The sequence below is a fragment of the Peribacillus sp. NPDC097895 genome (assembly GCF_050277555.1).
Lineage (GTDB): Bacteria > Bacillota > Bacilli > Bacillales > DSM-1321 > Peribacillus.
Genome location: NZ_JBNNSH010000005.1, coordinates 115,343 through 173,013 on the forward strand (window position 1 = coordinate 115,343; position 57,671 = coordinate 173,013).

Sequence of the window (57,671 nt, forward strand, 5' to 3'; positions counted from 1 at the left end):
CGTTCATTTAAACTTTGGGTTGCCGTCGTTAATTGATTGCTGCCTATAACAGCCTCATTCAACCCGGTATTCAATTGGGTTGCACCCGGAATCAATTGATCCTCCAGTGCGCTTCTTATTGCTGTATATCCATTTAATGCTGAAACAGCGTTAGGATTCACTTTATTCACAGCATTATTTAAGTTGGTCACCTGTTCAGGAAGCTGACCTAAACCATTCAATACTGGCATTACTTTATCCGTCAATTGTGTTGATAAGTCGGATATATTGGCTGCAAGAGACGATGCAATTTGCTTTTGGGCTCCTGCTTGGATTTGAAGCTCGTTTTGAATGGCCCCGATTAATTCTGTTTGTTGTTCACTGGTCATACTTTTATATGCTTCAGTGTTTTGAACGGAATGGATCGTGCTTTGTCCATTGTTCTCAATCGTTGATTGAAGTTCCGTCAAAGCTCTTTGGCTATTCTCGAGATCTTTAGTAATGCTGGATACGGTACCGGACGTGCTGCTTCCTGCAGGAACCGCTTTTTGCAATTGATTTACACCGCTTTGAATACTTGTAAGTCCTTGTGTAAGCTGACTCAGCTGTTCGTCTGTAGGCAATTGACCATCCATCTTTTTCAGGCCGTCATTTAATGCCTGGCTTCCTTCTGACAGTTTCGTGATTCCCTCATTTAAACTCCGCTGACCCGCTGCCAGCTTCGGGATTCCTGTAGATTGGTCCGTTAATTGATTGGCACTTTCTGATAATGTATTCAAGCCATCATTTAAATTCGCACTGCCCGTTTGAGCTTCCGTCAATCCAGTATTTAAATTTTGGGCTCCTGGAACGACTTTGGCCAGCCCAGTGGAAAGTTGGGAAGAACCTTGTACAAGTGCTTCACTATTATTCGTTAATTCCCCTGTGCCTGATGCGAGTTCGTTCGCACCAGTTTGCAACTGTCCGACACCGGAAGTATATTGTGAAATCCCCTTGTTCAATTCCGTCGCACCATGTTCAAGTTTATTGACTCCATCCAAAAACTTGCCAACGCCAATTTGAAGTTTATTCGCTCCGTCTTTAAAAGTTAATGTACTAGAAGCTAATTTATTCAGATTGTCTGTCACTTCTTTGTTTCCATCTTGCAATTTTTCAGTGCCATCATCAAGCTTCGATGCTCCATCCGCTGCGTCACTAAATCCATCTCCGATCTCGTCCAGTTGCGAGAAGATCGCTTCCGCATATTCCTTTGTTACACTTTCAGCAATTTCAGTTTTCAAATTATTCGTTGCCTGTTTTCCGACCGTTTCTGAAACGAAACTGCGTCCAGGATTCACATCATACGTTAAATTCATTTTCCTAGGCTTATTATCCATGACGGTCGAAGCATTTTTAGAAAAGTCTTCTGGAATGGTAACGACCATATAATATGTACCATCATCGAATCCTCTTTTCGCTTCTTTTTCCGTTACGAAATGCCATTCTAAATCATCATTGTCCTTTAATTGTTCAACAAGCTCATTACCGATTGTTAAGGTCTTACCCTCATACTCTGCCTTCACATCATTATTCACGACGGCAACAGGCAATTTACCTGTATTGCCGTATGGGTTCCAAGCAGAACTAAGGAATAACCCCCCATAAATAATCGGTACAAACAGCAAAACAATAGCGACACCAAGCAGTTTTCGATTTGTTAGGAAAAGCTTCCATTCTTGTTTAAGCATGTTCACTCTTTTTCACCTTTCTTTTCACGCAATAATTCACTCAATGACGACGAATTCCAATTAAGAGTTGGAATATCCGTGGTGCCAAAGCTTTCTTTAAGTAAATCTGCTACTGTTCGGCTGGAAAAGAACTCCATTAATAGTTCATCCGCCTGAGAAAACATCCGACGCAGAACGTCCATACCCTTTTCTGCATACTCTCCATCTTTAAACGCTTTTTCTATAAGTCCTGTATCTGGAAATATCGAAATCGGTCCTTCCATCGCTTCAATAATTTCAAGGTTTTTAATCTCATCTACACTTTTGGCAAGAGAAAGGCCGCCATTATTACCTGGAACGGAAGTGATTATTTGCTTCACGACCAATTTCCTTATGATTTTTTTCAAATAAGAAGGAGACACCTCTAACCGCCTGCTGATCTCATTAGACGCCAGAGGCACATTTTTATCCTGGGTAGAGAGTATAACAATGATGCAAATGGCCTGCTCGACCCCTTTTGTTAATTGCAAATCCTTTCACCTCTTCAAGTTCTTATATGGATGTTTGATATCCATAATGGATATTTTGTATCTATAATTAAAACCCGTTTCAGCTTAAAAATCAAGTTATTTTTAGAAAAAATTACTAAAAGGGCATTAATGACCTTAAAATAAGATGAACCCCGCATGATGTCATCATGCGGGGTTCACCTTTGTCATTTTACAGGTCATTTAAAAACTCATTGACTGCCTCTGGAGTTTTTGCATTTGCACTGTGCAGATGTGCAATCTTTTCTCCATTTTTGAAAACTAATAAAGATGGAATCCCCATTACGGTTTGCTCTTCAGAAATCTCAGGGAATTCGTCACGATCGATCGTAAACCACCGTTTGTCTTGATGTTCTTGAGTGATCTCATCGATGAACATGTCTAAACGTTTGCAGTCTGGGCACCACGTGGTTGTAAAAATCCCGACTGTCAGTCCCTCTTGTTTGATTTGTTCACGGTATTCTTGTTCCGTATTAATATTTTTCATGATTGTCTCCTCCGAGCTTTCTTATCATCATCATACTTTAATCCATGAATTAATGTACTCAAGGATTAATATATAATTAATTCCTTCACAGTACAAACGGTTTCTCCTGGATTTACCTTACTCTTGTCCGGTTTATGTGTTGATTGTTTAAAGGTTGCTTATAAAACTTTACCTCAGTGTCGCTATGAACATGAAAAAAGCCACTGATCCTGTGGCGTTTTCCATATCATTCATTTTGGGAGAATAAGCTGCGAGTGACCTTGATTATTCTTCATTATCTTGGATAGTCATGTATTGGAATATGGTGCCCACCAATTGCCTGAAACCACAATCAATGTCTGTAATTTAATCGTATTGGCAAAATAGTCATCATCGCCTTGTTCCTGCATCGTCCTATTCCATAATCGGTTAATCCATTGCTGATTGGACGGATCAACCATGGCACTCACCATGAACGGAGCAACAAAGCTTGTACTATTTCCTTCTTCTACGGTTTTTCCGTTTAGTGTATAGCCGGATTGGATATTTTCAGGGCTTCCACCCGTTTCCCCTTTAATCCAATCATTCATCTTCTTTAGTTGCGGCAGCGCTCTGTCGTCACCAGTCAGTAAGTAATCAATCGTATAGCGCCAAGGGGCCCTACTGCTGTTCCAGCTATAATTGCCGTCATTCTCCCCTTCCAAAAAGTCAGCTTGTGCCGGCTGGTATCCTCCCTTTGATTGCACAATGAAGTCTGGCATCAGTCCGGTATTACCGCTTTTTCGCTCATAAATGGAATGAATGATATGATAAGCCTTATCCGTTACATCTTCCCATTCATGATTCCCTGTTGCCGCCTCAAATGACTTCATATGATTGAGAATAAGGTCCGATGCACGAGTTGATTGCCCGTATACATCATCATTATCTTCCGCCCAGTCCCCTAGTTTAATCAGCGATTGCGATTGATTTATTTCATTCGACATGATCGCCTCCAAGATGTCTTTTGCTCTGGCAAGATAGTCGATTTCCCCTTCACTTCCCCATTGGCGATCAGCCAATAATAACGAATAAGCGATATCCATATCACCATCAGTTGCTGAATCAGAATCATCTGGCGTATTTATGATCTTACCCGATTTATCCTTTACTTGCTGCCAAGCCATTAAAGAAGGATCATTGATACTTCCATGCGCTTTATAAAACCGATAGAGACCGTCGAAATACTGTTTGTCCTTACTGCCTGCCATGATTGCCGTTATCATCATCCCATAACCATGCGCTTCAGAAACGGTCACTGCGTTTTTGGGTTCTGCATATCCTTTATCATTATAAAAAATATAATATTCATCTTTTTTATCGGCAGGCTGCTTAAGGTATTCATTTTTCCAAGTTTCATAAAATTCCGCTACGGCCTCATCCATCTCCTCTTGTGACACATTGTTTGGTTTTATCGTTCCTGATTGATAGACTGTATGCTGTGGAAACGGCCTTTTACTGCCCTTCTCTTTCTTTGTGGATTGAGACACTCCTGCAATCGTGGCAATGATTCCGAAAACGATCACGCCCATGATTATGATTAAACTAACTCTTTTTTTCATGACTGCTCCTTGGATTATGGTGTTTTATTCACTGTATTGAGCGAACCATAAACATTTGTATGTAAACGACGATTTTTCTTTTCATGCTCCGTGAACGATTCAAGGCCGACGGTCCCAGGCCGCGAAAGTTCCAACGCCCATCAGCATCAATAAAAATAAGATCGAAACCGGACAATCCTTTTCTTTATTATGAGTTTGCAAGGTTTTGAGCGCCTCCCCCACAATGATATCGATTTTATTGGCCATTCCCGCATTCTTTATAGTCGCCTCAGCCAAATTAGCATGCTTAGCCTCATATTCAAACGTTATCAACCTGCCATCATCCGGCAACGCGCGCGAACCAAACACTGCTATAGCCGCCAAGAGTCCCAATTCCCACTATTCTTTTCGCTCCACTGTTTTTTGCGAGTAAATGAAGGAATTTTCCTTGGCCTGGGGATACATCAATGGCAGGCAGCCCTGCTTCTGCATTTGGTTTCAATATCGAATTCAAAATGTGATCAGACGTTTGAAGCTTTTTACCCAAAATATAAATCTACCTCATTCTAAATTTCTGATAGATCAATCATCCTTCTTTTTCAATTTCATATATCCTTCCCCATCCACTGAAATTGTTATTTGCTCATCAATGACTATCGAAAGCGGAAAAATTTCCGATTCTCTTTTCGAAAAGATCCAACGCCTTTTCCTAGGGCCTAAAAGTAAAAACGAACCTGCTTCATGTTCCCCGATAAAATTTAATCCATCTTCTCTTATCGGTTCATCTTTCCTCGCGGGAATACCCAAATCCATCAACTGATTTCCTAGTACTCTAACTTCATCAGTCGTAACGTTTATTTCGCTAATGCACAGAACGTTTTGAGCAGAAAAAGACACTGCCTCAGATTTCGGTGAAACGGCATATCTCGATATGAACTCGACAATGTTGCCTGAAGGGTCCAAAAAATAAAAGGCATGTGCATCCGAAAAGCTAAAATAAACTTCGTCCTCATCATCTTCCCTAGTTAATTCTACTTTTGATTTTGCCCATTCTTTTGCAGCAAGAAATAAATTGGTCGGTATGTTCATCGCAAAATGATAATAAGGCTTTTCTTCGTGTAGATATTTTTTAATTTCAAGTACACTGTCCCCAACTTTAATTTCAAAGCCATCTTGAGTATCCGCGAGCAACTCAAATCCTAGCTCATTAACATAGAAAGTTCGCATATCATTCAAAGCATGACTATACAGAGTGACCTTATTGATAATCAACACTTATCCCCCCAACCCATCTAACAAATATTGTAAAGCAATGCTACATTTGTGCAAACATTCTGTACTCTTCATTCACATAAAAATATATGTATTTCAAATGGATGGAATGCACCATGTTTTCATGGATTCGCCGTATCGAACAGCCAACTAAAAAGAGGCCACCAAATTGGGGCCCCAAAAGTCATCGCAAGCTCTCAGTTTACAATTTTATTTACCACAAGTTCATGCTTTAATTTTCAGTCCAAGCATCGCTGCAAAGCCTATCGCTTGGTCAGGGGAAACTTCGCAACCATTTAAATCTTCCAGGGATACAGTTAGCCTTTGAAATTGAGAACTGCTAAGATCAATTCCTTTAAGCGGTGTCCTGGAAAAATTCACTTCGTTTAATTGACATGTATCGAACATCACTTTCTTGAAATTACACTCATAATAATCCGCACTTTCCAATGAGCAATGTTCGAACTTCACTTGCTTTAAAGAAGCATAACCAAAAGCACTTAAATTTAAGTTACAATTCTCAAATAGGACATTTCCTAAACTGGCATCGGAAAGATTAATTCCTAGTAATTTGGACTCTCTGAATTCAACCCGATGAATCGAGCCACCCATGAAATCGGCATTCGTCAAATCACAATGGTCAAAAATCACATCCGTCAGCTCAATATTCCTGAATGATACATCACTGAATGTCACATGTTTAAAGACAACCTGTGATAAAACAATTTGGTCCATCTTTTCTCTATCAATCGTGCAATTAGTTATGATACAAGAATCAAGATAAGGCTCATCTTTATAATAAATTTCCTGAAAATTTGCTTGAGTTACATCCTTGGGAATCTTTGGCTGTTCAATTTTGATTTTGACTGACATATTATCACCATTTCACTTTATTCTTAAAAAAAATTGAAGGCATTAGGTCCATAACTGAATATAGCAATTGGTCTACTAATTTCGACTTAACTATAAACCATATTTCAGGTAAGTTCAATTCTTTAGAATATCGCTGAAATGACTATTAATTTTGTTCATTTTGTGTCACCTATTTGCTAAAAAATGCCTCGTATGTATCGCAGCTTTTCTGTTTCATATGCATGAAGTGATATCATATTTCGGTCTTGAATCCTTTTGACGTCCAAAAATAATATAGAGCTGCACCCATTATGGATATCATCCCGCTTATGAGAAAGAAAACTTGAAAGATAGTTCCTCCTATAGTCGGGGTATTGGATACAAAAACGCTTGAAAGCAGAAAAAGGACTCCCAATCCAGACAAAAATAGCGCCGTACATTTAATACTTCCTTTGAAAAGGATATAACCCGTAAGTATGATTAAGTACAAAGCTGTAAGGATCATAAATACTGGAAATACCGGCTTAAATTTCGCGGCATACACAAAATAGTCCAAATCCGAAATATCTTGGGCATCCATCACTTGATCATCCGATGCTTTAGAAAAATATGTTGAATACTTCCATTCCCACGGATTATCAAGAATTTCGCTGCCTTCATACCAGGTACAAACTGAAAAAAGCAAAAAGAAAATTACAGCGATTACCATTTGAAAAATATATTTAAAAGTCACGCCATCACCTCCAACCGTGATTATACCAATAAATGGTTAAAAATTATATCATTCCTCCACTAGTGCTGCCTTTCCTGAAATTAAGCAACATGAAACAAACAATGGTTTTTGAATAATATACTGTAACCACTTTTAAGGAGCGTTTGAGATATGACCACTCATGGAGATGACCTCCTTATTTCAGGAGCATGGTTATTAGGTATTGGCACACTCGCTGGAGCAATCGGTCAAACCCGGCAAACTTTAACGGGTACTAACCTCGGAAAAGATCTGCTCCTAAAAGGGAATGTCATTGAAGCCGTTGGAAATTCGCTACAAGCAATCGGTCGAACAAAAATGATAAATCCGGAAAATGAACTTTCGGAATCCTATTTCATTTTCGGTGCTTGGCTTGAGGCTGCAGGTAATACTGCAAATGCTGTTGGAATAGATATGCAGCTGAACGGCTCAGAAGATGAGGGCACCAGAACGGATGCGCTCGGCAGCGGAATCCAAGGCCTTGGTGCCGCTTTTGAAGCATTCGGGGCATCTCTGACGGAGGAGTCCTTTACACGATCTCTTGAAATTAAAGGAAATGCCCTCATTGCGGCGGGCTCTTTTTTTGAATCGATCGGGAATATTTTCATTTTAAATGAAAAAAAGCGAATGGGAGAGCACATCCTTTTGCTTGGCAGCTGGGCCCAGGTTTTCGGTGCATTTATATTAATCGAGGCATTTTCCCTTGGCCCAGAACCTGAACAGCCCGAGAAAGGTAAAGAAGAACGTTCCAGCCACTTTAGTTATGCCAATTATCATATATGAAATTTGACTTAAGGGGCCACTAGTTCGACTTTCATCCTATCCTTGTTTTCAACTTGATGCCGGGAAGTGACGTGAAAAGCTAGATGGTTAAGACCCACTCGCCCCCTTATAATAGGGAATGTCAAGAAACCCTGTTCCCGCTTGTACAAAAACGATGTACATCCCGCCTAATCTCCAACTCACCCGCTTTCTCACTCCTGAAATGGCTCATAGCCCATCTCGTCCAAAAACCAGCCCCACATATCAATGGTCCTCTTTAAACATGAAGAATCCAGCTCAATATGATGAATGAAACCCTTTGATCACTGTCATCCTCCCCTTATAATCATTCTCTTTATTTACATACTAACAAAACGTACATCTAATTTAATGATTTCACAAAACAAAAAGGGCTGTTACATTACAGCCCTTTATCAAACCAAAAAAAGTCTCTATACAACACTTATGCAGGTCCACTTATTTTAAGATTTCGTCATAAACCACCCCGCCGCCATTTATTTTGATAATTTTCAGGCGATTGGTATTTTTGACGAAAACGGTTTTATATTGTTTTTCACCGTTCAGTTCAATAAGGAATACTCGTTTATCATCGTTATCCGTTTCCTTATTGAAAGTATAGTCTTCGTTGCCGATTTGCTCGATGATTTTGTCATATTCGGGCAATGAAGACCACTTCTCATGTTTAGGACTTGTTTGAGTTTCATCTGTTGTTTGCACAGATTCCCCCCCGTTTTCATCGGCTTTATCATTATTGCAAGCAGTTAGCATTGTTGCTGCGGCAATCAACGCGATCATAGATTTATACATGCTTCACATCATCTCCTATTCCTATATTCCCCCTCATTTTAACTAAAAACTAATTTAACTAAACAATTCAAATCCGAGTGGACATAAAGGATTAATTTTGATATTATAGTTACCAAGGATAACAATTACTCTCAGTAACTATATATTATAAGGAGTGTTTCTAATAAAGACTTTCCAGAAATTCTTTCAGGAACTATTGCTGCTGTACCGGCCTTTTGAAAATAATTTAAATATACAGCTGAACCAGCATGATTTACACCGAGCGCAATGGTCCATATTGCATTACTTATCCAATTATGGTTCTGCAACGCTAGTAGAACTGGCCAATTACCAAAATGTTGAAAAACCTACGATTACGAGGACCATCACCCGTTTAGAAGAGCTTGGGTATGTCGAGCATGTCCCAAGCAAGGATAGACGCGAAAAAAGAATGCGGCTTACGGAGCTTGGATCAAAGATATACAGTGAAGTCCGCGTGACAATCGATCGATACGAACAGGACATCCTAAAAGGGATCACTGAAGAGGAACAACTCGCAGCCATTCGCATCATGGGCGAAATAAGAAATAACATCACAAAGTAAGGAGATAATAAAATGGAACAATCCAGACCTAAACTATGGACGAAGGACTTTATCATCGTTTCTTCCATTAATTTTTTCATAACTTTAATCTTTTATTTATTGATGGTGACACTTGCCATCTATGCTGTAAATGAATTGCATGCATCAACAAGTCAAGCAGGACTCATATCGGGTATATTCATAATCGGAACATTGATCGGACGTCTATTCATCGGCCGTTTCATTGATTCAATCGGCCGTAAGAAAACATTATTCATCGGTTTGATCTTTTTCACTTTGACAACCATTCTATATTTTGTGGATCTAGGAATAGGCTTCCTGCTCGTTAACCGGCTGATTCATGGTATGGCGATGGGGATGGCGAGTACTGCGACAGGAACGATCGTCGCCCAGATCATTCCGACTACACGAAAAGGTGAGGGCATCGGCTATTACAGCATGAGCGCTACACTTGCGACAGCAATCGGACCTTTCATCGGTCTTTATATGGCTCAGCATACAAGCTTCCAAGTCATTTTCAGTTTCTGTCTGGCATTAGGGATTATCAGCCTGATTACAGCATTCTTCCTGTATGTACCGGCATTGAAAGTAACGGCAAAAGTATCTGAAAGTAAAGGATTCAAGCTTTCCAACTTTATTGAACCGAAGGCACTGCCCATCTCATTCATTACACTGTTATTGGCATTCTGTTATTCCAGCGTCCTTTCTTTCATCAGCTTCTATGCCATAGAAATCGACCTAGTCAATACTGCAAGCTTCTTTTTTGTCGTTTACGCAGTAGCCGTATTATTATCACGCCCTTTCTCGGGACCGCTAATGGACCGGAAAGGAGCGAACTTCATAATGTATCCAGCTTTCATGATTTTCGGAGTCGGGTTGCTCCTACTAAGTATATCAACCAATAGCTTCACTTTATTGGCAGCTGGTTTTCTCATCGGCCTTGGATTCGGTAACATGCAATCAAGCTCACAGGCAATTGCCGTGAAACTGACACCTCCTCACCGTATGGGAATGGCAACATCCACCTTCTTTATCATGCTTGATGCAGGACTTGGGTTTGGCCCTTATATTCTGGGATTCATCATTCCAGTAACAGGCTACAGCACACTTTATGTCATCCTTGGCGTTGTGGTCATCGCAACTTCCGTTCTTTACTACTTCTTGCACGGCAGGAAAGAACGGACTGCACGAGCAAAAATCGTTTCCATTTAACCGATGATGGAAAAAGGGATATCCTATTGAAGGATATCCCTTTTTTTCATGGCCATTGTTCCACGAATCCGATTCTTGGAACCTGTCCGAGATAAGCAGTCAGTGAAACTGCACATGGGATTTCGTCCGTTGTTGGTGATATTTCGACCGTCAGTGAGATATTTCAACCTTTTTGATCGATAATTCGACCTTCAGAGAGATATTTCGACCATCACTAAAAAAGAAGCCGCTCAAAAGGTTATTCTTTTGAGACAACTTCTAGTGATAGTGGTCCTTATTTGACTTCTATATTATCTACATAAAAACCAAGATTTTTGGTCTTCTTTTGTTCCGCTGATTGGATGACTGTTTCCCCTTTATATAAAGTCTTTCCGGTCTTTAAATCGGCAATCAGCAATCGAGGCGGTTTAGTTTTATAATCCATTTCTTCTGGATATCTGTCATTACCTGAAAGGAAATACACCCTTCCATTCTTAACGGTGGCGAAGTATTCTTCATTCTTATGAACAGCTAGATCTAGCTCTAGATTCTTCGTTACCTTTTGACTGCTTAGATCAATCGTCTTAATGTGATAATTGTTGGATTGATTATCAACTACGTATAGACTTTTCCCATCCACAAATCCTTTTCTTATCTTGTCTAGGCTAAGCGATTCATTTTTTGGCCATTTAACATGTTCCATTTTTTCCGTTTCATAATTATAAGATAGCAGTTTGCTTTCATTTGGCCTTTCCTCATACGAACCATCCTCATGATTTACCCCTTTGATTACAAAAAATAAAATCATGTTGTTTGACTGCGTGGGAGCAACATCAACTGGCATCCCAACTTCGACTTGGTCATTGCCATTATAAGTTTCGGATAAAAGAGTTTTATCGCTTATTACTTTCTTACTAGCTAAATCGATCGTATACAGATGAACCTCTTTCGTTTGCTTGTCATCGTTGGAATTCACATCATTAGTCGTTAATACCTGTAGTTTTGAATGGACCAATTGCACATCCACGACATTCGTATTCATGTTTCTCACTTGATCGGGAAGTTCCAAACTGAAAGAAGTTTCATCGTTGCCTTTCTTCTCCAATAAAGCGATATCAAACTCCGCTTCCATGTTTCCGCTATTTGTGAAATCTTCATTCACTGAGGCGTAAGCCAGGAAATCATTGTCTTCATAAAAAGAATCGATGTAATCCTTCCCACGCATAAATGAACGATGTTCTTTCATTAATCTTCCCATTTGAGCATCTTGTCTTCCCGTTAAGCTTTCAAAGTAAGACTTTTCGCTGTCATATGTTGTTTGATTGGATTCAATCGTTAATGATTCAAAATAGGGATTGGATTCATGTGAACCATTTATGATTACCGGATCAAGCTCTTTGCTACTACCTTCTAGCTTCTTGAACGTATACATTGGAAGGCCTGAAGCAGAGGAAGCTACTTTGGCATAATAGGTCCCGATGCTTAAAATGACTACCAATCCAATTATGATGCTGCATATATAACGTTTCACCTTGTTCACTCTCCTTTAAAAGTTGTTGTTATACGGTAACGCGGTTTTTTAATAACCAAGAACCAAGCCAAATCGATATTCCTGTCACAATGATTCCTAAAGCGATCAGTGTACCAACGAGTTCACCAGGATAAAAATAGAAAACATCACTTGCCATTACGAAAACAGGAGTTAGAAACAACGCTGCAGCTATTCCGCAATACACCAAGCCCAAAATGATACCTTTTAAACGGAAACTTCTTTCAAACATGATCGCTGTGAATAATATAGACAAGACCATTAGACCGATCCCATAGGAAAGCAAGAATTGTGTGAATGTGGTTGGAATAACCAAATTCAATACACCATTGAATTTCATGATGGCAGTAGAAGACATTTCCATGCTCAAATGCGATTCAGATACGTATGAATTAAATAGCGCATTTTCCATTGGTAAAATGATAATCTGCCAAGCAATCAATCCTAATACCATCAAAAAGATGGCCGTGGCTTTGGAAAGGTAGATAGACAGTCTGGATGCCGGTAACATCAATAGGCGATAAATGAACGTATTTTTTCCAAACCAATCACGATACCATATAAGGAAAATGTAAAAAATAAGAGCAACGGCACTGAGCGCGATCGGTCCTTGAAACCAGAGAGTATTGGCGATATGGGTAAAATCAATGCCTCCATAATTGGTAATATAAGCGGCATCCGATAGCTTTTCTTCCAACATGATCTTCCTGGCATCATTAAGTAGGCTCTTCGTTACGATGAACACTCCCGCAAATTGTGAAACCAAGGTGATCAACAATAAGCTAAGATAGATTTTACTGAAACGGTTGATTTCAAAGTTCACTAGTTTTAAATAACGCATCATGATTGATACACCTCTCTCATTACATCAACTACCGATTTCCCTTCCTCTTCACGCATTTCTTCTGTATTGAACTCTTTCAGCACTGTACCATTATCCAATAAAATGACCTTATCGATTAAATGTTCAATATCACCAATTTCATGGGTCGTGATGATGACGCCCCTGTCTTCAATAAGGTGACTTGCAAAGACATCGGCGATTTGCTCACGGCTAAACATATCGATGCCCGAAAACGGTTCGTCCATCAGTACATAATCCACGTCAAGGGACAGACCCAGCATTAAGTTAAGCTTAGCTGTATTCCCTTTTGACAATTCAGAAATGGGGGTCTCCTCTTTCAGCTTAAAGAATCCCATTAATTGATTGGCTCTTTCCGTGTTCCATGACGTATAGAAATCCTCCATGAACACCATGGCCTGTTTAATCGTCATTTGCGGAAGCATCGTTGGTGCGTCTGGAATGAAGGTGATTTTTTCATAGCTGTTCTTTGTCATTTTTTGATCATCAATCAGGATTTCGCCTTTATATGGCGTCAAGCCCATAATGGCTTTGAGTGTAGTCGTTTTACCGACACCATTTATCCCGATCAGACAAGTGACTTCCCCTTTATTGGCGGTAAAAGAAACACCATCCAAGATTTTCTTTCTGCCGTAATTCTTAGAGATCTTTTTTACTTCGATCATTCTTCTTCCCCCTCCCTGATTTCTTCCGAATATTTTTCTTTAACCACACGAAGCAGTTCATCAACTGGCACATTAATGGGACGAATCGCATCAACAAACGAATCAACGGCAGCCAGAATAAGTTCCTGCCTCACAGCCTGTAAAACCGTTTCATTCGTCGTAATTTGACTGGGAAAATTTCGTTCAGTATGAATCAAGCCCTGTTCCTCCATTTCTTTATACGCTTTTTGAGCGGTATTAGGATTTATGTTCAGTGAAGCGGCCAGTTCTCTTCGAGAGGGAATTTCCTGTCCAGCCACGAATTTGCCAATGGCTATTTGTTCTTTAAAATGCCTAACGACTTGCAGATATACCGGTTCCCGGGTATTTACGTTCATAAAAAACCACCCCCTATTATTTAAAAAAGTCTGATTGTCTTGCGTGTATGTACTAAGTGGTTCATACACCTCATGGATGTACTATACCCGTAATACACCTAAGCTGTCAATATTGAATTTCATCAAAGTGAAAAAACCGAATGCGCTGTGCAGTCGGGATTTTCATTATGCTTTAATGGAGATGCTAAAATCTCATTCGAATAGATGATGAAGTAGCCGATCTTTATCTTCAAAAAACTGTTTCATTAACAAATAGTGATTGGACTCCTCCAAAGTCACCTCACTCATTCCCTCATCTGAAATTTGGAGGATTTTAGCATCCGGGTAGGCCATGATGATCGGAGAATGGGTGGAAATGATGAATTGGGAACCTTGTTGAACAAGCTCATTTATTCTGGCCAGCATCGACATTTGTCTCAATGGCGACAAAGCAGCTTCTGGCTCATCGAGGATATACAATCCATCGCCTTGAAATCGTTCTACAAAGGCTGAAAAAAACGATTCCCCATGAGATTGCTGGTGAAGTGACTTTCCACCGAAGGAATCGATGATTTTCGACCCAAACGATGCCTCCCTGTCCAATTCCTCTATATTCGTAGCTAAATTATAAAAGGTTTCCGCCCTAAAGAAAAAATTATCCTTCGGTTTGTACACGCCTTTTTTCAAACGGAGGTATTCGTCCAAATTGGAATGTGAATCATAATTGGAAAAATTGAAATTCAACGTTCCGCCTTCTGGATTGAAGCCATACGCAATCGCAATACCTTCAAGCAAGGTGGACTTTCCCATTCCATTTTCCCCGATAACATAGGTAACACTGGGATGAAAGGCCACCTCTTGAAGATGCTTGATCACCGGCAGATCAAGAGGGAACTGGGCATACGAAGATATTCGATCTCTATTCAGGTAGATACCCCTGATGTACTGTGTATCATAATCCAGTTTCATTTATTATCACCTTCTGTAGAATATATTTTGAGCGCTGATATGTCCTTCTTACATTCCATTAAGACTGCAACCCTAGACGCCCTGATAATGTTTGATTCTAAATGATCACCCACCTTGGATGCAATTCAATTAAACTTCCCCCTTAATACACCTAAGCTGTCAATATTGAATTTCATCAAAGTGAAAACCCCGAATGCACTGTGCTAGTAGTTTACAAAACCGTTGGTCATGTAGTGATTAGCATAAACTCGGCGAATATGTAGGAGGATTCAATGGGTCAGTATTATTATCACCCCTTAATGGTTCCAGATTTTTCCGTTAAGTCCCTTATAGAGTAAAATCTGTAAATTAATCAAATAATAATGGAGAATTTAAGTTTATATAAAGGAGATGATTTTTATCAAAAACCGGTTTTTAACATTAATGATCTTGTTTATGTCTTTTGCTTTGATCTTTTCTCCTCTAACTACTGAGGCAAAAGGAAAAGGGACTCAACAAAGACAATGTATTAGTAAGTCATCGGAACAGCTAAAACATACTTTACAAAAACTTTGGATTGACCATACCATATGGACAAGAAGCTATATGGTCAGTGCCTTATCAGATTTGGATGACAAAGAAAAGGTACTGAATAGGTTATTAAAAAATCAGGATGATATTGGAAATGCAATCAAACCTTATTATGGTGAAGCAGCTGGCAACAAACTAGCTGAACTGTTAAGGGAGCACATTGTTCTTGCAGGAAAAGTGGTGGATGCAGCAAAAAGCGGAAACCAGGAAAATCTGAAAAAATTTAATGCTGAATGGTATAGAAACGCTGATGATATTGCTATATTCCTTAGTAAAGCCAATCCAAATTGGAAAAATGATGAATTAAAAGAATTGTTGTATACGCATTTACAATTACTCACAGATCAAGTTGTCTCAAGAATAAAAAAGGATACAGATGCGGAAATTTCTGCTTTTGATAAAGGTGAAGATCATATTATTAAATTGGCTGACACCCTAACAGAAGGGATTATCAAACAATTCCCAAATAAATTTTAAAACTTTTAATAAAAAACAAATCCCGAATCTAACTCTTTCCTTCAAAGATAAAGTCGGGATTTAATTTGATGGGGTACTTTTAACGGGGTAGATCCATACTTGAGCTAACCCCGTTTATCTGTTTCATCTCCTAAACTTCGTAAAGCTTGTTTAATAATAGCCACTGTTTATGGGCGACTAAGATTCAATCTGAACCCAAAACTTTGGATTTCCTCACTCACTTGGCATCTTATCCTCTTTATCAACATCATGATCACCTTGCTTATTGATCGATTTCAGCCAGTGTTTTGCTCGTTCATCCATCTCTCTTATAAAATCATTTTTCCCGTTTACATATCCATTGATATCATTCGGGAATTGTGCAGTCAAGCGCTGTTTCAGCTGACTATATCTTTGTGCTTCATAGGAATGGGCCAACATATAGTCCCGAAATGCGAGGTGTCTGGTTATTTCTTCATGTCCTTGTTGAAACATGTGAATATGGTGCGTCCTCTCATCCCCGCCTTTACGAAAAAAACGTCGTCCAGCAATTCCATTCTCCCCCCTGGCATCATACCCTATCTCTTCCATCTCTTTATTAAAATAAGCGACACATTCCACATCGTTTACCACTGCCAAAATATCTATTACTGGCTTGGCTTGGATGGCCGGTATGGCCGTACTGCCAATATGGTATAACTTTATCATTTCAGGCCCGAAAATCTCCTGTAATTTTTGGCATTCATCATGAAATAGCTTGGACCATTCTTTCTTATGTGGTACAACCTCGACCTTTCTCATGAAGGCCTCCTTTGATAGGAATTGGCATTTACATTCCTCTTTTTATTTTTCCTTATTTTAACACCAAAAGTGCATGTATCACAAAAAAAGCAGCTGGGACAATAACCCCAGTTGCTTTTTTGGATAACGCTTACATTTCACTTGTTTTACTTCGCTTTTTGTATGGGAGTCACATTTGAATCTTTCAATATAGTTGGTTTCATGCCTCTTCGCTGCGGGATGCCTCTTTCTTCTTGTTTCTTTGCAACCCACATCGTCAGCATGGGTGTTAGAATCGCCGTCACCAATACACTTGTCGCGATGATCGCTGTTGCCGATTCTGCTACAGGAGCAAATTGCGGGTTTAACTCGGCAATAATGAAGGGTACAGCAACTGCGGCACCCGCTGTTGAAGAAGCGGCGACCCCAGCAACACCATCGGAGCCTGTAACGTAGCGGTCCAGTAGATATAAGACACCTCCGGAAAGGAATACGACAGCAACACCCATTAAAATACCCATGAATCCGGATTTTAAGATCATGCCAAAATCCAAGCCGAATCCTAGAGCTAATGCGAAGAACGGGATAAGGACCGGTACGGCCTGTCCAAAGAACGCTCGGCATTCTTTATCAATGTTCCCTACAAGCATACCGGCTGCAAATGGAATCAAAGTGGAGACAATTGTTTGCCATGGAAAAGTAGCAAGGCCTCCTACACCCAGGATGATCATCGTGAAGAACGGTCCGCTTTCAATACTGATGAACGGGAATGCCGCAGCATCTTCCGTTCTGCCCAATTTTGTCATGAGTGCAGTATAAAGACCGCCATTCGTTTCATTAAAAGCTGCTATAAGCACTAAAACCGAAAGACCGGAAAAGAGACCAGTTTGAATCCCGTTTTCTGGAAGTATTAAAGCTGCCCCATATCCTAATAATGCCGCGAATACGACTTTACCGATAAGCAATGTAAATCCTTTTCTTGCAATATACCCTGATTGCTTAACATCTATCGTAGCTCCGACACAAAAGAAAAAGACGGCTAATATCGATGCGGTACCTGTTAGCATGGCACCTGTAAATCCGCCAAAGAAGGTTGCTGTGTCAGGAAAAATAGTATGTAATAAAGCACCAATGAACAAAGGGACTACCATCATGCCACCTGGGATTTTTTCTATTCCGGCTTTTATTCTCATCACAATCTCTCCACTTCATTATCAAATTTATGATTATTTGTAATTGGAAGTCTAGTTGTGGAGTTAACTGGTTGCTGTTATCGATCATTCAACATTTAAAAGTTTGTTCTGACTTTCAATAAAGTCCTGTAATTTTTTCCGGCTAGGCATACCATCCATATCACCAGGTGACATGACTTGAAGAGCGCCAATCGCATTACCCCGAGTAACGGTTTCCCTCGTGGATTTACCTTCCAGCAAGCCACTGATCACCCCGACGGCAAAACCATCGCCGGCACCTACTGTATCAACGACTTTTTCTGGTACAAATCCTTTCATATACCCTTCTTCATTCGCATTTTTATAATAAGCTCCCTCTGCTCCAAGCTTGATGACGATCATTTTAACTCCTTTGTCCAAATAAAATCCGGCTACTTCCTCAGGTGTTTTAAGTCCTGTTAAAACTTCCGCTTCAGACATGCCTGGAAGAAATAAATCACAAATGTAAGCAAGCTGATTAATGCAATCCACCATTTTCTGTTTATCCGGCCATAGATTAGGCCGTAAATTCGGGTCAAATGAAACCGTCTTTCCTTGGTTCTTCATAAATTTCATGGCAGCAACTGTAAATTCGTGGCAGCTTTCAGATAATGCGGATGGGATACCCGTTGCATGCAGATGTTTGGCCTGCTGAAAATACTCTTCTGAAAGATCCCCAATATTCAGAGTGGAAGCAGCTGAATTTTTTCTGAAATATTCCACTTCCGGATCTCCGTCAAGCACTTTAGACTTAACTAGCATTCCTGTCGGGTGATCACTTGTAAATCGGATTCCTGTCGTGTCTACTCTTTCTTTATTCAATTCTTTGATGATGAACTTACCAAAACTGTCGTTTCCAAGTTTCGTCATATAAGCAACATCTAAATCAAGACGTGCCAACCCGCAAGCTACGTTTGATTCTGCTCCCGCAAGTGCTCGGGAAAAGGATTTAACTTCATGTAAAGGGTCTACTTCATTTGCATAGAACATGGTCATCGGTTCTCCAAAGGTGATCACATCTAAATCTTTCATTCCTCATTCCTCCTGAAAAAGGGTACAGTGTGGTTTAGTAAACCAAAGTTACGAGAAAGCGCTTTCTTTTAATTGAAATCAGATTATCACATAAACCAGTTTTTAACAATACTAATCTTTTATTTTTATTTTTCATAAAAACATGGTATTTTTCATATTCACCCTCTTTAATTCTGATTTACCTACTAAATTTTTCTATTATCATTGACTATTTGGAAAATATTATATATATTTTTACTATTGATAGCGCTAACATTTTAAAAAATTCGATAAACCGTTTTACTAAACTAGGAGGTTATTAATATGCATATGGAAAAACGTTATTCCATTCATCCGTCACAAGCCAAACATTTTGATACAAGTGAAATCCGCAAAAATTTTTTAGTGGAACATTTATTTCTCGATGATGACGTTTCTTTATGCTATTCCCTTGATGACAGGGTTATCATAGGGGGAATCAAACCTGTTTCTAAAGGGGTTAAGCTTGAGGGCCATGATTTCATAAAAGCTGATTATTTTCTTCAACGGAGAGAATTAGGGGTATTTAATATAGGGGGATCAGGGACGATCTCAGTTGATGGGGAAGTATATACCCTTCAAAATCGCGATTGTCTGTATATAGGATTAGGCTGTAAAGAGCTGATTTTCACTAGTGATCTAGAATCCAAGCCCGCTAAGTTTTATTTAGCTTCTGCTCCAGCACATAAAAGTTATCCGATTCAACACGTAGCATTCAAGGAAGTGCCAGGTGATGAAATGGGGTCACAGGAAACGGCAAATAAGCGGACGATCCGCAGAATGATTCATGAAAAAGGAATCCAAAGCTGCCAACTGTGTATGGGAATGACGGAGTTGGCTTCAGGAAATGTCTGGAACTCCATGCCTCCTCACGTTCATGACCGCAGAGTCGAAGTTTATATGTATTTTGACTTAGCTGAAGATGCTATTTTGTTCCATATGATGGGTGAACCCGATGAAACAAGGCATATTGTGATGAAAAATGAACAAGCTGTCATTTCACCTCCGTGGTCCATACATAGCGGTTCCGCTACAAGCAACTACACATTTATTTGGGCAATGGCTGGAGAGAATTATACATATGAGGATATGGATACCTTTCCTATTTCAGAAATGAAGTAACACAAATAAATCGATACAAAGAGTGATTACTGAATATGGGGATGGAGGAAACAAGATGAGTTTACTGGATTTTTCAATGGAATTTTTCAGTTTAAAAGGTAAAGTTGCCATCGTAACAGGAGGAAATACTGGATTAGGACAAGGATATGCGGTTGCATTAGCAAAAGCAGGTGCAGACGTTTTTATCGTTGCCCATGGTGATAATTGGCAAGAAACAAAGGATTTAATCGAAACGACCGGCCAAAAAGCAGTCTTTTATCAAGCAGAACTTACGAATAAAGAAAGTCTTAAAGGTGTTGTAAAAGGCTGTCTTGATGCATACGGAAAAATCGATATCCTTGTTAATAATGCAGGAACGATCCGCCGAGCTCCTTTATTGGAATATAAAGACGAGGATTGGAATGCAGTAATGGACATTAACCTTAATTCCCTGTATTTTCTTAGTCAGCTCGTGGCCAAAGAAATGGTTGAACAAGGCAGCGGAAAAATCATAAATATCGCATCGATGCTCACATTCCAAGGAGGCAAGTTCGTTCCGGCATATACAGCGAGTAAACATGGCGTTGCCGGGCTGACTAAAGCATTTGCTAATGAATTAGCGTCTAAAAACATTCAAATAAACGCGATTGCCCCAGGATATATAGAAACGGCCAACACTGCCGCGCTTCGTGCAGATGAGTCGAGAAACAAAGACATTCTCTCAAGGATTCCAGCCGAAAAATGGGGAACACCCTTTGATGTCATGGGAACCGTCGTTTTTCTTGCAAGCAAGGCCTCTGACTATATGAATGGCCATATCCTCGCTGTTGATGGAGGCTGGCTCGTTCGTTAATCCGTTGATTAATATTTGCAAATGAATATTTTTAAGGTTAACACCCTTAGCCAAAGTGCTTAGGGTGTTTCTTACATCCAATGTTTAACAAAATCTGCTAACTGGCGTTGGAATCGCAATGCTCCTTTGTTATGATGAAGATATCTCGTTCTATTTCAAGAAATAATATCCTTTAGGAGTACATCATGAAAAAAAAGAAAATTACCATATCAGATGTTGCTGAGAAGGCCGGTGTATCCAAAAGTACGGTTTCTCAATATATTAACCAACGTTTTCGTTATATGAGTGCTGAAACAAAGGACAGAATCGAACAAGTAATCCAAGAACTTGATTTTCGTCCCAATGATAATGCCAGGAATTTAAAAGTGAAAAAAACAAAAGTCATAGGCATACTCGTAGCTAATATTTTACATACTTTATCCACCGAAATTATTCGTACCGTAGAAGAACAGATTCGGCAGCATGGCATGAAAGTATTCATATGTGACTCTGCCGATGATCCGGAGAAAGAAAAAGAATACCTTGATTTGCTGGTTTCTACGCAAGTAGATGGAATCATCATCTTTCCGGTAGGAAATGATTTTAAAGTCTATAATTACTTGATCGATCATTCAATTCCAATGGTATTCGTTGATCGATTAGTTGATGGAGTTACATCTGATTCCGTCCTTTTAGACAATCATGCTGCAATCTTTTTAGCTGTTTCCATGCTGGCTGAAAAAGGACACGAAAATATTGCGTTTTTAACCTTGCCGATTGATATCCCGATCACACCGAGGTTGGAGAGAATCGAAGGATTCAAGAAAGCGATGGCATCTCATAAATTGGAAGTCAGGGAGGATGATATTCATTCTTTACCAAGAAACCAGATTCAAGGAAAGTTGACCCAGATATTCGATGCAGAAAAGCCTCCAACAGCCATAGTGGCAGGAAATGACTTAGTGTTACGTGAAATCCTTAGCTATTTGAAAAAGAAAAAAATCTCGATTCCTGAGGAAGTGGCCATTGTCAGTATTGATGATGTCGCTTATACGGAGTTTTATGAACCATCCATCACAACAATAGGACAACCCATACAACAAATGGGAATTAAAACAGCAGAGTTATTATTGAACCGGATAACCAATTCAGACCAGACCCCATACATTACTTATCGGTTTGCCCCCGAACTAATTGTACGAAGATCATGCTAAAGGGATATACCATTAACAAAAACGGCAGTTTATATCACTGCCGTTACCCTTGACCTTGGCAATCACCTACCATTCACCTTTTTCTTTGCTGATTCTATGACATTTTGGATAAATGGTGCTTTTGCTTTGGTGTACCCCACTATATCTGCAGGGTGCTTTTGAGCTAAGAATAATTTTAATTGCTGATATTGGTCCCGTACGTTAGGATGAGTTCTTAGATAATCCCTAAATGAAAGTTGATTTTTCCACTGTTCACTTCCGTATTTATAGAAATGCAAATGGTGTGTCCCCGCTCTCCATTGACCTTTTCTAAAAAAACGCCTATCGGGAAATTCCTTATGTGCGACAAATACATACCCAATCGATTGCAAGGGTTCAATGAACATATCCACCTCATCTAAATGATGAACGCCAGTCATGATGTCCAAAATGGGTTTTGCCCCCAATCCTTTGACAGATGTACTTCCAATACGCTAAACAAAAAGGGGATAATTTTTTAATGCTTCCTTTATCCTCGCTTTTTCCTGTTCGAACTCACTTACCCACTCGGTCTTGTAATATTCGATTTTGATTGGTTTTTCCATTTAATCACCCACTTCCATGAAGTTTCGGCAAACATTCTTTTTTCTTTCGGATGACGATTTATCTTTTAATGCGTAAGGGACATATAGTGGGGTCATTTCGGATTTCCTTCACTCCATATTTTCACTTTCTCAATTATGTATGCGTGGCTCATGTTTTGTAATTGGTTTCTTTCATTTCTTTTGGAATAATCCCAAATTTAGCGATTAAAAGAATCGCAAGAAACCCAAAACAACTAAAACTCGTATTATCACTTGTGAGAAATACATCTGGTATAACCTTTAATACTAGTAATAGATTCAAAATATAGGAAAAAAGAAAGCCCACATAGGATAGGCAAGATAGATAGTTCCCAATCAGTCTCCTCTTGTAATGAATAACATCAGATTTATTTCCTTTTCTGATGCTAACGCATTGCCTAATTTCTCTAATAAGGCCGTATGTGAAACCAATAATCAATAGAGCCACAATGAGATAATCAACCATTGCCTTCTCCACATCATTATCCTCCTTGGTAATAGGTATTTACTCACATTATATACGTCTAACACATACCAAAGTTTCAAAATAAAGGGAATAAATCCGAAGATTCACATCTCTTCGCCAAAAAAAAGACCACCTAATCGGTGGTCCCTTCATTATTTATAATCATAAAAAGCCTTTGCTTTTCTTTTTTTTCATGAAGCCGCGAATGATCATTCCGGCAATAATGAGGATCGCCACGAATGCGATTGGCTGGATATAGGGCTTGGCCATCTCGTTAATCTGGTCCCAATTGCTTCCTAACTTCATCCCGAGGAATACAAAAAGCACAGACCACGGAAGTACAGCTAGCAGCGTATAATTCGTGAACTTCATTAATGGCATTTTGGAAATCCCTGCTGGAATGGAAATAGCATGTCTGACAACCGGAATGAACCTTGCCGTAAAAATGACGCTTGGTCCATATTTAGTAAACCAAGTTTCCGATAGTTCAATATGTTTTTTGTGAATGAATATATACTTTCCATATCGTTCTAAAAATGGTCTTCCACCATAATATCCGATTAAATAAACAAATATCTGAGCGATGGTTCCGCCAATCGTTCCAGCAATAACCGCGCCAACAAAACTAATATTTCCTTGGGAAACTAAAAAGCCCCCATAGGATAATACAATCTCACTTGGAATAATTTCAATCATAAGTCCAAGTGTAATTCCTAAGTACCCATAATCCATGAGTGTAAGTAAAATAGATTGGATAATGTCGTTCATCATTCAACTTCTCTCTTTCGTTTTCTTTCTTATGAATCTCGAATGTTATTATTAAAAATGGGGCCGCTTGACGGCAGGAATCATAGAATGTCCCCTAGCTATAAATAACTTTTGACTGATTTGTGAAATATGATGGCTTATCGGCTTGTTTCAGATTAAGAATCATTTTCATAATTTCAACCATTTCCTCAGGGTTTTCCAATTCCAGTTCCTTTTGATAAGTTTCGATCGATTTATCCCACTGATCCATTTTTTCATGGTCCTTTAAAATAGTAAGCATTTGTTTTTCAAATGAAGATCTAGGATTGATTTCATATACAAGTTTATAGTCTTTTAAATACTGTAGATTAATTTCCTCCTGTCCTGGCAGCATCGAATGGACGAAAATCGGAAGCCTTTTTCGAAGTGCTTCACTAATGGTGACACCACCTGGTTTCGTGACGATTACGTCCACTTCATCATAAATTTTGTTCATTTCTGATCTCGATGAGATATAAGGCAATGGTTTAATATGAGCTAAATCCCATGTATTGATCTCATCATATAGCTTTTTGTTGTTACCACAAAGTACAAAATAATCAAAAGCGGTTGATGTTTTTAATTCACCAGCTAAATTCAAAATCCCGCCCAGACCACTATTTCCTCCTGAGATTAAAACTTTGGGGCGATCTGTGTTGTTAAATACACGCGCCCTTTTAGTGATTTCCTCATGCACAGGAATACCAGTTACCATCATACTATGTTTCGATATTTGATTCTTGCTTAATAGCTTTTCTTTCAATTCCTGACTTGGAAGAAAGTGAAAATCGATCCCATTGCTTCCCCATACATTATTAATAAAGAAATCCGTATACACATTTATAATCGGGGTGCTGCACTTCCCTTTTACCTTTAACTGGCTTAAAAGATGGGAAGGGAATCCGTGTGTGCACACAATTAAATCTGGCCTTTCCTCCGCTATCAATTGTTCCATTTTTTTCAAAAATATATGTTGATACCACTTAAATGAACGTTCCTTCTGCGAGTTAACGTAAAAAAGGTTTTTGTAGGCGAGATTATAGCTTTCTGGTGCAAAACGGATCCATTTCAAATAACCGGTTGTTATCATTTTTTCTAAAGAATTATTCGTATAACTTAACAAATCTACTTTTTTCAAAATAACTCCGTCTGTATGCTTTTTAAACATATCCATTAAGGCCTCTGCAACTTGATGATGTCCCGACTGCATGCGGAAGAGAGGTAAAAACAAAACCTTCTTCATATATGTCATCCCCTATTGAAATCATTCTTTTTAATGTAATGATTACGGACTTGGAAAAAAGACTTTTTGCATGTTCAAGAGTTTTTTTCCCTTTACAATATAACACTTTTTTTGTTAATAACTTTCATTTTAATCAATTTTTAATGATACGTTCACCTTATCACAAGCCCCCGTTCCCTAAACTTTGGTAGCCCGTTTGAGTAGTCCTATCCATTCTTTTTTTTGCTCTTCATGTAATTGATAAAAGCATATATCAAAAAAAAGACGATGAATACGACACCTAAAAGTGGAACATATTCCGGATTGATATGAAAGGCATTGCCCATATAATACCCTGCCACTATAAAAGGGACAGTCCAGAGAAACGTGCCTAGCAGGGAAAAGAGAATGAATTTAAAGAGGGGGATATTATTGATTCCTGCAAAATACGGACTAATCTGTCTTATTCCTGGTAGATAAAACCCAAACACGATGGTTTTTTGGACATTATTCATATACTTTTTCTGTACTTTCTCCCAGCGTTCATTAGTAATGCCCACGTATTTCCCAAATTTCTTTACAAATGGATATCCAACGTATTTCCCACATACATAGGCGATAAGCATCCCTAAAAAGGCTCCAAGAAATGCACTCAGGGTTGCTAAGCCAAAAGAGAGCTTATTTTGTCCAATTAAGACTCCGATTAAAAATAGAAGAGATTCCTCTGGAGCGGGAATGCCCACAATGCCCATGAACAAAAAAAGAAAAATGATAAGATAGCCATATAAGTCAATAAAATGTAAAATACTATCTATGTTCATAAAATCCCCTCGAATCAGTTATAAGTCTTTTAATGTAATAAATTTTGTTCCCTTTTTAATTGTTTCCTCTAAGTAAACTTCCAAAACTTCAATCATATAGTGAGGTGCTGCTTTATCCGCCCCCAAGGTTTCCCCGCAGTCATGGAGCAAGATAATGGAACTTTCCGTTGACGTTGTCCGCAATTGATTTAGCAGGTCATTCTTGCATGTTTCCACTTTCCAATCTCCAAAAATGGCCGACCACATGATCACTCTATATTTCTTACTGATCATGGGTGTAAATATATTAAAATGGCCCCATGGAGGTCTGTAAAAGGTGACTTTTTCATGCGTACAATCCATTATTGCCTTTTCAGTCATATTTAACTGTTTCCTTAAACGAAAGGGCGAAAGGATCCAGCTTGAAACATGATCATAGTGATGAATCCCAATCGTATGTCCCTCATCATGCATTCGCTTAATGATATCAGGGTTATTTCTCACTTTACTGCCCACAACAAAAAACGAACCCTTTATCTCGTACTTTTTTAAAAGATCAAGTAATCGTGTCGTATATTCAGGATTGGGACCATCATCAAAAGTTAGAACTATCCCATTATTCCTCTTGTTTTTTTGGGTTATGCCCGATCCGCTTACACGAATAATTACGGTAGGGACAATCGTATAAACTAGAAATAACAATAATATGATACCCAAGCTAATCATCCATATATGTGTCACTCACAGAACACCTCAATCTTGTATTTTACGGCAAATTTTCATGCACAAGAAACGGATTACCTTTTGGGTAAGAACAATGCCACTTCCGTTCCAATTCCTTCTTCACTAACCACTTTAATTTCCCCATTATGTTGCTTCATTATATTATTTGCTATCGACAGACCTAGCCCTGATCCACCTGTCTCACGGCTTCTAGCCTTATCCACACGATAAAAACGTTCAAAGATATTTTCTATGTCACGCTCAGGTATTCCAATACCATAGTCTTTTACCCGAATGACGGTAGAGTATAGCTGATCCTTTACATACACATCAATTTTGTCTGTACTATATTTGATTGCGTTATCTAAAAGAATGATGATCACCTGTTTTATCTTCAATTCATCTGCTATAACCGTAATGGAATCTTCTTCATAATGAAAGTTTATTTCTCGCCCATATACCTCTTTGAATTGTTTAAATACGTTCTCACATAACGTGATTACATTCACTGATTTATAATCTAAGGTAATTTCTAATTCCGTATCGGCCAATTCCAACAGCCTTTCCGTCATTTTCTGTATTCGGGTTGCCTCTGAATGAATGACATTTATCACATCAAGTGCTTTTTCTTCACTTTGTATGCGGCGTCTTCTTAAGAGATCGGCATAACTTTTTATAATCGTTAGCGGCGTCTTTATTTCATGAGAAGCATCTGAAATGAATTGCTTCTGTTTATCCAAATTCACATCCAATCTGCCCATCATCCGATTGAAAGTAACCGCCATTTTTTGCAGTTCATCTTTTGTTTCATGTTGAATGATGATTTTTTTGGGTATACCGCTTTGTTCGATATCCTCCATCGTATTAATCATATTGGAAATAGGTCTCATAATTACACTTGATAACCACCTGCCGCCTAGCAGCGATAACCCTGCCCCTAATAGGGTACAAAATGTCAGAATGGAAAGTAATACATCCTTCCCTAATTCCAGTCCTAGTAATCTATCTCCGATTTCTAAAGTTCCAACAACTTTACCTTTAGATAGGATGGGAACCCTAACGATTAATATTTGTTCTTCTTTGCTAGCTTGTCTAATTGTGCTTCTATGGGCTTCTTGTTCGCTAGAAAATTCCCCTTTGAATTTAGTAAGCAAATAATGGTCGCTGGACACCTCACTTCTAATTTGCGAGTCAGGTTGTATAATTCGGATAAATGAATGATTCGTTAAATATGTGGTTAATTTTTTTTCCATTTCTTGAGGCGCATCATCCATTTTTATTTCGGCAATGACATTTTGGGCTTTGTGCACCAATACATCCTCTTCCATATTTACAGTAATTTTCATGAAAGAAATAAATACAACAGCATTGACTGCAACCAACACACAGAGTATCCAAGCTGTCGTAATCAGGTTAATTTTTGTTGTAATTTTCATTACTTATTTCTCCCTTACTGTATAGCCAATTCCTCTAACCGTTTGAATAATGATCGGATCAGAAAAACCTTCTTCCGTTTTCTTTCTTAAATGACGGATATACACATCAATTACATTGGTTTCCCCCTCATACTCATAACCCCATACATTCATCAGGATATTTTCTCGCGTCACGATTTTGTTTTTATTGGAAAGTAAATAAACGAGTAAATCAAATTCCTTTGGGGTTAACGCTATGGAAGAATCACCCCTCTTAACCTCTCTCATATCGAGATTAATGAATAAATCTTTTATTGATAAGATTGTTTCCTCTTCTCTTGTAGCATTGGCAGTTAGTGAATTCTGACGAATGGATGAACGTATTCTTGCCAATAATTCCTCGATTTCAAAAGGCTTCGTTATATAGTCATTGGCTCCTTGATCCAGCCCTTCCACCTTATCCATTGTAATATTACGGGCTGTTAATAGGATGATTGGCAATAAGGTGTTCTCATTTCGTATCCTTTTTAAAACCTCAATGCCATTTAGCTCAGGCAGCATAACATCCAATAGTACTAAATCTAATTCTTCGTGCAATGCGGCTTCCAACCCCGCCTTGCCGGTATGGGCAACAAGCACTTCATACCCCTCAAATTCGAGTTCTATTTTTAATATCGTTGCTATCTGGATTTCATCTTCTACAACCAAAATACGCTGTTTCATTTAAAACCCTCCTACTTGAGTGGGATATGCATCCATATCCAAATGTATTTATCGAATTTGAATATTAGCTCCATACTTTATACGAACCTAAATACTCCGTTTAAAATTTCAATTCCCTCTATATTTATCCAAAGTCCTGCATTTTAATCGTTTTCACTAATTCTTGAAATGCTCTTTCTTCAATTTAGCATTATTTTGCTTTTTAATTCGCTTTTTAATTGATTTTTAATCCTTTTTTCAAATTGCGTTAAGGTGACTTGGTTAAAAACAATAGAATATAAGGAGAATTCATAAATTTGGAGGATTCCCCTCATTACACCTATTCCGGGCGACAAAAGTAAAAGCCACCAAATTGGTGGCCTTTATTTTATGGAAAGAAACCTTTCTTTAGTTAGAAGCTGATCGTATATCAAAACTGCGGAATTAGTCTAAATCCTCAAATCCATATTTCTCAAAAATCTTGGCAGAATCTTCGCTTTGAAGATAGTCGTAAAATAGCTTCGCTTCTTTTGGGTGAGAACTTTCTTTAATGATGCCTGCCGGATAAATGATAGGATCGTGTAAATCTTCCTTGGCTGTTGCAACGATATCGACTTTTGATGAGTTCATCGCATCCGTTTTATAAACAAGCCCTGCGTCCACGTTTCCCGTTTCTACATATGTAAGCACTTGCCGGACATCCTTGGCATATATCAATCTATCATCAACGTCTTTCCAGAGATTCAAGTTTTCCAATGTTTGTTTCGCATACTGCCCTGCTGGTACAGATTCTGGCGTACCGATCGAAATCTTATCAGCCTTTGTGAGGTCTTCCATTGAACCCATTTCCTTATCTGAATCCTTTGGCACCACCAGCACCAGTTCATTACCGACTAAATCGATCCCGTTTTTCTCTTCTATAAGATCTTCATCCACTAATTTATCAAATGTATCTTCTGCAGCTGAGAAAAACAGGTCAACAGGTGCACCTTGGGAAATTTGCTGCTGAAGAGCTCCCGAAGCGCCAAAGTTATATTGAACTTTCACATTTGCGTTTTCCTTTTCAAAATCCGCTTTTATATCATTTAAAGCATCTTGTAAACTTGCAGCTGCGGAAACCGTCAATTCCACTTTCTCGCCGTCTTGCTGCGCCTTCTTTTCCTTATTTTCCCCTTCATCTTTTGAACACCCAGTCCCCACAATCACAAGCAACATAATCGAGAAAATCATTAGATATATTTTTTTCATTGTCGCTTCTCCTCCCTGTCCGTTATAACTTTTTATATCTAATTATAACTAGTTATAATTAGATATAACAGTATAAAATAAATTTAGGGTTTACATCAATCCCCTTTCCCTGAGAATTTACTTTTTAAAGGACACTAAGATACAATAAGGGCGGAGGGATGCACATGTCGCAGGAGCTATCCTATACAATCGAAGAAGTGGCACAGCTTTTAAAAGTATCTAAATTGACGATATATGATCTTGTTAAAAAAGGGGAACTGCCTGTATTCCGCGTGGGCAGGCAAATGAGAATGGATGCAAAGGACTTGGAGAAATATATCACTGACGGGAAGTCCCATACAGCCCAGGCCCCTGTTGCTAAGCCTCATCAGAACGAAGTGAAGGAAACCCAAACTCTTGTCATCAGCGGTCAGGACATGGTGCTGGATATACTAGGGCAGTATATCACGAAGGATTCTGGCCATAAAACATTACGGTCCAATATAGGAAGTTTGAGCGGACTTATATCCATGTACAATGGTGATTCGGACATCGTGAGTTTACACATGTTTGACGGAGATACAGGAGAATATAATCTTCCATATATAAAAAAGATCTTGGTCGGCTACCCCTATATTTTACTTAATCTTGTTTCAAGAAAAGCGGGTTTATATGTTAAAAAGGGGAACCCTTTCAATCTCACCAGCTGGATTGATTTAAACAAGGACCTGACCATCATCAATAGGGAAAGAGGTTCTGGTGCAAGAATCCTTCTTGATGAACAGCTAAGGATCCACAAAATTCCACCCAAAAACCTTAAAGGGTATGAAAACGAAGAAACCAACCATCTAAGTGTGGCATCAGCTGTTTCGTCAGGGGTTGCGGATGTAGGAGTTGGAATTGAAAAAGCGGCAAAAATGGTCGGAGTCGATTTCATTCCATTAATTACGGAACGCTACGACCTTGTTCTATTAAAAACGCCGAAAAACGAGGACATCATAAACATCGTCACAAGTATCCTATCCTCGGAACCATTTCGAGCGGAAATCGATGCTTTAGGTGATTATGATGTTTCCCGGACAGGCTCCATCATTCACGAGACATTTTAAAACAGGAAGGCTACTGGATCAGCAGCCTTCCTGTTCTCTTTCGCCATGTTTTTACTGCTCTAAAGAGCACACTCTTCGATTTCAAACCCTAAATCTTCGATGATTCCCCAATCCTCCGTTGGTTCTTGGCCAGCTGTCGTTAAATAATCGCCGACGAAGATGGAATTGGCTGCATAAAGTGCCATGGGCTGCATGGAACGGAGGTTGACTTCACGACCGCCTGCCAGACGAATTTCTTTACTCGGATTAACGAATCGCATCATTGAAATCAATTTCAAGCATTTAGTAGGTGTAAGCTCGGAAGTTCCCTCCAGTGGCGTTCCGTCAATTGCATTGAGAAAATTACAAGGAATGGAATCCGCATCAAGGCTGCGTAAGGATAAAGCGATTTCCACCGTCTCCGCCTCAGATTCCCCCATACCGAAAATGGCACCTGAACATGGGGACATTCCAGCATCTTTCACAGCTTCGACTGTATCTACCCGGTCCTCATATGTATGTGTCGATGTAATATTGCTGTAGTTTTCCTGTGATGTATTCAAATTGTGGTTGTAGCGGTGAACCCCAGCATCCGCTAATTTTCCGGCATGTTCTTCATTCAGGAAGCCTAGACAGCAACAGATTTTAAGGTCCGTTGTTTCGCGGATTTCTTTGACAGCTTCAATGACATGATCAATTTCCCTGTTGGTTGGACGCCGGCCGGAAGCAACGATGCAATACGTACCCGCTTTACGACGAATTGATTCTTGTGCTCCCTCGATAATCTTTTCTTTAGTCAGCCATGCATATTTATCGATTGGGGCTTCCGATACGATGGACTGCGAGCAATAACCGCAATCTTCGGGACATAATCCTGATTTCGTATTGATGATCATATTCAATTTGACCTTTTTTCCATAATGATGCTTGCGTATGAGGTATGCTGCATTCAAAATTTCCAAAACTTCTTCATCTGGAGCTTGCACGATGGATAATGCCTCATCCGCTGTCACTTTATACCCTTTGATTACGTTTTCCGCTAACCTCTTCCAATCCCTTGTTAATGTTTCCAAATCCAATTCCTCTTTTCTTTTAGTGGTGTATATGCCTTCCGATAACTGTTGCCGCGACGAATCCCCTATTAACTGAATCCATTGGAACGGATTGTTTTCAACACATCGATCACATGATTGATGTGTTGTTCGTGATGTGTCTCCATTAAAGTGATACGAATTCGCGAAGTTCCATTCGGTACTGTTGGAGGACGAATCGCTGATGCGTAAATTCCGTCCTGATGTAATTCTTTGGAAAGGAGCATGGCCCGTTCCGGTTCACCGCAGATAATGGTGTTTCTCCCCCCGATACTGTGTAGCCAAGAGCGGACAATTCGTTAAAAAGACGCCGGCTCATGTTTTGAAGATGCGTTCTGCGCCTCCAAATCCTCTGATATGTTAACTTATTTTTTTTATAGTTAACATATGGATGAATAATACCATACAAACAAAATATTATTCAATGTTAATTTTCAATATTTTCCTAGTCTGTCCTTCTGATCATCAGAATAATTGCACTTTATATGTTAACCAAAATATAAATTAGTTGACATATAAAATATGAATCAGGCAAACTAATAGTGGGCATCTTGACTACAACTTCAAAAAAGGAGGTTAGAAACTTGAAAGCAAGAATGATTTCTTATGTGGCCCTTTTTACCGCGTTAACCGCAATTGGTGCCTTTATTAAAATACCCATCCCCTACATACCATTCACGCTGCAAATTCTGGCAGTCTATTTAGCCGGTGCATTGTTGGGGCCACGTCTTGGTTTGCTCAGTCAGTTATGCTACATCTTGATCGGACTCATCGGAGTGCCGGTGTTTGCTGAGGGCGGCGGGTTCGGCTATATATTCAAACCAACTTTCGGCTATTTAGTCGGGTATTTACTGGGGGCCTATGTAAACGGCTGGCTGATCTACCGTTATGATCTCTCCAAGATTCGTTCCATTTTCTTTGCTAATCTTGCCACATTGCTCACTGTTTACTTATTCGGCTGCATCTGGCTGTATGGCGCGATGAAGTGGATTGTGGAAACGCCGCTTTCAATCAACCAAACGATTCTTTACGGCTTCGTATTACCTGCACCAGGTGATTTGCTGCTGTGCATTCTATGTGCTGTCATCATTCAACAAGTCCGTCCACGCATTGCAAGATATATAAACGTAAAGGAGCTGAATCATCTATGGGCCAAGCCTACTTTATAACCGGAACTGGCACGGATATCGGAAAAACGATTGTCACGAGTGCACTTTATCTGTCACTTCAAGCATTAGGAAAAAGCGTTACGATTTTCAAGCCGTTTCAAACTGGAATCATCGAGGAATCGAATACATACCCGGACATTTCTTGGTTCGAGCAGGAACTTGGTGTAAAGGGATCAGGGTTTTACACGCTTGAACCTGAAACCTCTCCACATTTGGCGATTAAATTAACTGGTAGTCAAATCGATGTAAAGAAAGTCGTGGAAAGAGTCCATGAGCTTGAGGAAATGTATGACATCGTATTAGTCGAGGGGGCAGGTGGACTGGCTGTTCCGCTCATTGAACGATCGGACAGTTTTTATATGACGAAGGATTTCATTAGGGATTGCGGCATGCCTGCCGTATTCGTATCCACATGTGGTTTAGGCGCGATCCATCATGTCGTGACGACGCATTCCTATGCGCAAATTCATGATATATGCGTTAAAACGATTGTATATAACCACTATCGGCCAGAGGATCGGATTCAAAATGATAATATCGAAACCATAGAAAAGCTGACAGGTCTCGTTGGCCTTGCCTGCATTCCAACACTTGCCGATGTCAGAAAAGACTTGAGGAGCCTTACCCTTGATTTACTTCGTGATCAAGATTATACCCAACAACTGAAAGAGGTGTTCAAAGCATGAATGGACAGGAATTAGAACAATGGGATAAGGAATATGTATGGCACCCGTTCACACAAATGAAAACGTATCGGGAAAGTAAACCGTTAATCATCGAGCGCGGCGAAGGTAGCTACCTGATTGATGTGGATGGCAAACGATATTTGGACGGCTATGCTTCATTATGGGTGAATGTACACGGCCATAATGAGCCGGAATTAAACGGCGCTCTTATTGAACAAGTGAACAAAGTCGCGCACTCGACCCTGCTGGGGTCTGCAAATGTACCATCTATCTTACTGGCAAAAAAACTGGCTGAAATCACACCTGGTCATTTATCGAAGGTCTTCTACTCTGACACGGGGTCTGCAGCTGTGGAAATCGCCCTTAAAGTCGCTTATCAATATTGGCAGAATATCGATCCCGTCAAACATCAGTATAAAAACAAATTCGTCTCCCTGGACGAAGCATATCACGGTGATACGGTTGGAGCCGTGAGTGTGGGCGGAATGGATCTATACCATAGAATCTTTAAGCCTCTATTATTCGAACGAATTTCCGCCCCTTCACCTTATGCGTATCACATGACAGAATACGGAGATCAAGAAGCAGTGAAAAACCATTGTTTGAAGGAACTGGAGAAGTTACTGCAAGAACAATCAGAGGAAATTGCAGGAATGATCATCGAACCGATCGTTCAAGGTGCCGCAGGCATCATAACCCATCCACCAGGCTTTTTAAAAGAGGTCGAACAATTATGTAAGAAGTACGATATCCTTTTAATTTGTGACGAGGTGGCCGTAGGATTCGGTCGCACCGGTACGATGTTTGCCTGCGAACATGAAGATGTCGTCCCTGATATCATGTGCATGGGGAAAGGGATCACTGGCGGCTATATGCCTCTTGCAGCAACCATCATGAACGAGCAGATCTTTCAATCCTTTTTGGGAGAACGTGAAGAGCATAAAACCTTTTATCACGGCCACACCTATACAGGAAATCAGCTAGCTTGTGCACTTGCCCTGAAGAATATCGAGCTAATGGAAAGCCGCAATCTCATTGAAGACATCCAGAAAAAATCAAAATATCTATCCGAAAAACTGCAAGTACTAAACGAACTTCCGATAGTCGGCGATATCCGCCAGCGCGGCTTCATGATTGGAGTGGAAATCGTGAAAGACCGCCTAACAAAAGAAACGTTCACGCTCCAGGAAAACGTCGTTTCCGGAATCATCCAAACCGCACGGGAAAATGGCCTGATCATTCGGGAGCTTGGTCCAGTCATCACGATGATGCCGATTCTTTCCATGTCAGAAAAGGAACTGAAGACCATGGTCGATACCGTCTATCGGTCCATACAAGAAGTCTCTATTCATAAAGGATTGATTCCAGCAGCAAACTGACCCAAAAAGAACCGGATGAGTGTTTCATTCCGGTTCCTTTTCGATTGAATCTTTTGTTTTCGTGAAAAGCAGCCATTAAAAGAAAGAACATGGATAAGGTCCACAAGGCTTTCCTCATTGAAAAAAGCTGATCCCCTCTGTACTATCATTATAAATCTAGTAAGCTGCCAAAACATCCTATATCAAATCCAACCTCTTCGCAAAACGCCCCAAAACTTCTTTACTATAATCCTTCTTACCTGATAACCCAATAAAAAAATTATTATGCCACAAGACTCAAAGGAATTTATGGTCGCTTGCTCATTTTAGATTAAAATGTGTGAATATAAAGCATCCATAACCTCCTTTTTTGTAATCTTGTTAATCACTTTAATAACATCACAAAAATTCATTCCTCTTGTAGAATAATGAAGAATGGAGTTCGCTAATTTTGTTGGATTATCATATACGTCGATAATCATTCCGATAATCCTTCGTTTAGAAATCAAAAATTCATAATCATCGATACTTCGCGCTTGTATCTTATTTTTTGCTAATCTAATTTCTTCCATAAGTACACATGGTTTGCTTGTGATGGCACTTAAAAAGGAGAAAGAATAACTATTGGATATTTCGTATTTTACATCGATGTCTCTATCCACAAGAGAGTGACTATAGATTTTTTGCTGAAAGTCGGAGGTTCTGCCAAATAGTATTTCTAATCCTATTCTTATCATAAATTCATTTCGGATATCCGTACCAGATGACGCCACACTTTCATTGGCAATCGTACTTCCCAATAATAAGACCGATTGATTAGTATTAATCGGTTCGATCTTTAAACTCTCTCTTTTGACAGGTAATAAAGGCAAGTATCCATTTTTTTCTTTCAAAGTAGAACCAGTAACCTCATCCCCTATAATTGAATAGATTTCTTCAGGGATTATATCTCCAATTATAATCAATTTCATATTTTCAATTGAATAGAATTTCTGAAAACACTTCTCCATGATGTTGGCATCCAGTGAATCTATACTCGCGAAATTCCCTACGATTGGTTGTGCTACCCCGCTTTCATCCCCGTATAAGTCTGATAATAAATTACTGAAGCATTTGGCTTTCTTATTACTTTGTGAATGTAAAATTTCTTGCTTAATGATTTTTTTTTCTTTTTCCACCATGTCATTAGTTATAGAAATGGATTGAATAAGTTTTAATATCATTTGAATATTTAATTCAAGCTGTTCCGTACAAGATATTACATATGAAGTATATTCAAAATTCGTACTAGCATTTATAGAAGATCCCATTCCCCCAAATCTATGTAAGGCATCAAATTGATTATTTTGTATAATTAGATGCTCTAAAAAATGAGCCGTTCCATAAGGGATTTTTCCATTACATTCTTTTTCATGATAAATAGAATGGCTATCCATCCCTCCAAAGTCGATGGATAGGAGAATATAATTTTCGTGAAAACCTCTTTTATTTACTAAATAAGTTTCTAACCCGTTTATCTTCTTTTTTTCTATAAAACTACCAGTAAACATGCAGTCTCCTTATCTCTCCCCCAAAGTGTAAATGGAATAACCTTGTAAAACTTGAGCGGCATCTTGTATATCCTGAGGTTTTATACGCTCCATGCAATCTATCATTTCATCCATGGTCCTAACTTGACCGCTAACGATCCCATTTTGATGAAAATCAATTAGGCTAATTGGGGAATCTTGAGATAGTTTATAACTATTTATCACCGTTTTTATAGTGGCCTCTAGTTCAATTTTTGTAAATGCCCCTTCTTTTATCGACTTGATTTCATCAAATATTTTTCTAAGTACCATTTCTTCAGAAGCGGGATCAAAAGCTGTTTGTATGAATAGAAGACCCTTTATCGCATCCAGTATGCTTATAATTGAATAAGCGGCATTGAGATCATTTCTTACATTCATAAATAACCTGGAGTGTGGGGAACCACCTAAAAGCCGATTAAACACCACTAATGCGGGGTAATCCTTGTTTTTAAACGTTATTCCCCCTGTACTTATACATGTCGTCATTATCGAATGTTTAAACTGATATTTTTCGGAATTATATGTTTTTACATTGCTTTGCACGGGGCTTGGAGGAATCATTGTTTGGTCTGTGGTATCATTTTCTATTTGAAAATAGCGACATAATTGTTCCAAAACATCTTCTTCATTAAAGTCTCCAATTACATACATATGTATGGAGGATGTTTGAAGTATCTTTTGATAGAGAGAGGCCAAATTTGTCTCATTCCACTCTTCTATTTCATAGATGGATCCTATCTGGTCAATATACAAGTTTTGTGGTTTGCTTTGTAAATATAGAAGGCTCTTTTTAAAAGAATAATTATACGCATTAAAAATCTCATTATTGATTCTTGATAAATGAAGCTTTTTTTCAATTTCAACTGATTTCTTTGTTATTAATGGTTTGGTTAATAAATCATGCAAAATATTTAATATTTCCGGATTGATTATTTTGTGATTTTGGTTGTAAAACTTAAGTGACAAACATAAAACCTGTTTATTGCCTTTTTTATCAATGGAGACTCCTATTTTTGCTCCGTACTCTTTATCAAGTTTTGACTGGATTAAAAGATTGTTTCTAAATTGTTCACTTCCATGCAGTAAAATATACGGTAGTAATGCAGCACCAGTAGCCACTTTCTCATCAAGGTCCAAATAGATTCTGACAGCGATTGTAGTTTGAAAATATTTTTTCGAAGGCAAAAGGTGGAAGTTGATATTTCTAAAGTTTTTTGTTAAAAAATCACTTCTCATGTTACCTCCAAGCTTTTGTTCTTTTTATTGATATAAAAGGATCTTATGAAGTTATAGGTTAAAATTAAGCTTATAACTACAAAGGGTAAAGAGGCACCTATCAGCAATTTTTCGACACTTATAAAATAAGATAAATAAGGTAATAGGCCAGTTAACAATATAAATAAAATTCCATCTAACGCATCCGCAATGGAAATTACCTTCCCTCTAATATGATTTGGCGTAGTTTGAAGTTCAACATTTAATAAATTGGATGGAAGAAACATCGCTATCCATAAAAATAAATATAATATGGGACCTAATATAAAGGGTGACAGAGCAATACCAATACTACTAAATGATAAAATGACCAAAGGTAATACATATCCATATTTAGTTATTTTCAAAGACAAATATTTTTCTCTCCAAGGAACCGTTAAATAATTCCCTATCAACATACCTAGAGCTGCAATAAATCGATAAACACCATAATATTTCTCACCGTCTTGAATGGTGGAGTTTAGCAAGGGAACTAACAAAACATCTGTGATGCTTAGACATCCCCAAATCAAAAATGATCCGAAAATCAGGTTTTTTAGAACCATGTGGTTTTTTATATATTTGACACTGGTTATTAATCCACTTTCTTTGGAGCTTGTGCTTTCCTGGCTACCTTTCAAAATAGAAGAATCATTATCCAGATTTGCAGTGGGAAGCTTAGTCCAAGTTATTATTCCAGCAATAAAAAATGTAATTGCATTAAAAATCAGCAAACCGGTTACAGTGTCATTTAATAATCCGAAAGCGGCAATCGCTGAACCGATTACTCTAGCTATACTTGTTAAAATCCCCATTAGCCCATTAGCTAAGCCTAACTGATCTTTATTCACAAGAGATGGGATACTTGAGGAAAGGGCAGGATGATAAGGTAGCTCGATAATGCCAATAAGCAATGTGATAATAAGAATGGTGGTCGTACTATGAGAATTAAACGCCATTACACTTATTAAAAGTGCTAACAATATATTTATTATTGTTAAGGTAAACCGTCTAGAATATTTATCAACTATATTGCCGGCAATTGAAAAAAGTAAAAATTGCGGTGCGAAACGAATAATGAGAAATAGACCAAAGATGAATACGGATTGGGATAAAGTAAAAATATAGGCAGCAAGAGCTATTCCTTGTGCCATGTTACCAAGTGTGGAAAGTGACTCAGATAAGCATAAATAAGAAAACCTTTTTTCATTTAATACTGGTGTATATTTCTTATATTGATGTAATAAGTGCAAGAAGATACCCCCAACTAATTTGAATGCAAAATGACCTTGTAATCCGTTTAACCTTTGGAACTATCCCATAACCAAATTATGCATGTCATGTACGAGTGCTTCTCCATCAGGCGACAAGGAAGCATGGTCTTGAATCGTGGTTAAACCGAGTTGTAACTCTTCTCTAATTCTATCTATTTCTTCATTTATTAATTCAGCATGATCAATGGACCGGTTTTGTTTCAATAACCGATAAAAATGTAATACTCTGCAATGCACAAAACATCCGTGGTATATACCGTATAAAGGTCTTAATTCATCTCTCCATGGTGACCTATAAATAGGCTTCATATCGTTGAAAATATGGGGCCTTGCGCACATAAGTGTATTCAATCTACCATGACTTGCCTCATGTATTAACCATTCAGCAACTTTAACTACAGGTCTTGAAACATGACAAGCAAAGATTATTCCATGTACTCGAAAATCAGAAAAGAAAGGTAGACCAGGTGGGTTGAAAAACACAATGTTTTCTATATTATTATCAATTTCGTCAAACATTTCCGGCCAAGTATTTTTGATTAATTGCAACGCTTCTTCAAAAGTCTCCTTTATCTCCTGCGATACAATTTCAGTGCTTCCCATATTCATACGCAATTCGGCAGAGGATGCAATGTTTACATATTCTTCGAACCAAAAAACTTCATTTGTAATGAATGGATGTTTTGATGGTTTGTTAAGATCTTTTCCATTCACTTTGCAACCTTCTTTTTCCACTTCAAAAGTAATGTGGTTATTTTCACTTATTACCAGAATTTCTTTAAGATCTTGATTCTCTGTCAGGCCTTTCATGAAAAGATTCTTTGGTTCCACGTTGAATCTGAGTTCGAAGTTTTCTAGCGTTGCATTTATTTTATATTTCAATTGTAAGAATATGTGCAGAAAACCATTCCAAATCCACGTTTGTTTTTCTATTTCGTCCATTGAGGAAAAATTCTTATACTGTTCAATCCATAAGTAAACATACGGCTTATTAAGAACAATATTTCTTTCTACTGCATTACAATTCCTGAATATCTTGATTGCATCTCCCAACCATTTTAGGTTTTCAGGTTCATTTGCATGGATTAACTCTAAAGCCTTAATATTTCTAAGAGAAAGTAATTGTTTGTGAACATCGCTATTAATATCTAAACTTGCCGGAGTCAATAAGTTTTTAAAATCAATTGTTTTCATTATTAATCCTCCATTTACTGCTTTGGAATCTTTTAGATACTTCTCTCACAGTATTGCAATAGTCTTCTATTTTTGTATTTTTCCCCAACTCAACCGTAATACCTCGAACATCAGGGAACATTTCTAAACAAATGACTAGTTGATTCCAGCTTTGTTCAAAAGAAATCTGTCCCTGTTTGGATACACCGCTAGCTCCAATATGAATCTCGGTAATATGAGCTCCTTTCAAAAGGCTTAATAAATCCTCAAAAGATTTGTGAAACGCTTTAGCAGTTGCCCATGTATGAGGAATATCGAGAATGATTGGAATATTGGCTTCGATGGAAATTGATTTCAATAATTTATAGTCCTCTAAAACATCTACTCCTCCCCAATCATGATATCGAGGACCTAATTCAATAACAAACGGTGTTCCATATGTTTCTTGATAACTCTTAATTTTTTTTATAACTCTATTCTTTAAACCTTCATCTTTAATTGGAGCAAAAATATAACCAAATTGAAGCCCATCTGTAGTTCCTAAAATGGAAAGGTGTTCACCTATCCAATGGGCTTTAATTTCTTTGGCTTGTTGAAAGACTGCTTTTATTAGGTCTTTTGTCGGTTCATGTATATCCGCCAATGGCAGTGTGCTGCAATGAGCAATTTTCTCGAAATTTGACGGCACATTTTGAATATTGGATGGGAGGTGTACCTCAATATAGTGGTATAAGGGATCTAATTCGCTGTTTATAAATCTTAAATACTCCGGAGAGTCTATCCAGGCAACCCCTATCCCTAATTTTTTTCCCAATGTCGCTTCTTTTTTCGAAAGTGTTTCAGTTTTCATAAATGACCTCCTGACGCTTCATAATCGGCACTTTTACTTTATGTATATCACACCATCGTGCAAAGCTATATAAATACCAAAATGAACTTCCTAAATCATATAAATGGGCAGAGGGATTCCTTCCTAAAAGACTTGAACGATCATTCAGGAACTTATCTAATTCTTTAAAATTGATTAAGTCCTTCAACTGGCTTGTTTGTAAAAATTCATAAGCGACTCTTCCTAGTTCACCATGTTTCATCCATACAAAAACAGGATGAGGAAATCCGCATTTCGGTCTTTTTTGTATTTCAATAGGAATTCTGTTTTTACTGAGATTACGGAAAAGGCTTTTTTCCTTATCGGGTGGTAATGCCAAGGCTGCACGTAAAAAATCTTGATCTAACAATGGCACTCTACACTCCACTGAAGCATTCATTGTCCCTAAATCCACTCTCGGTAACGCATCAGCTTCTAAATGATAAAAACCAAAGCTACGGATTGCATCTCCTAAATTTTCTCCATTCGTCATGAAACCTTCTATTTTATGTTTTCGGTCTTGAAAGCATGTTTCACCAATATGATGCCATACATCATCATCAATCAATAATAAATTTTTTGTTGTAGCCGATTTCATCCAATGATCGAATTGTTCCATTGAATCCGAATGCAGCCAGTCATAGCTCCCGAATATTTCATCGCTGCCTGTACCTGTAATAACAACCTTTAGACCTCTTTTTTCTGCGGCTTTTCCTAAAGCATAATATGCCACTATGGTTGGATCCATTGATAACCCATCCTGGTTAGATAACGCTTCAGGCAATAATTCAATAAACTCTTTTTCTGATAGAATCACTTCATTTAAGGGTACATTCAAAAATTCACAGACATACTTACTAAATGGCACTTCAGAATATGAGAAATCACCTGTTTTTTCATACCTTAGCGTAAATGCTTCTACATTGGCACCTTGAGATACTAATTCTGATAAAACCGTACTTGAATCAACTCCACCAGATAGGAACATGCCCAATTTTTGATTCGGTTCCATTACACTTGTTATCGCTTGAGTAAAAAGACTTTCTAAATCTGCTGGTTTATTTTTCTCATAAGCATTCGACAGCTTATGTGAGACGATCTCTTCATCCAAACTTAATTCGAGCGTTTCCCCTGGTGAGACTTTCTTAATAGAATCGATCAAAGTCATTGGTTCAAGCAATGTGTCTCGATACATTAGATATTCATAGAATTGTTCTTCTGTTATTAGGCAATCTTCATGTAAACTTTTTAACGTGTTTAGTAGTGCAGGGAATTCAGAAGCATAGATATATTCTCGTTTTTTAGTTTTTGCCCAATATAGAGGCTTGATTCCTGGAAAATCACGTGCTAAAAAAAGTTTTTCAGTATGAGTATCAAATGCAGCAATGGAATACATTCCTCTTAATTTTTGTAACCCTTCATTCCCGAACTTTTCAAACAGCTCTGCAACTACTTCTGTATCACATTCTGTTTTCCATGAACAACCCAGCTCAATCCGTAACTGCTGAAAATTATTTAATTCTCCATTAAAGGTTATGATCCATCTCCCAGAAGAACTAATGAATGGTTGATTGGCTTCTTCATTAGTATCTCTAATTGATAATCTAACAGTTCCCATTGAAATATGATCTAGGTCCACAATGCTGCAATTATCAGGTCCTCGATGCTTCATTCCATTTAAACATCGCTTCACATATAAAGGTTTGTTATTTTCCCTTCCAAGAAACCCAGATATACCGCACATTTTATACCTCCAAATTGAACATGATAATAAATAAAACCAATACATGGATATGGCATAACGCACCAAAAATAATAAATTTAAATACTAGTCAATTACTCTTTAATTATCAACACGTGGCCCAAGAAGCTGGCCTAAAACGGCATCCGTTAAGCTACCGTTTGGATTAGCTTCCAGAAAACCAGGAGCAACAAGTTCTTGCAGCTCATTTAATGTAAGTTCTTTATTATCGGAATTTAGTTCGGTATTCTTTTTTATTTTTTCCATTTTATCTTCCCCTCCTTAAAATTAGTTATCAGTACGTGGCCCAAGAAGCTGGCCTAGTACAGCATCTCGTAAGCCACCATTCGGATTGGCTTCAAGAAACCCGGGAGCAACAAGCTCTTGTAACTCATTTAATGAAAGTTCTTTTTTATCTGCATTTAAATCTAGGTCTTTATTTGATTTATCCATATATGTTCCTCCTTCCCCCACTATGTATTAAAATTTATTATTGGTTTGGTGCGCTATATCCTATCCATGTACTAGACTAATTAATGCTAGAGTTTATGTGTAATAAGCTGTTCCTCTATATCCAAAGCGTTAGCACAAAGTATTCTGAGTTTTAAAGCAGAAGAAATTATATTTCTTTCAGAATCATTAAGATTATCTGTTGTATATCCTTCCTCATAAGAAGATAAAAGGGTGAAGTAATTTGCATTTATTCTATAAGTCTTATTTAATGGTGAAACGATATAAAATGATTCGCATGGTAATAATGGATGGAATTCATTGTTACCCTCAATTACGCTTAATACATCATAATTTGTTTTGATAATTGTAGCTGAAGTGTTTTTATAAAGAGTCCCCTCAATTAAGGACGTATTTTTGCTAGGTAATTTATAGGAAGCTTTGAATATGGCATATTCTAATTCGAAAAGTTCCACCAGTTTTAATGGAAGCATTTCTTTTTGCGATCTAAGAAAGTATATAAAAGCAGTAGCTTTTTCTATTCCTTTGCCATAGCCTAGGGGGTGAGGAATGCTGAACTCGATGTTCCATAAAAAAGGAGATGAAAAGAATTCGTTAATTAAACTTGTTTCTATTAATTCATTATCGTTAGAGGCATTTAATTCTTCGCTTAATAAGGGGACACCATTTGAGAATATGGTTGTTAAATGGGCTAGGATTTGTAACCACCTTCCTCTTCTTTCTGAATGAAATGCATGTAAATTTACGTGAAGCAGTTCTTCTTTGCCCATTCTTTTTACTGTTTGCTGGAATTTCCCACCCTTGATATCTGGACTCCACTTAGGGTCAATGCTCATTTTCACAAGCAAATCCTGTAAGGCTATCTCATGCTTAATTGAAGTACTCATGTTTAGGCACGGCTCCCTTTACATTCATTAGTTTTTTTATATCCGTAGTAATTTGTGAATCACTAGACAGTCTGTCTGTCATTAATATCAACGCAGAATCTTCACATATCAAAAAATCCAATATACCCCATATTTCATCATCCACTCTTTCACAAGCACATGGTATATAGGCATCTCCAGCCTTTCTAACAGCGCTTAACCAAAACATTGAGATTAAAGGATTTTCTTTAAGAATCCCGAGAATTTCTTTTTTGTACTCCGTTCCCCAGTTTTTATAGTCAGACAATACACAGCCTAAATCAATTGATAAAGGAATATGTAAATCACTCAATTGAGTAATTATCTTTTTATAAAATAATGGGGGGGATAGTGATAATTGTCTAATCGGATGTAAATAAATGGGGATATCATGATTTTTTTTAAAATCAGAAATCCAAGATTGTAAATCCTGGATTGATTTTTGATTTTGATACTGGAATCCACCCGGATCCATGAACGAATTATTGATTCCCCATGTTCCAATCTTCAAAATTATTTTTCCAATTTTTAATTCCGTTATTAAGCTAACGTAATCTTTCATTAAATTTGAATGTTGATCCGTATATGGTATGGCTAAAGTGGTCTCAATATTGAATTGGGAATATAGCATTTTAGAAGTATTTTTCGTTCTATCAGAAAATATGTTACTGAATACAACAGAGTCTATTGGAGATCCTCCAATAAGTTTGCCTTGAACTAGCGCACTATCTGAATCTTCAATATGCACGATTCGTTTAAGTATTTTTTTCGCCCCCTTTTTCATAAAATTCAGCTTTTAATATAGATGATACTATTACAAATAAATGGAAAAATCTATATTTTTTTCTAAAATGAGGAATTTGTAGTATTTGTCATATGCTAACACGGGAAAATATCATTATAAGGGTTTCAGACTGTAGACAAACTCGATAATAATTGATTTTGCCACTGTTTCTTTGTAAACTTTGACCGTTGATCGGAACGTAGGGCACTCGCTTTCCGCAGGCGATCTCCGCCCTCGGTGCTCTTTGCGACTGCGGGGTCTCCCTTGGACGCGTATTCCCGCAGGAGAATAATTCCACTGGTCACTTTTGGAATCTATCTAATTTCAATAGGGATTATAATGGATTTACTAGGGATAATCAGATGGTCATGATAATGGCAATAAAGTCGGATGTTCATTGTGAATCTTATTAATAAATGAAGTTTTGAATCATAACCTTAAATAAAATTTCAATATAATATCGAATTGAATCCCACACTCCCGATATGCAAGGAACACAAAAAAGGACATTTGGAATAAAAAAAGAAGATGACCCTATACAGAGGTCATCTTCTACTAATGCATATTCTTTTTCTAAACAAACTGACAGGCCTTGTGTTAGCGAATGCCTTTCATGAAACCTTGAATCTTTGGTGATAAGGCCAACAGGGCCAGTCCAAGGACTATTGACGCAACTCCAATCACTCCAAAATAAGCCATTTCGGTTTGAGGTGTGTAGAATCTAACGATTTGTGCGTTCAGTGCTTGTGCTGCTGCACTTGCCAGGAACCACAAGCTCATCGTTTGTGCCGAGAAGGCAGCCGGAGCCAATTTTGTAGTTGCTGAAAGTCCAACAGGTGATAGACAAAGTTCTCCGAGTACTACAAGGAAATAGCTTAGTACAAGCCATAGTGGATTGACTAATGAGTCTGATCCGCCGAAATAAACAGGAAGCAGGATTACCAAGAATGATAAGCCGGCGAACAGTAGACCTATTGAGAATTTTTGAGGAACGGTCGGCTGACGCTTTCCTAATTTAATCCATAACCAGGCGAATACTGGTGCAAGGGTAATGATGAACAAAGGATTCAATGATTGGAACCATGCCGGGTTAATTTCTATTCCAGCAAAATTCAACTGTGTCCGTTTGTCAGCATAGCTTGCTAATATAGTTGCACCTTGCTCTTGAATCGCCCAGAACATGACAGCTGCTATAAACAAAGGAATATAGGCAATCAAGCGGGAACGTTCAACAGAAGTTGTTTTAGGGCTGCGATACATGAAAATGAAATAAAGGGTCGGAATAACGATTCCTAGGATACCGACAAGATTAATAAAGGTCTTAATCGTCAAGATACCTTTAGTGGCTGTGATGCCGATTATGGCAGCTACAATCAATGCAGCTATTCCCAGTTTAGTGAATACCGCTTTCTTTTCATCTTGTGATAATGGGTTAGCAGGAAGAGTTCCAGCCAAGCCTAAGTTCTTTTTCTTTGTTGCAACAAAGACGATGAGTCCAATCAACATACCAATTGCTGCCAGTCCAAAACCAAGATGGAAGCTGTAGTCCATTCCGACTGTACCGACAACAAACGGTGAAAGGAATGCACCCATGTTGATACCCATATAGAATATACTGAAACCGGAATCCCGGCGATCATCATTTTCCGCGTATATTTCCCCAACGATGCTGGAGACATTAGGTTTTAATAAACCAGTACCCAGAACGATAAGTACCATGGAAACAAAGAACATGGAGAGACTGCCTGGTACAGCAAGGACAATATGCCCGAGCATGATCAAGATACCACCGTAAAATACGGCTTTTGATGTCCCGAAAATCCTATCAGCGAGCCATCCGCCAATTATACCTGACATATATACTAAAGATCCGTAGATGGATACTAGGGCAAGTGCTGTTGTTTCATCAAGACCTAGTCCCCCTTTAGAAACTTCGTAATACATATAGTAAACAAGAATGGCCTTCATGCCATAATAGGAGAAACGCTCCCAGAACTCAGTAAAGAAAAGGGTGAATAATCCTTTCGGGTTCCCAAAAAAACCTTTTTGGGGTACGCTATCCACAATTTTCTGTTTATTTATCGTTGCCATACCTAGCCCTCCTTTTATTATTGTATAATAACTTTTATTTTCTCTGTTGTAAACAAATATTTAGTATATTTAAATAATTAATTTCAAAATAAATATTAGTAGCTTTTCACCATGCATGTTACACTGCGAATCACACCATCTGATAGGAATCGTCATCATTGATATATTGCCCTAACTTCTCCAATGATATTATGTTTAATACCTCTTTATTTACCTTTTTCCAATTAAATGAAGGCCAAAACATAATAACGAAAAAACCCCAACCAAAACCGTTCTATACACCGTATAATAGAAATAATACAAAATGAGGAGGCATAAAAATGCTCGGTACCATAACCGTTGTGATGATTTTTTCCATCCCCATACTTGGCATTCTGACAAGCCATTTCGAGAAACAATCAAAAACCAAACACAGTATGCTCAAAGATGAGTTGGAACTCGAAAAAATTAAGCATGAAAACTTTCTTTTGGAAACAGAGAAAATGAGGCTGGAACTAGATCAGATGAAATTCGATGAAAAAAAAGACGAGCCAAGGTTACTGTAGTCAAGTAACGTTGGTTCGTCTTTTTAACGTGCATCCCTGTTCTAAAAACCTTTCGCCCATCTTAAGAATAATGAAGTCCGTTCTAATGAATATATTGATTGCCCACAAGAAGGTCTGAGAGTACCTTGGTCGGGATGATGAATTCGACGGCCCCCATATATCCTGGGGCAGCTTCAAAGCTGTTGAAGGCGATGACAAGCTTGCCATCTTTGTTTATATAAAAGTTTTGCTTCTCATCAATGCCTTTAAATGGAGTAAGATCATCATCTTCGACCCAATATATTTTATCCGGATCTTCTGCCATTTGCTGCTTCATCTGTTCCTTGATGTTCTCGCTGATCACCTGCAGATAGCGATCATCTTTAAATAAGCTATTTAACGTTAAAAGCACTTCGTTTTTCTTGTCGACTGTATCAAATTGACTTTCTGTAGAACTGGAGGCAGAAATCTTGTCCGTATAACGCTGTACAGATAAGATCGTTTCATTATCAGTCAATATCTTATATCCGCTTTCCACTGAGATATTTCCCTTTTCCCCTTCCTTCAGTTTTGACATGGAGTCCGTGAATTCCTTGTAGAGCTGCTTGCTTTCCGATAAGTATTTATCATTCAAACCATTTTCCAGCTGTTTATTCTCCAGACCAGAAATGGCAGGTGTTTTGATTACTGCCGAGGAATTATTGACTTCTTCTTTCCATTCGACGAAGGTAATCATTTTGATGACCTTTTCGACTATCGGAATATCACTCATCGCTTTCGCTGCTGCCGGACTGATGTTGACGGAAGCTGTCACAATCAGAAGTGCTGCTGCCGCTGACACCAAAATGTTCCTGCCAAACCATGGCTTCTTCCTGGGCTTTTCATTCAAGGCCGCTTGAACGACATCTTTCAATTCCTTAGGGATCGGTGCTTGAAGATACTCTTCCCGCAAGTCTTTTAATTTTTTTTCCATCTTTTCGTTTCCTCCTGTTCAGTCATGTTGACCCGTAATAGTTGCAGTGCTTTATATAATCTCGTTTTAACGGTGCTTACGTTCTCCTCCAGCACTTCCGCTATTTCTTCCAACTTCAGGTCCTCAAAGAATCGTAGAATGACTACCGTCTTATACTTGACCGAAAGTCCTTCAAGTGCCTTTTGCAAATCCAGGTCAGGGTAGTAATCTTCCTCTCCGCTGCGTAAGTATTCTATTGTTTCATCATCGGCGACGGTCAGTTTCTTTTTCTTTCGCAAAATATCAAGTGCCGTTCGTACTATGATCTTATATAGCCAACTATCTATAGAAGCAGCGTCTTTGATTTTATTGCTGGAGGCTAGCGCTTTTCTGATCGATTCCTGCACGATATCAAGTGCATCCTCTTGATTCTTAACATAATAAAAAGCTAGCCTGTATAAATTTTCTTGCCGTTCGGTTATCCTTGCGGCCAATAACTGATTCATATCTAGATTTTTCATTGCATTATAGAGCTCCTTACATTTAAGTTACGTATCCTAGGTACAAAGGATAGACGCACTACCTGCTATAAAAGTTTGAAAATAGCTAATGAAACTTTTCCATATAAAATAATGAAATTTTTTACAAACTTTTAAGGCTTTTGGCGCGTCTATATAGTAGAATGATAAACGAGGTGGAGTGCATCATGAGGAAATTAAATTATAAAAAAGTCTTTATTTTTCTATTTTGTCTAACAGCTGCAGCGGGAACGTTGGGCTTAGCCATCAAAAGCCTTGCTTTTGATAAAAAGCGAACCGTTTCGGCCTATACAAGCGATGAAAATTATCCAGAAGCTGATATTCAAACGTATGTAAAAGATAATACGAAAGGCGGGTATTCAGTAAGCAGACCCGTTCTCCATATAGAAAATATCGACACGCAACTAGACGCTTACATAAAGAAAGAAATTAAGGAATACGAAAAGAAATGGAAAGCCTCCGACGTAAAAGCGTCTGAGCTTAACCTCACGTATACGATCCTCCATTTCTCAAAGCAGACCATTACCATCACCTTCGAAAAATATGAACAAGTCGAAGCAAAGAAGCAGTCTGAATCACGGACCTTCACTTATGACATTCCGTCTCAGCGAAAGCTCTCCATAGAAGACATTTTTGCCAAGGATACCGATTATTTATCCGTTTTATCAGATATTGTTTTTGAAGAGTTAACCGAGAAGGAAGAAGAAGGCATTTCAAAGAGTCTTATTAAAAAGGATAACAAACTGAATGCCGCCAACTTCGATTCTTTTTCAGTCTTGAAAAATACGCTTGTTTTTTATGTTAAGACTGATGACTCAGCTAAGACTCATACTATAGCCATCAAGAAGGAACTGTTCAAAAATAGTTTGCTAGATTCATATCAAAGTCAAGATTTGAATGAGGATCGTGTAAAGGAATGGCAGCCAAAACATATCGTCGCAAAGCTTCCCGTCCATAATGAATGGATTGACCCATCCAAAAAGGTCATTGCCTTAACGTTCGATGACGGACCGCATCCCAGTCATACCATGTCCATTCTGAAAGACCTGAACAAGTATAATGCACATGCGACCTTTTTCGTATTAGGAAGCCGCGTACAGCACTATCCTGTTGTTCTGCAAAAAATGCTGGAACAAGGTAATGAAATCGGCAACCACTCATGGGATCATCCTCAGCTGACGCGCTTAAGCAAGAACAAAATTAAAAGCCAAATCGAAAAAACCCAGGACGCTGTAGGAAAAGCCACTGGTGCAAAGCCATTGCTCATCCGTCCCCCATATGGTGCGATCAACAGTAATGCACGTGAAAATATGAAGGATATGCAAGTCATACTTTGGGATATTGATCCCGAAGATTGGAAAGAACGCGATGAAAAGAAAATCGTGAACAAAGTGATGAGTAAAGCCAAAGATGGCAAAATCATATTAATGCATGATATCTACCAAACTAGTGCCCAGGCTGCAGGAAAAATCATCAAGCAACTTCATGACGAAGGCTATCAAATGGTCACCATTTCTGAGTTGGAGAAGGTAAATAAAGACCGTGAACGTTCCGGAATCGTCATAAATGAGTAATCAAAAGGAAAGAGCCTGTTTCAATTGAAACAGGCTCTTTTGCATGAAGATAAAATAAGCAGACCTTTGATAAAAGGTCTGCTCTGTTTTTTCATTCACCAAGATCCACATTATGATACACTTGCTGAACATCTTCCAAATCTTCCAATGCATCAATCATTTTTTCGAATTGTGATTGGGCATCTTCTGGAAGGGCTAGATCATTTTGAGCAAGCATCGTCAGCTCCGCCACAGTAAAATCGGTGATGCCTGCATCCTTGAATGCTTGCTGTACAGCATGAAATTGTTCAGGTTCAGCATAAACGATGACCGATTCTTCTTCTTCAATGATGTCACGTACATCAACATCCGCTTCCATTAATAGCTCAAGCACATCGTCAGCCGTTTTACCTTCAATCCCGATTACAGCCGTTGCATCGAACATATAAGCAACAGATCCACTGACACCCATGTTCCCGCCATTTTTCCCAAATGCGGCACGTACATCAGATGCCGTACGGTTTACGTTGTTCGTCAATGCATCAACAATGACCATTGATCCATTTGGTCCGAATCCTTCATAACGAAGCTCGTCATAGCTTTCTTCCGAACCGCCTTTTGCCTTTTCAATGGCACGGTCAATGATCGCTCTTGGTACATTGTACGTTTTCGCACGCTCAAGCACGACCCTTAATGCCTGATTGGATTCCGGGTCTGGTTCACCTTGTTTTGCCACTACATAAATTTCCCGTCCGAACTTAGCATAAATACGACTTGTATTTGCATCTTTTGACGCTTTTTTTTCTTTAATATTATTCCACTTACGACCCATTATATTCCACTCTCTTTCATCATTGAATATATACGAATAGATTATTATAATACTTGTCCTATCAGGGAATTCTCACGAACACCCTCTGAAGACAGGATATACGTTTACTCGATTATATTATACATCAATTGTATAACTTTGAAAAAGTCCTGCACATTTTCTCCATTGCATTAAATGGGCTTACTTGGCGCTTATGTTTATAAAATACTATGGAAAATATCAAGAGTGGTATAGTATGAAGTGATTGGAAAGGAGATACGATACATGACGGAAAACCAAATCATCATCGGGATACCCGGAAAATGGAAACACCGGACGGAGTTGATTCAAACGCTCGCTTCAAAAAGCGAGGGGTACCTGTTAGCCGGGAATATTTTTCACAACAAGGATAAGAACATCACTTTTCAGGCTGAAGTACAGGATTATGAACCGACTTTAAAAGAGACCTTTTCCTACGCCAGTAAAGGAGCCTTTTCAGAGAGCTTATTAGAGGAAATCAATGATCATACCTTTACCGTCTATATTATTGCCGATATATCAGATACAGGAAATGTTACGGATCTGATCGACGCAGGCGCAGCAATCCTCAGGGCAGGCGGATTGGCAGTGAAAATAGAGACAGCCGGCATTGCCCATTCAAAGATGGATTGGCTGCAGCTTCATCATAACCCGGATATTCTTTCAGTTTACGCTCATTTTGTCACGATCATTGGTGAGGAAGATTATTATTGTTCATTCGGAATGAAAGCGTTTGGCCTTCCGGATGCCGTGACACTTAACACAATGAGTCCGAAAGAAGCGGCCGCATTACTTAATACGTTCAATTATTACCATGTAGGTGAACGACCTCTCTTAACAAATGGTGAAACCTTTAGCATACAAAAAGATGCTCCCACCTTTATTTTGAAAGGCCTTCAGGACTTTAGATACGAAGAAGACAATCCCTTCTACAACCCATTTGGATTATGGAATTTGGGAACAAGCAAATAGAGGAGCAAATGCTCCTCTTTTATTTTGTCATACTGATTCCGCACTCATTTCTTCTTCATTTTCTTTCTTTACGAGTGACATGCCGCTTGCCTGGTATTTGAGGATCTTTTGAATGACCGTGCCAAGGTGTGCTCCCGCTTCAACAGGTGGAATGCCTCCTTTATGAATGTTGGAAATGACCATCCTTTCCGCTTCAATCGTACCCAAACAGGGTTTATAGCAAATATAAGCGCTTAATGATTCAGCACTGACAAGACCAGGCCGCTCGCCGATCAGCAGGACGATCACCTTAGGCCTCAGGATTTCACCGATATCATCCATAACGGCAACCCTGCCTTTTTCAATATAAAACGGTGTACCTGTATCCAGTTTTGCCCCTGCCAAAGATTGTTTGAAAGATAAATAAACGTCCTCGACATTATCTTCGATCGCCTTGGCACTTAATCCATCGGAAATGATGATTTGAACCGTAGGGGTCTTTATGCATTTGGCTTCAATCATCCGCTTAGCTTCATCCGAAAGTTTCCTTCCATAATCCGGACGGCGTAAATACACCTCTTTATCACCAGCCCTCGTTTTCACCTTGAACAAGTTCAAGCGTTTCAATAGAAGCTCACTGACTTCACCATATACAGCATCAACGGCTGCGGCATGGTCAAAACGGAATTTAAGCCAAGAATCCGTTTTCGGACGTGTCCCCGCTCTGCCTACACCTATCCGGGCAGGAGTATTCGCTTTCAAAGCATCCAATTCTTCCTTATTATATGGATCGTTCATTCCCATTTCATCCACTCCTAATGGTTAAATATAGTTGGATCGCCTGCACGCTTCGTCAACTTGCCGTTTTCCAATATCCCCATCCTCTCCAGCCAGGCTTCATATAATGGTGCAGGCCGCTTATCCATCGTTTGTCTCAATGTCGCTATATCGTGGTAACTCAAAGACTGATAGTTTAACATGCAGTCATCGCCCATCGGAGTTGCGATGATGAAATTCACCCCAGCCGCTGTTAAAAGTACGCCCAAATCCTCGATATCATTCTGATCCGCTTTCATATGATTCGTATAGCAAATATCCACACCCATCGGCAGCCCATGCATTTTCCCCATGAAATGATCTTCCAACCCGGCACGGATGACCTGCTTGCTGTTATATAAATATTCAGGTCCGATGAATCCGACGACCGTATTGACGATGTACGGATCAAAATAGCGGGCAAACCCATAGTTCCTGGCCTCAAGCGTCACTTGATCGATTCCAAAATGGGCTTCCGCCGATAACTCGGAACCTTGCCCCGTTTCAAAATAAAGATGCTGCGGACCCGTACCCGTCCCATAGGACTTTGCGACCTCATTCGCTTCTTCGAGTAATCGAACGTTAATGCCAAAAGAACGATTGGCAGCCTCCGTCCCGGCTATGCTTTGAAAGATCATGTCAGCAGGTGCCCCCTGCTGCACGGCTTTAATTTGGGTGGTCACATGGGCAAGCACACAATTTTGCGTCGGGATATTCCACTTCTGAATCACGTCTTGAGTCGCATGTAGCAGCCTCTTTACGCTTTCGACTGAATCATCGACAGGGTTGATTCCAATGAGTGCATCCCCGATTCCATAGGAAAGGCCCTCTTTTAAAGAAGCAAGCATTCCATTGACATTGTCCGTCGGATGGTTAGGCTGAAGGCGTGAGGCAAGCGTTCCCTTGTATCCTATCGTGCTATTATTCTTTGTGAGCACTTCAATTTTATTGGCAGCATGGACAAGGTCGAGGTTCGACATGAGTTTGGCAGCGGCTGCAATCATTTCACTATTCAACCCCCTGCTTATTCGCTTTAAATCCTCGCCCGTCGTTTCGTCACTCAAAATATATTCACGCAGCTCGGCAACGCTCCAATTCTTCACAGTTTGATAGATGGTCCCATTGATGAGACCGTCTATGACCCGCGACACTTCATCCTCTTCCGGAGAAAGTAATGGATAGTTCCTAATGTCTGCCAAAGTCAATTCACTAAGCACCGCTTTTGCCGCAATCCGTTCCTGGACAGTATCTGCCGCAATTCCCGCAAGCCTATCTCCTGACTTCTCTTCATTCGCTTTGGCCAAGACTTCTTTCAACGATTTGAATTGATGGATTTCTCCAAAGTATTGAGTGGATAATTTCATCGAATATTCCTCCGTTTCTTAGTTGTGAAAGGTTAGCGTTTTAACGACAACCGGAACGACCCCTGTCTGCAATAGCCTTCCTATATCTAAATAATCACCATGTTCCACTTGTGTCTGATCAATACAGATGACCGGCAGATCTGGTCGATTCGCCATAAATGTCTGACCAAGCACCTTTCCATAATCACTATCCATGACAATTATGAGTGGTTGCTGCTGATCCGGTTTTTGCTTCAATGCTTCGGTAAAAGTGGCTGCAAGCAGCTGAATGTCACGAAATGAAAGATAAGGCAGATTCGTTAAATAAAAGGCAAAATTCAACCCCTCCTGCAAGGCGTCGTATATCGTGATCGCATCCTGAACCGATTGCTTCAATCTCTCGATTCCGTTTTCCAGCACGCCTTCAAAATCGAGCCGATAGACTGGAATATTGCGAATCGGCAGATGGGAATCATTCACCTCGATAGTGGCCCCGCTGATTTCAGTTGTATGTGAGCCTGCCCCAAGAACAGTCGCCCGAACCGTTTCAGTTGGATGTTCCCACTCCCAAGCAGCCAATTCTTCATTTTCTTTTATGGAATCGGCAAGCATCATACCGATATCCCGAAAGCTTTTATCCACCCGTTCTTCATGATAGATACAATCACTGACTCCTCCCGAGAACATCAATCCTTCTATTCGTCCTGTCCAAGATGGCACCTTCCCCACTAAAAGGAGTTCATCTTCTTTTGTAAATGAATTGGCCAAAAACCTCGAAAGCACCTTCGCCATTTCATTTGCAATCATTGCCCCGTCAGCATTAAAAGGAGAATACCCAATTGATTTCAGCCATTTCCTTATTGAAGGGGCAACCTTCATCTTTTTTCCCTCCCATACCACCAAACGGCCTCCTATATTCAGTGTGCATGTTCCACAAAGGATACCAGTCCGGTATACGGCAATATTCGCAGTTCCTCCGCCAATATCTATGTTCGCTATTGTCTTTCTCGTCTCAATCGAATGTTGATAGGCACCTGATCCCTTGGCGGCGATGATTCCCTCCAAATCCGGACCCGCCGCCGCTACCAGGAATTCCCCTGCCGCTTGCGATAACTGGTGTACCATTTCTTCTGCATTTTGCTTGGTTGCCGTCTCCCCTGTGATGATGACTGCCCCTGTTTGTATGTGTTCCATCGTGATCCCGGCATGAGAATACTCATTCTCTACCAATCTATGAATAGCAGGAATATCAATGACCGTATCGGATAAAAGCGGGGTCCTGAAAATTGGACTTCGGTACAGAATTTTCTTATCGGTAATTTCGATTTTAGGCACCTGTCCGCCACCTGCCACATTCCTGAGCGAAAGCTCGCTGATAACAAGCTTGGTCGTGCTTGTGCCAATATCAATTCCTGCACTGATGATCTTTTCCACCTGTTCATTCATTAAAATCACACCTCGGTTTTACACCACTTGAATTTTATCGTCGTCATCTACCTGGTCATTCCCTTTATATTCATTTATGCCGATAACACCTGCTGCACGATCTTTTTCCTCTAATTCCAAAGCTTTGGGGACGGACAGCCAATAAGCTAGACCTATTCCAATGACCCCGGCAGATAGCTTCCCTACAATGATGGGGAAAATTAAGGATGGCTGAAAGTTGGCAGTGAATGATAAATGATCACCTAATAAGAAAGCTGCACACACAGCGAAGGAAATGTTTATGACCTTATCTTTCGGCGGCATATCTTTAACCAGTTTGAACATCGCCAATATATTGGCTACAGTGGCTAATATCCCTGCACTCCCCGCTTTGCTCAAACCAATTTTCCCGCCCATCGCTTCTAGTGGCTTTCCCGCATATTTTTGGATCAGGTAAATCATCGGAAAAGCACCAGCCAGCATGATACCGATATACCCTGCCGTTTCCAAGGCACGGAACTGATCCGCCTTATCGGCCATGATCGGATGAAAACCCCAAGCACCCAATACATTGGAAAACAGTCCTGTGAAAATTTCCACGATTGAAAACACGAGTACAAGCTTAATCGCCGTATCCAAAATTTTTCCAAATAACATGAAACTTTTGATCATCAGATCCGGTAAAAAATAAAGGCCTAGCGCAAGCAATATCACAAAAATAAGGAGCGGGGAAAGATTCAGAGCAATTTTCAAATAACTCAACGTGAATTCGTATGTGGAATCCGCATTCGTAGAAATCACTTCCCGAACTTTTGAATTCGTAGCCACCACCAGCATGCTTGAGATAAAAGCACCAATTGGAATCGTCAAGATTCCAGACATGACTCCAAGAGCCATATATTTATGATCACGCTTCTCCAGCATGGCAAGCCCCATTGGAATCGAGAATACGATCGTTGCTCCTGACATGAATCCGACAATCATCGCCATGATCCAGCCTTCATATGTTTCCTGTAACTCAGCGGCTAATTGATATCCCCCCATATCGGTTGCCAAAATCGTTGTTGCTGCGAGTGCAGGATCTGCACCAATCGCGGCGAAAACCGGGCCGCATACGG

At 39.1% G+C, this 57,671-nt stretch carries 57 protein-coding genes and 3 pseudogenes (2 of these 60 running past the window's edge); 14 read left to right on the top strand and 46 right to left on the bottom strand.

From position 1 onward, the window contains the following. From ACQKMH_RS21695 to ACQKMH_RS21730, 8 genes and pseudogenes are all read right to left on the bottom strand, one after another. Positions 1-1,706: the 5' portion of a YhgE/Pip family protein gene (locus ACQKMH_RS21695; protein WP_427589599.1), read on the bottom strand. The gene continues 1,144 nt to the left of window position 1, outside the view; 1,706 of the gene's 2,850 nt are visible here — the first part of the coding sequence; the start codon lies at positions 1,704-1,706; the stop codon falls past the left edge of the window. A 2-nt stretch (positions 1,707-1,708) separates the two neighbouring features. After that, the gene (locus ACQKMH_RS21700) at positions 1,709-2,215 is read right to left on the bottom strand and encodes an RrF2 family transcriptional regulator (protein WP_427589471.1); all 507 of its coding nucleotides are present in this window, start codon (positions 2,213-2,215) and stop codon (positions 1,709-1,711) included. Positions 2,216-2,405: 190 nt separating this feature from the next. Next, a complete protein-coding gene (locus ACQKMH_RS21705; RefSeq protein WP_427589472.1) occupies positions 2,406-2,720 on the bottom strand; it encodes a thioredoxin family protein in 315 nt (104 codons plus the stop codon). Between the two features lie 287 nt (positions 2,721-3,007). After that, the gene (locus ACQKMH_RS21710; RefSeq protein ID WP_427589473.1) at positions 3,008-4,300 is read right to left on the bottom strand and encodes a glycosyl hydrolase family 8; all 1,293 of its coding nucleotides are present in this window, start codon (positions 4,298-4,300) and stop codon (positions 3,008-3,010) included. 99 nt (positions 4,301-4,399) lie between these two features. Further along, positions 4,400-4,826 (bottom strand): annotated as a pseudogene (locus tag ACQKMH_RS21715) (O-methyltransferase). Between the two features lie 35 nt (positions 4,827-4,861). Then, entirely contained in the window at positions 4,862-5,551 is a 690-nt protein-coding gene (locus tag ACQKMH_RS21720) for a glyoxalase (protein ID WP_427589474.1), read from the bottom strand. Positions 5,552-5,776: 225 nt separating this feature from the next. Beyond that, positions 5,777-6,424, bottom strand: coding sequence for a pentapeptide repeat-containing protein (locus tag ACQKMH_RS21725; protein ID WP_427589475.1), 648 nt, complete (start codon positions 6,422-6,424; stop codon positions 5,777-5,779). Between the two features lie 232 nt (positions 6,425-6,656). Next, positions 6,657-7,136 (bottom strand): DUF4306 domain-containing protein, encoded by a 480-nt coding sequence (locus ACQKMH_RS21730; RefSeq protein WP_427589476.1) that lies wholly within the window; start codon positions 7,134-7,136, stop codon positions 6,657-6,659. Between the two features lie 150 nt (positions 7,137-7,286). Here ACQKMH_RS21730 and ACQKMH_RS21735 point away from each other — a divergent pair, with 150 nt between their 5' ends. Further along, positions 7,287-7,937 carry a DUF6944 family repetitive protein gene (locus tag ACQKMH_RS21735; protein ID WP_427589477.1) on the top strand — a complete coding sequence of 217 codons (651 nt, stop codon included), beginning with the start codon at positions 7,287-7,289 and terminating at the stop codon, positions 7,935-7,937. An 8-nt stretch (positions 7,938-7,945) separates the two neighbouring features. Here the strand turns inward: ACQKMH_RS21735 and ACQKMH_RS21740 are convergent. Further along, positions 7,946-8,179, bottom strand: a pseudogene (locus ACQKMH_RS21740) (hypothetical protein). 214 nt (positions 8,180-8,393) lie between these two features. Further along, positions 8,394-8,744, bottom strand: coding sequence for a hypothetical protein (locus ACQKMH_RS21745; RefSeq protein ID WP_427589478.1), 351 nt, complete (start codon positions 8,742-8,744; stop codon positions 8,394-8,396). Positions 8,745-8,898: 154 nt separating this feature from the next. On the opposite strand from ACQKMH_RS21745, the gene ACQKMH_RS21750 reads away from it, so the two are divergent. Together ACQKMH_RS21750 and ACQKMH_RS21755 are read left to right on the top strand one after the other, a co-directional pair. Further along, the gene (locus tag ACQKMH_RS21750; RefSeq protein WP_427589479.1) at positions 8,899-9,327 is read left to right on the top strand and encodes a MarR family winged helix-turn-helix transcriptional regulator; all 429 of its coding nucleotides are present in this window, start codon (positions 8,899-8,901) and stop codon (positions 9,325-9,327) included. Positions 9,328-9,339: 12 nt separating this feature from the next. Continuing rightward, the gene (locus tag ACQKMH_RS21755) at positions 9,340-10,539 is read left to right on the top strand and encodes an MFS transporter (RefSeq protein ID WP_427589480.1); all 1,200 of its coding nucleotides are present in this window, start codon (positions 9,340-9,342) and stop codon (positions 10,537-10,539) included. A 274-nt stretch (positions 10,540-10,813) separates the two neighbouring features. On the opposite strand, the gene ACQKMH_RS21760 is transcribed toward ACQKMH_RS21755, so the two are convergent. The 5 genes from ACQKMH_RS21760 to ACQKMH_RS21780 all read right to left on the bottom strand — a co-directional run bounded on the left by ACQKMH_RS21760 (position 10,814) and on the right by ACQKMH_RS21780 (position 14,919). Further along, entirely contained in the window at positions 10,814-12,049 is a 1,236-nt protein-coding gene (locus tag ACQKMH_RS21760) for a hypothetical protein (RefSeq protein ID WP_427589481.1), read from the bottom strand. Positions 12,050-12,077: 28 nt separating this feature from the next. Then, complete coding sequence (locus tag ACQKMH_RS21765; protein ID WP_427589482.1) at positions 12,078-12,911, bottom strand: hypothetical protein; 834 nt, start codon at positions 12,909-12,911, stop codon at positions 12,078-12,080. After that, complete coding sequence (locus ACQKMH_RS21770) at positions 12,908-13,594, bottom strand: ABC transporter ATP-binding protein (RefSeq protein ID WP_427589483.1); 687 nt, start codon at positions 13,592-13,594, stop codon at positions 12,908-12,910. The genes ACQKMH_RS21765 and ACQKMH_RS21770 overlap by 4 nt, the downstream gene beginning before the upstream one ends. After that, positions 13,591-13,971, bottom strand: coding sequence for a GntR family transcriptional regulator (locus tag ACQKMH_RS21775; RefSeq protein WP_230158888.1), 381 nt, complete (start codon positions 13,969-13,971; stop codon positions 13,591-13,593). Before ACQKMH_RS21775 ends, ACQKMH_RS21770 begins: the two co-directional genes overlap by 4 nt. A gap of 192 nt (positions 13,972-14,163) precedes the next feature. Then, positions 14,164-14,919, bottom strand: a complete 756-nt coding sequence (locus tag ACQKMH_RS21780) for an AAA family ATPase (RefSeq protein ID WP_427589484.1) — start codon at positions 14,917-14,919, stop codon at positions 14,164-14,166. A 399-nt stretch (positions 14,920-15,318) separates the two neighbouring features. On the opposite strand from ACQKMH_RS21780, the gene ACQKMH_RS21785 reads away from it, so the two are divergent. Then, positions 15,319-15,966, top strand: a complete 648-nt coding sequence (locus tag ACQKMH_RS21785) for a glycosyltransferase (RefSeq protein ID WP_427589600.1) — start codon at positions 15,319-15,321, stop codon at positions 15,964-15,966. 213 nt (positions 15,967-16,179) lie between these two features. Here ACQKMH_RS21785 and ACQKMH_RS21790 read toward each other — a convergent pair whose 3' ends face one another. The 3 genes from ACQKMH_RS21790 to ACQKMH_RS21800 form a co-directional block, all read right to left on the bottom strand. Continuing rightward, entirely contained in the window at positions 16,180-16,746 is a 567-nt protein-coding gene (locus ACQKMH_RS21790) for a GrpB family protein (protein WP_427589485.1), read from the bottom strand. Positions 16,747-16,892: 146 nt separating this feature from the next. Further along, positions 16,893-17,918 (bottom strand): 2-keto-3-deoxygluconate permease, encoded by a 1,026-nt coding sequence (locus ACQKMH_RS21795; RefSeq protein ID WP_427589601.1) that lies wholly within the window; start codon positions 17,916-17,918, stop codon positions 16,893-16,895. Between the two features lie 84 nt (positions 17,919-18,002). Beyond that, positions 18,003-18,968 (bottom strand): sugar kinase, encoded by a 966-nt coding sequence (locus tag ACQKMH_RS21800; protein WP_427589486.1) that lies wholly within the window; start codon positions 18,966-18,968, stop codon positions 18,003-18,005. A gap of 309 nt (positions 18,969-19,277) precedes the next feature. Between ACQKMH_RS21800 and kduI the strand changes: the two genes are divergently transcribed. The 3 genes from kduI to ACQKMH_RS21815 all read left to right on the top strand — a co-directional run bounded on the left by kduI (position 19,278) and on the right by ACQKMH_RS21815 (position 22,133). Beyond that, positions 19,278-20,108 carry a 5-dehydro-4-deoxy-D-glucuronate isomerase gene (gene kduI / locus ACQKMH_RS21805; RefSeq protein WP_427589602.1) on the top strand — a complete coding sequence of 277 codons (831 nt, stop codon included), beginning with the start codon at positions 19,278-19,280 and terminating at the stop codon, positions 20,106-20,108. 55 nt (positions 20,109-20,163) lie between these two features. Beyond that, the gene (gene kduD, locus ACQKMH_RS21810; protein WP_427589487.1) at positions 20,164-20,940 is read left to right on the top strand and encodes a 2-dehydro-3-deoxy-D-gluconate 5-dehydrogenase KduD; all 777 of its coding nucleotides are present in this window, start codon (positions 20,164-20,166) and stop codon (positions 20,938-20,940) included. A gap of 185 nt (positions 20,941-21,125) precedes the next feature. After that, the gene (locus tag ACQKMH_RS21815) at positions 21,126-22,133 is read left to right on the top strand and encodes a LacI family DNA-binding transcriptional regulator (RefSeq protein ID WP_427589488.1); all 1,008 of its coding nucleotides are present in this window, start codon (positions 21,126-21,128) and stop codon (positions 22,131-22,133) included. A 62-nt stretch (positions 22,134-22,195) separates the two neighbouring features. Here ACQKMH_RS21815 and ACQKMH_RS21820 read toward each other — a convergent pair whose 3' ends face one another. From ACQKMH_RS21820 to modA, 9 genes are all read right to left on the bottom strand, one after another. Then, on the bottom strand, positions 22,196-22,603 hold the full coding sequence (locus tag ACQKMH_RS21820) for a GrpB family protein (RefSeq protein ID WP_427589603.1): 408 nt from the start codon (positions 22,601-22,603) through the stop codon (positions 22,196-22,198). 262 nt (positions 22,604-22,865) lie between these two features. Further along, the gene (locus ACQKMH_RS21825) at positions 22,866-23,213 is read right to left on the bottom strand and encodes a hypothetical protein (RefSeq protein ID WP_427589489.1); all 348 of its coding nucleotides are present in this window, start codon (positions 23,211-23,213) and stop codon (positions 22,866-22,868) included. Positions 23,214-23,363: 150 nt separating this feature from the next. Then, a complete protein-coding gene (locus ACQKMH_RS21830; protein ID WP_427589490.1) occupies positions 23,364-23,972 on the bottom strand; it encodes a DedA family protein in 609 nt (202 codons plus the stop codon). A 91-nt stretch (positions 23,973-24,063) separates the two neighbouring features. Then, positions 24,064-25,230, bottom strand: coding sequence for an MGDG synthase family glycosyltransferase (locus ACQKMH_RS21835; RefSeq protein WP_427589491.1), 1,167 nt, complete (start codon positions 25,228-25,230; stop codon positions 24,064-24,066). Positions 25,231-25,436: 206 nt separating this feature from the next. Continuing rightward, positions 25,437-26,030 (bottom strand): DedA family protein, encoded by a 594-nt coding sequence (locus tag ACQKMH_RS21840; RefSeq protein WP_427589492.1) that lies wholly within the window; start codon positions 26,028-26,030, stop codon positions 25,437-25,439. 18 nt (positions 26,031-26,048) lie between these two features. After that, a complete protein-coding gene (locus ACQKMH_RS21845) occupies positions 26,049-26,750 on the bottom strand; it encodes a polysaccharide deacetylase family protein (RefSeq protein WP_427589493.1) in 702 nt (233 codons plus the stop codon). 56 nt (positions 26,751-26,806) lie between these two features. Further along, positions 26,807-28,168 carry an ATP-binding protein gene (locus tag ACQKMH_RS21850; protein ID WP_427589494.1) on the bottom strand — a complete coding sequence of 454 codons (1,362 nt, stop codon included), beginning with the start codon at positions 28,166-28,168 and terminating at the stop codon, positions 26,807-26,809. 3 nt (positions 28,169-28,171) lie between these two features. After that, the gene (locus ACQKMH_RS21855) at positions 28,172-28,870 is read right to left on the bottom strand and encodes a response regulator transcription factor (RefSeq protein WP_427589495.1); all 699 of its coding nucleotides are present in this window, start codon (positions 28,868-28,870) and stop codon (positions 28,172-28,174) included. A gap of 423 nt (positions 28,871-29,293) precedes the next feature. Continuing rightward, positions 29,294-30,097, bottom strand: coding sequence for a molybdate ABC transporter substrate-binding protein (gene modA, locus ACQKMH_RS21860; RefSeq protein ID WP_427589496.1), 804 nt, complete (start codon positions 30,095-30,097; stop codon positions 29,294-29,296). 164 nt (positions 30,098-30,261) lie between these two features. Between modA and ACQKMH_RS21865 the strand changes: the two genes are divergently transcribed. Further along, entirely contained in the window at positions 30,262-31,185 is a 924-nt protein-coding gene (locus tag ACQKMH_RS21865; RefSeq protein WP_427589497.1) for a substrate-binding domain-containing protein, read from the top strand. Positions 31,186-31,244: 59 nt separating this feature from the next. On the opposite strand, the gene bioB is transcribed toward ACQKMH_RS21865, so the two are convergent. Beyond that, entirely contained in the window at positions 31,245-32,237 is a 993-nt protein-coding gene (gene bioB / locus ACQKMH_RS21870) for a biotin synthase BioB (RefSeq protein WP_427589498.1), read from the bottom strand. A 602-nt stretch (positions 32,238-32,839) separates the two neighbouring features. Here bioB and ACQKMH_RS21875 point away from each other — a divergent pair. The 3 genes from ACQKMH_RS21875 to bioA are packed head-to-tail and all read left to right on the top strand — an operon-like array spanning position 32,840 to position 35,489. After that, the gene (locus ACQKMH_RS21875; protein ID WP_427589604.1) at positions 32,840-33,424 is read left to right on the top strand and encodes a biotin transporter BioY; all 585 of its coding nucleotides are present in this window, start codon (positions 32,840-32,842) and stop codon (positions 33,422-33,424) included. Then, entirely contained in the window at positions 33,403-34,110 is a 708-nt protein-coding gene (gene bioD / locus ACQKMH_RS21880; protein WP_427589499.1) for a dethiobiotin synthase, read from the top strand. Before ACQKMH_RS21875 ends, bioD begins: the two co-directional genes overlap by 22 nt. Then, a complete protein-coding gene (bioA, locus tag ACQKMH_RS21885; protein ID WP_427589500.1) occupies positions 34,107-35,489 on the top strand; it encodes an adenosylmethionine--8-amino-7-oxononanoate transaminase in 1,383 nt (460 codons plus the stop codon). The genes bioD and bioA overlap by 4 nt, the downstream gene beginning before the upstream one ends. Positions 35,490-35,794: 305 nt before the next feature. On the opposite strand, the gene yfmH is transcribed toward bioA, so the two are convergent. From yfmH to ACQKMH_RS21940, 11 genes are all read right to left on the bottom strand, one after another. Then, on the bottom strand, positions 35,795-37,018 hold the full coding sequence (gene yfmH / locus ACQKMH_RS21890) for an EF-P 5-aminopentanol modification-associated protein YfmH (RefSeq protein ID WP_427589501.1): 1,224 nt from the start codon (positions 37,016-37,018) through the stop codon (positions 35,795-35,797). A gap of 9 nt (positions 37,019-37,027) precedes the next feature. Then, positions 37,028-38,275 carry a M16 family metallopeptidase gene (locus ACQKMH_RS21895; protein ID WP_427589502.1) on the bottom strand — a complete coding sequence of 416 codons (1,248 nt, stop codon included), beginning with the start codon at positions 38,273-38,275 and terminating at the stop codon, positions 37,028-37,030. After that, positions 38,272-39,546 (bottom strand): MFS transporter, encoded by a 1,275-nt coding sequence (locus tag ACQKMH_RS21900; protein WP_427589503.1) that lies wholly within the window; start codon positions 39,544-39,546, stop codon positions 38,272-38,274. The genes ACQKMH_RS21895 and ACQKMH_RS21900 overlap by 4 nt, the downstream gene beginning before the upstream one ends. A gap of 60 nt (positions 39,547-39,606) precedes the next feature. After that, entirely contained in the window at positions 39,607-40,761 is a 1,155-nt protein-coding gene (locus ACQKMH_RS21905; protein ID WP_427589504.1) for an aKG-HExxH-type peptide beta-hydroxylase, read from the bottom strand. Continuing rightward, positions 40,748-41,590: a DUF692 family multinuclear iron-containing protein gene (locus ACQKMH_RS21910; protein WP_427589505.1), complete on the bottom strand. Its 843-nt coding sequence runs from the start codon at positions 41,588-41,590 to the stop codon at positions 40,748-40,750. The genes ACQKMH_RS21905 and ACQKMH_RS21910 overlap by 14 nt, the downstream gene beginning before the upstream one ends. After that, the gene (asnB, locus tag ACQKMH_RS21915) at positions 41,580-43,352 is read right to left on the bottom strand and encodes an asparagine synthase (glutamine-hydrolyzing) (protein ID WP_427589506.1); all 1,773 of its coding nucleotides are present in this window, start codon (positions 43,350-43,352) and stop codon (positions 41,580-41,582) included. The genes ACQKMH_RS21910 and asnB overlap by 11 nt, the downstream gene beginning before the upstream one ends. Before the next feature lie 99 nt (positions 43,353-43,451). Next, positions 43,452-43,616, bottom strand: coding sequence for a hypothetical protein (locus ACQKMH_RS21920; RefSeq protein ID WP_427589507.1), 165 nt, complete (start codon positions 43,614-43,616; stop codon positions 43,452-43,454). Between the two features lie 21 nt (positions 43,617-43,637). Further along, on the bottom strand, positions 43,638-43,802 hold the full coding sequence (locus tag ACQKMH_RS21925; protein ID WP_230158848.1) for a hypothetical protein: 165 nt from the start codon (positions 43,800-43,802) through the stop codon (positions 43,638-43,640). Positions 43,803-43,888: 86 nt separating this feature from the next. Continuing rightward, the gene (locus tag ACQKMH_RS21930; RefSeq protein ID WP_427589508.1) at positions 43,889-44,707 is read right to left on the bottom strand and encodes a hypothetical protein; all 819 of its coding nucleotides are present in this window, start codon (positions 44,705-44,707) and stop codon (positions 43,889-43,891) included. Beyond that, complete coding sequence (locus ACQKMH_RS21935) at positions 44,691-45,509, bottom strand: hypothetical protein (RefSeq protein WP_427589509.1); 819 nt, start codon at positions 45,507-45,509, stop codon at positions 44,691-44,693. The genes ACQKMH_RS21930 and ACQKMH_RS21935 overlap by 17 nt, the downstream gene beginning before the upstream one ends. 597 nt (positions 45,510-46,106) lie before the next feature. Next, positions 46,107-47,600, bottom strand: a complete 1,494-nt coding sequence (locus ACQKMH_RS21940; RefSeq protein ID WP_427589510.1) for a peptide MFS transporter — start codon at positions 47,598-47,600, stop codon at positions 46,107-46,109. A gap of 320 nt (positions 47,601-47,920) precedes the next feature. Between ACQKMH_RS21940 and ACQKMH_RS21945 the strand changes: the two genes are divergently transcribed. Next, entirely contained in the window at positions 47,921-48,145 is a 225-nt protein-coding gene (locus ACQKMH_RS21945; protein ID WP_427589511.1) for a hypothetical protein, read from the top strand. 82 nt (positions 48,146-48,227) lie between these two features. Here the strand turns inward: ACQKMH_RS21945 and ACQKMH_RS21950 are convergent, their stop codons facing one another. After that, on the bottom strand, positions 48,228-49,097 hold the full coding sequence (locus ACQKMH_RS21950; RefSeq protein WP_427589512.1) for a DUF3298 domain-containing protein: 870 nt from the start codon (positions 49,095-49,097) through the stop codon (positions 48,228-48,230). After that, positions 49,082-49,597: a sigma-70 family RNA polymerase sigma factor gene (locus ACQKMH_RS21955; protein ID WP_427589513.1), complete on the bottom strand. Its 516-nt coding sequence runs from the start codon at positions 49,595-49,597 to the stop codon at positions 49,082-49,084. The genes ACQKMH_RS21950 and ACQKMH_RS21955 overlap by 16 nt, the downstream gene beginning before the upstream one ends. 185 nt (positions 49,598-49,782) lie before the next feature. On the opposite strand from ACQKMH_RS21955, the gene ACQKMH_RS21960 reads away from it, so the two are divergent. After that, the gene (locus ACQKMH_RS21960) at positions 49,783-51,189 is read left to right on the top strand and encodes a polysaccharide deacetylase family protein (protein ID WP_427589514.1); all 1,407 of its coding nucleotides are present in this window, start codon (positions 49,783-49,785) and stop codon (positions 51,187-51,189) included. Between the two features lie 91 nt (positions 51,190-51,280). On the opposite strand, the gene ACQKMH_RS21965 is transcribed toward ACQKMH_RS21960, so the two are convergent. Continuing rightward, on the bottom strand, positions 51,281-52,000 hold the full coding sequence (locus ACQKMH_RS21965; protein WP_427589515.1) for a YebC/PmpR family DNA-binding transcriptional regulator: 720 nt from the start codon (positions 51,998-52,000) through the stop codon (positions 51,281-51,283). A 264-nt stretch (positions 52,001-52,264) separates the two neighbouring features. Between ACQKMH_RS21965 and ACQKMH_RS21970 the strand changes: the two genes are divergently transcribed. Further along, positions 52,265-52,990: a DUF4261 domain-containing protein gene (locus tag ACQKMH_RS21970; RefSeq protein WP_427589516.1), complete on the top strand. Its 726-nt coding sequence runs from the start codon at positions 52,265-52,267 to the stop codon at positions 52,988-52,990. Positions 52,991-53,017: 27 nt separating this feature from the next. Here the strand turns inward: ACQKMH_RS21970 and eutC are convergent. The 4 genes and pseudogenes from eutC to eutH all read right to left on the bottom strand — a co-directional run. Next, positions 53,018-53,779, bottom strand: a pseudogene (eutC, locus tag ACQKMH_RS21975) (ethanolamine ammonia-lyase subunit EutC); the annotation flags it as partial. Positions 53,780-53,784: 5 nt separating this feature from the next. Next, positions 53,785-55,149 carry an ethanolamine ammonia-lyase subunit EutB gene (locus tag ACQKMH_RS21980; protein WP_427589517.1) on the bottom strand — a complete coding sequence of 455 codons (1,365 nt, stop codon included), beginning with the start codon at positions 55,147-55,149 and terminating at the stop codon, positions 53,785-53,787. 18 nt (positions 55,150-55,167) lie between these two features. Beyond that, complete coding sequence (locus ACQKMH_RS21985) at positions 55,168-56,574, bottom strand: ethanolamine ammonia-lyase reactivating factor EutA (protein ID WP_427589518.1); 1,407 nt, start codon at positions 56,572-56,574, stop codon at positions 55,168-55,170. 18 nt (positions 56,575-56,592) lie between these two features. Continuing rightward, positions 56,593-57,671, bottom strand: the 3' portion of a protein-coding gene (eutH, locus tag ACQKMH_RS21990) for an ethanolamine utilization protein EutH (RefSeq protein ID WP_427589519.1). Its footprint extends 193 nt past the window's final position; 1,079 of the gene's 1,272 nt are visible here — the last part of the coding sequence; its start codon lies beyond the right edge, outside the window; its stop codon occupies positions 56,593-56,595.

Bases quoted from the DNA above. Each gene is read 5' to 3' on its own strand.
- ACQKMH_RS21795 (WP_427589601.1), bottom strand. From the start codon at position 17,918: ATGAGAATAAAAGCCGGAATAGAAAAAATCCCAGGTGGCATGATGGTA.
- ACQKMH_RS21840 (WP_427589492.1), bottom strand. From the start codon at position 26,030: ATGAACATAGATAGTATTTTACATTTTATTGACTTATATGGCTATCTT.
- ACQKMH_RS21905 (WP_427589504.1), bottom strand. From the start codon at position 40,761: ATGAAAACAATTGATTTTAAAAACTTATTGACTCCGGCAAGTTTAGAT.
- ACQKMH_RS21780 (WP_427589484.1), bottom strand. From the start codon at position 14,919: ATGAAACTGGATTATGATACACAGTACATCAGGGGTATCTACCTGAAT.
- ACQKMH_RS21925 (WP_230158848.1), bottom strand. From the start codon at position 43,802: ATGGATAAATCAAATAAAGACCTAGATTTAAATGCAGATAAAAAAGAA.
- bioD (WP_427589499.1), top strand. From the start codon at position 33,403: ATGGGCCAAGCCTACTTTATAACCGGAACTGGCACGGATATCGGAAAA.
- ACQKMH_RS21935 (WP_427589509.1), bottom strand. From the start codon at position 45,509: ATGAAAAAGGGGGCGAAAAAAATACTTAAACGAATCGTGCATATTGAA.
- ACQKMH_RS21965 (WP_427589515.1), bottom strand. From the start codon at position 52,000: ATGGGTCGTAAGTGGAATAATATTAAAGAAAAAAAAGCGTCAAAAGAT.
- ACQKMH_RS21980 (WP_427589517.1), bottom strand. From the start codon at position 55,149: ATGAAATTATCCACTCAATACTTTGGAGAAATCCATCAATTCAAATCG.
- ACQKMH_RS21800 (WP_427589486.1), bottom strand. From the start codon at position 18,968: ATGAAAGATTTAGATGTGATCACCTTTGGAGAACCGATGACCATGTTC.
- asnB (WP_427589506.1), bottom strand. From the start codon at position 43,352: ATGTGCGGTATATCTGGGTTTCTTGGAAGGGAAAATAACAAACCTTTA.
- kduD (WP_427589487.1), top strand. From the start codon at position 20,164: ATGAGTTTACTGGATTTTTCAATGGAATTTTTCAGTTTAAAAGGTAAA.
- ACQKMH_RS21775 (WP_230158888.1), bottom strand. From the start codon at position 13,971: ATGAACGTAAATACCCGGGAACCGGTATATCTGCAAGTCGTTAGGCAT.
- ACQKMH_RS21770 (WP_427589483.1), bottom strand. From the start codon at position 13,594: ATGATCGAAGTAAAAAAGATCTCTAAGAATTACGGCAGAAAGAAAATC.
- ACQKMH_RS21930 (WP_427589508.1), bottom strand. From the start codon at position 44,707: ATGAGTACTTCAATTAAGCATGAGATAGCCTTACAGGATTTGCTTGTG.
- ACQKMH_RS21950 (WP_427589512.1), bottom strand. From the start codon at position 49,097: ATGGAAAAAAAATTAAAAGACTTGCGGGAAGAGTATCTTCAAGCACCG.
- modA (WP_427589496.1), bottom strand. From the start codon at position 30,097: ATGAAAAAAATATATCTAATGATTTTCTCGATTATGTTGCTTGTGATT.
- ACQKMH_RS21765 (WP_427589482.1), bottom strand. From the start codon at position 12,911: ATGATGCGTTATTTAAAACTAGTGAACTTTGAAATCAACCGTTTCAGT.
- ACQKMH_RS21855 (WP_427589495.1), bottom strand. From the start codon at position 28,870: ATGAAACAGCGTATTTTGGTTGTAGAAGATGAAATCCAGATAGCAACG.
- ACQKMH_RS21745 (WP_427589478.1), bottom strand. From the start codon at position 8,744: ATGTATAAATCTATGATCGCGTTGATTGCCGCAGCAACAATGCTAACT.
- ACQKMH_RS21910 (WP_427589505.1), bottom strand. From the start codon at position 41,590: ATGAAAACTGAAACACTTTCGAAAAAAGAAGCGACATTGGGAAAAAAA.
- ACQKMH_RS21960 (WP_427589514.1), top strand. From the start codon at position 49,783: ATGAGGAAATTAAATTATAAAAAAGTCTTTATTTTTCTATTTTGTCTA.
- ACQKMH_RS21830 (WP_427589490.1), bottom strand. From the start codon at position 23,972: ATGATGAACGACATTATCCAATCTATTTTACTTACACTCATGGATTAT.
- bioA (WP_427589500.1), top strand. From the start codon at position 34,107: ATGAATGGACAGGAATTAGAACAATGGGATAAGGAATATGTATGGCAC.
- ACQKMH_RS21835 (WP_427589491.1), bottom strand. From the start codon at position 25,230: ATGAAGAAGGTTTTGTTTTTACCTCTCTTCCGCATGCAGTCGGGACAT.
- ACQKMH_RS21985 (WP_427589518.1), bottom strand. From the start codon at position 56,574: ATGAATGAACAGGTGGAAAAGATCATCAGTGCAGGAATTGATATTGGC.
- ACQKMH_RS21790 (WP_427589485.1), bottom strand. From the start codon at position 16,746: ATGAGAAAGGTCGAGGTTGTACCACATAAGAAAGAATGGTCCAAGCTA.
- yfmH (WP_427589501.1), bottom strand. From the start codon at position 37,018: ATGTTTACTGGTAGTTTTATAGAAAAAAAGAAGATAAACGGGTTAGAA.
- ACQKMH_RS21725 (WP_427589475.1), bottom strand. From the start codon at position 6,424: ATGTCAGTCAAAATCAAAATTGAACAGCCAAAGATTCCCAAGGATGTA.
- ACQKMH_RS21955 (WP_427589513.1), bottom strand. From the start codon at position 49,597: ATGAAAAATCTAGATATGAATCAGTTATTGGCCGCAAGGATAACCGAA.
- ACQKMH_RS21945 (WP_427589511.1), top strand. From the start codon at position 47,921: ATGCTCGGTACCATAACCGTTGTGATGATTTTTTCCATCCCCATACTT.
- ACQKMH_RS21850 (WP_427589494.1), bottom strand. From the start codon at position 28,168: ATGAAAATTACAACAAAAATTAACCTGATTACGACAGCTTGGATACTC.
- ACQKMH_RS21895 (WP_427589502.1), bottom strand. From the start codon at position 38,275: ATGAGAAGTGATTTTTTAACAAAAAACTTTAGAAATATCAACTTCCAC.
- ACQKMH_RS21940 (WP_427589510.1), bottom strand. From the start codon at position 47,600: ATGGCAACGATAAATAAACAGAAAATTGTGGATAGCGTACCCCAAAAA.
- ACQKMH_RS21815 (WP_427589488.1), top strand. From the start codon at position 21,126: ATGAAAAAAAAGAAAATTACCATATCAGATGTTGCTGAGAAGGCCGGT.
- kduI (WP_427589602.1), top strand. From the start codon at position 19,278: ATGGAAAAACGTTATTCCATTCATCCGTCACAAGCCAAACATTTTGAT.
- ACQKMH_RS21865 (WP_427589497.1), top strand. From the start codon at position 30,262: ATGTCGCAGGAGCTATCCTATACAATCGAAGAAGTGGCACAGCTTTTA.
- ACQKMH_RS21705 (WP_427589472.1), bottom strand. From the start codon at position 2,720: ATGAAAAATATTAATACGGAACAAGAATACCGTGAACAAATCAAACAA.
- ACQKMH_RS21920 (WP_427589507.1), bottom strand. From the start codon at position 43,616: ATGGAAAAAATAAAAAAGAATACCGAACTAAATTCCGATAATAAAGAA.
- ACQKMH_RS21755 (WP_427589480.1), top strand. From the start codon at position 9,340: ATGGAACAATCCAGACCTAAACTATGGACGAAGGACTTTATCATCGTT.
- ACQKMH_RS21710 (WP_427589473.1), bottom strand. From the start codon at position 4,300: ATGAAAAAAAGAGTTAGTTTAATCATAATCATGGGCGTGATCGTTTTC.
- ACQKMH_RS21735 (WP_427589477.1), top strand. From the start codon at position 7,287: ATGACCACTCATGGAGATGACCTCCTTATTTCAGGAGCATGGTTATTA.
- ACQKMH_RS21970 (WP_427589516.1), top strand. From the start codon at position 52,265: ATGACGGAAAACCAAATCATCATCGGGATACCCGGAAAATGGAAACAC.